General features: G+C 30.6%; 49 protein-coding genes and 3 rRNA genes (1 of these 52 running past the window's edge). 35 read left to right on the forward strand and 17 right to left on the reverse strand.

All coding sequences use genetic code 4. The annotated features are described in order from the left end of the window. Positions 1-25 precede the first annotated feature (25 nt). The 3 genes from H9M94_RS00005 (at position 26) to H9M94_RS00015 (ending at position 2,939) form a co-directional block, all read left to right on the forward strand. Complete coding sequence (locus H9M94_RS00005; RefSeq protein WP_187469557.1) at positions 26-1,435, forward strand: DnaA ATPase domain-containing protein; 1,410 nt, start codon at positions 26-28, stop codon at positions 1,433-1,435. A 137-nt stretch (positions 1,436-1,572) separates the two neighbouring features. Continuing rightward, positions 1,573-2,724 carry a DNA polymerase III subunit beta gene (gene dnaN, locus H9M94_RS00010; RefSeq protein ID WP_187469558.1) on the forward strand — a complete coding sequence of 384 codons (1,152 nt, stop codon included), beginning with the start codon at positions 1,573-1,575 and terminating at the stop codon, positions 2,722-2,724. After that, a complete protein-coding gene (locus tag H9M94_RS00015; protein WP_187469559.1) occupies positions 2,724-2,939 on the forward strand; it encodes an RNA-binding S4 domain-containing protein in 216 nt (71 codons plus the stop codon). Before dnaN ends, H9M94_RS00015 begins: the two co-directional genes overlap by 1 nt. A gap of 92 nt (positions 2,940-3,031) precedes the next feature. Here the strand turns inward: H9M94_RS00015 and serS are convergent, their stop codons facing one another. Continuing rightward, positions 3,032-4,300, reverse strand: a complete 1,269-nt coding sequence (gene serS / locus H9M94_RS00020; RefSeq protein WP_187469560.1) for a serine--tRNA ligase — start codon at positions 4,298-4,300, stop codon at positions 3,032-3,034. 218 nt (positions 4,301-4,518) lie between these two features. Here serS and rpmH point away from each other — a divergent pair, with 218 nt between their 5' ends. The 4 genes from rpmH (at position 4,519) to rrf (ending at position 7,408) form a co-directional block, all read left to right on the forward strand. Beyond that, positions 4,519-4,665, forward strand: coding sequence for a 50S ribosomal protein L34 (gene rpmH / locus H9M94_RS00025; RefSeq protein ID WP_004794083.1), 147 nt, complete (start codon positions 4,519-4,521; stop codon positions 4,663-4,665). Between the two features lie 8 nt (positions 4,666-4,673). Then, on the forward strand, positions 4,674-5,012 hold the full coding sequence (gene rnpA, locus H9M94_RS00030; protein ID WP_187469561.1) for a ribonuclease P protein component: 339 nt from the start codon (positions 4,674-4,676) through the stop codon (positions 5,010-5,012). Beyond that, positions 4,999-7,068 carry a membrane protein insertase YidC gene (gene yidC, locus H9M94_RS00035; protein ID WP_187469562.1) on the forward strand — a complete coding sequence of 690 codons (2,070 nt, stop codon included), beginning with the start codon at positions 4,999-5,001 and terminating at the stop codon, positions 7,066-7,068. The genes rnpA and yidC overlap by 14 nt, the downstream gene beginning before the upstream one ends. A gap of 234 nt (positions 7,069-7,302) precedes the next feature. Continuing rightward, a 5S ribosomal RNA gene (rrf, locus tag H9M94_RS00040) occupies positions 7,303-7,408 on the forward strand. Between the two features lie 98 nt (positions 7,409-7,506). Here rrf and H9M94_RS00045 read toward each other — a convergent pair. Beyond that, positions 7,507-8,043 carry a hypothetical protein gene (locus H9M94_RS00045; protein WP_187469563.1) on the reverse strand — a complete coding sequence of 179 codons (537 nt, stop codon included), beginning with the start codon at positions 8,041-8,043 and terminating at the stop codon, positions 7,507-7,509. 70 nt (positions 8,044-8,113) lie between these two features. On the opposite strand from H9M94_RS00045, the gene H9M94_RS00050 reads away from it, so the two are divergent. The 5 genes from H9M94_RS00050 to H9M94_RS00070 all read left to right on the forward strand — a co-directional run bounded on the left by H9M94_RS00050 (position 8,114) and on the right by H9M94_RS00070 (position 13,657). Then, positions 8,114-10,234 (forward strand): HinT-interacting membrane complex protein P80, encoded by a 2,121-nt coding sequence (locus tag H9M94_RS00050; protein ID WP_187469564.1) that lies wholly within the window; start codon positions 8,114-8,116, stop codon positions 10,232-10,234. Then, on the forward strand, positions 10,234-11,496 hold the full coding sequence (locus H9M94_RS00055; protein ID WP_187469565.1) for a HinT-interacting membrane complex lipoprotein P60: 1,263 nt from the start codon (positions 10,234-10,236) through the stop codon (positions 11,494-11,496). Before H9M94_RS00050 ends, H9M94_RS00055 begins: the two co-directional genes overlap by 1 nt. Further along, positions 11,496-11,816, forward strand: a complete 321-nt coding sequence (hinT, locus tag H9M94_RS00060; RefSeq protein WP_187469566.1) for a histidine triad protein HinT — start codon at positions 11,496-11,498, stop codon at positions 11,814-11,816. Before H9M94_RS00055 ends, hinT begins: the two co-directional genes overlap by 1 nt. Positions 11,817-11,939: 123 nt before the next feature. Beyond that, entirely contained in the window at positions 11,940-12,773 is an 834-nt protein-coding gene (locus tag H9M94_RS00065; protein WP_187469567.1) for an HAD family hydrolase, read from the forward strand. A 71-nt stretch (positions 12,774-12,844) separates the two neighbouring features. After that, the gene (locus H9M94_RS00070; protein WP_187469568.1) at positions 12,845-13,657 is read left to right on the forward strand and encodes a PQ-loop domain-containing transporter; all 813 of its coding nucleotides are present in this window, start codon (positions 12,845-12,847) and stop codon (positions 13,655-13,657) included. Positions 13,658-13,694: 37 nt separating this feature from the next. On the opposite strand, the gene H9M94_RS00075 is transcribed toward H9M94_RS00070, so the two are convergent. The 4 genes from H9M94_RS00075 to def all read right to left on the reverse strand — a co-directional run bounded on the left by H9M94_RS00075 (position 13,695) and on the right by def (position 17,003). Beyond that, entirely contained in the window at positions 13,695-14,258 is a 564-nt protein-coding gene (locus tag H9M94_RS00075; RefSeq protein WP_187469569.1) for a DJ-1/PfpI family protein, read from the reverse strand. 1 nt (position 14,259) lies between these two features. Then, positions 14,260-15,177, reverse strand: a complete 918-nt coding sequence (locus H9M94_RS00080; protein WP_187469570.1) for an MSC_0882 family membrane protein — start codon at positions 15,175-15,177, stop codon at positions 14,260-14,262. Between the two features lie 3 nt (positions 15,178-15,180). Then, a complete protein-coding gene (locus H9M94_RS00085) occupies positions 15,181-16,350 on the reverse strand; it encodes a hypothetical protein (protein ID WP_187469571.1) in 1,170 nt (389 codons plus the stop codon). Positions 16,351-16,442: 92 nt separating this feature from the next. Beyond that, entirely contained in the window at positions 16,443-17,003 is a 561-nt protein-coding gene (def, locus tag H9M94_RS00090; RefSeq protein ID WP_187469572.1) for a peptide deformylase, read from the reverse strand. A gap of 69 nt (positions 17,004-17,072) precedes the next feature. Here def and plsY point away from each other — a divergent pair, with 69 nt between their 5' ends. Beyond that, the gene (plsY, locus tag H9M94_RS00095) at positions 17,073-17,771 is read left to right on the forward strand and encodes a glycerol-3-phosphate 1-O-acyltransferase PlsY (protein WP_187469573.1); all 699 of its coding nucleotides are present in this window, start codon (positions 17,073-17,075) and stop codon (positions 17,769-17,771) included. A gap of 88 nt (positions 17,772-17,859) precedes the next feature. Here the strand turns inward: plsY and eno are convergent, their stop codons facing one another. Next, the gene (eno, locus tag H9M94_RS00100; RefSeq protein ID WP_187469574.1) at positions 17,860-19,221 is read right to left on the reverse strand and encodes a phosphopyruvate hydratase; all 1,362 of its coding nucleotides are present in this window, start codon (positions 19,219-19,221) and stop codon (positions 17,860-17,862) included. A 372-nt stretch (positions 19,222-19,593) separates the two neighbouring features. Between eno and H9M94_RS00105 the strand changes: the two genes are divergently transcribed. The 4 genes from H9M94_RS00105 to fusA all read left to right on the forward strand — a co-directional run bounded on the left by H9M94_RS00105 (position 19,594) and on the right by fusA (position 23,402). Then, entirely contained in the window at positions 19,594-20,148 is a 555-nt protein-coding gene (locus H9M94_RS00105; protein ID WP_187469575.1) for a hypothetical protein, read from the forward strand. 194 nt (positions 20,149-20,342) lie between these two features. Continuing rightward, positions 20,343-20,756 (forward strand): 30S ribosomal protein S12, encoded by a 414-nt coding sequence (rpsL, locus tag H9M94_RS00110; protein ID WP_187469576.1) that lies wholly within the window; start codon positions 20,343-20,345, stop codon positions 20,754-20,756. A gap of 67 nt (positions 20,757-20,823) precedes the next feature. After that, positions 20,824-21,294 (forward strand): 30S ribosomal protein S7, encoded by a 471-nt coding sequence (gene rpsG, locus H9M94_RS00115; protein ID WP_187469577.1) that lies wholly within the window; start codon positions 20,824-20,826, stop codon positions 21,292-21,294. A 17-nt stretch (positions 21,295-21,311) separates the two neighbouring features. Continuing rightward, positions 21,312-23,402, forward strand: coding sequence for an elongation factor G (gene fusA / locus H9M94_RS00120; RefSeq protein WP_187469578.1), 2,091 nt, complete (start codon positions 21,312-21,314; stop codon positions 23,400-23,402). 61 nt (positions 23,403-23,463) lie between these two features. Here fusA and H9M94_RS00125 read toward each other — a convergent pair whose 3' ends face one another. Beyond that, positions 23,464-23,994: a hypothetical protein gene (locus H9M94_RS00125; RefSeq protein WP_187469579.1), complete on the reverse strand. Its 531-nt coding sequence runs from the start codon at positions 23,992-23,994 to the stop codon at positions 23,464-23,466. Between the two features lie 181 nt (positions 23,995-24,175). Between H9M94_RS00125 and H9M94_RS00130 the strand changes: the two genes are divergently transcribed. The 3 genes from H9M94_RS00130 to rpmB all read left to right on the forward strand — a co-directional run bounded on the left by H9M94_RS00130 (position 24,176) and on the right by rpmB (position 25,277). Continuing rightward, entirely contained in the window at positions 24,176-24,625 is a 450-nt protein-coding gene (locus H9M94_RS00130) for an RpiB/LacA/LacB family sugar-phosphate isomerase (protein WP_187469580.1), read from the forward strand. 5 nt (positions 24,626-24,630) lie between these two features. Continuing rightward, positions 24,631-24,924, forward strand: a complete 294-nt coding sequence (locus H9M94_RS00135) for a DUF2188 domain-containing protein (RefSeq protein WP_187469581.1) — start codon at positions 24,631-24,633, stop codon at positions 24,922-24,924. 161 nt (positions 24,925-25,085) lie between these two features. After that, the gene (gene rpmB / locus H9M94_RS00140) at positions 25,086-25,277 is read left to right on the forward strand and encodes a 50S ribosomal protein L28 (protein ID WP_187469582.1); all 192 of its coding nucleotides are present in this window, start codon (positions 25,086-25,088) and stop codon (positions 25,275-25,277) included. Positions 25,278-25,322: 45 nt separating this feature from the next. Here the strand turns inward: rpmB and H9M94_RS00145 are convergent, their stop codons facing one another. Further along, a complete protein-coding gene (locus H9M94_RS00145; protein WP_187469583.1) occupies positions 25,323-27,008 on the reverse strand; it encodes a hypothetical protein in 1,686 nt (561 codons plus the stop codon). A gap of 146 nt (positions 27,009-27,154) precedes the next feature. Between H9M94_RS00145 and parE the strand changes: the two genes are divergently transcribed. The 6 genes from parE to rsmG all read left to right on the forward strand — a co-directional run bounded on the left by parE (position 27,155) and on the right by rsmG (position 33,897). Further along, a complete protein-coding gene (parE, locus tag H9M94_RS00150; protein WP_187469584.1) occupies positions 27,155-29,080 on the forward strand; it encodes a DNA topoisomerase IV subunit B in 1,926 nt (641 codons plus the stop codon). A gap of 117 nt (positions 29,081-29,197) precedes the next feature. Continuing rightward, positions 29,198-30,136, forward strand: coding sequence for an HPr(Ser) kinase/phosphatase (gene hprK / locus H9M94_RS00155; RefSeq protein ID WP_187469585.1), 939 nt, complete (start codon positions 29,198-29,200; stop codon positions 30,134-30,136). Beyond that, positions 30,129-31,163 carry a prolipoprotein diacylglyceryl transferase gene (lgt, locus tag H9M94_RS00160; RefSeq protein ID WP_187469586.1) on the forward strand — a complete coding sequence of 345 codons (1,035 nt, stop codon included), beginning with the start codon at positions 30,129-30,131 and terminating at the stop codon, positions 31,161-31,163. Before hprK ends, lgt begins: the two co-directional genes overlap by 8 nt. Positions 31,164-31,220: 57 nt before the next feature. Beyond that, a complete protein-coding gene (locus H9M94_RS00165; RefSeq protein WP_187469587.1) occupies positions 31,221-32,147 on the forward strand; it encodes an NAD(P)/FAD-dependent oxidoreductase in 927 nt (308 codons plus the stop codon). 83 nt (positions 32,148-32,230) lie between these two features. Then, positions 32,231-33,211: a ribose-phosphate pyrophosphokinase gene (locus H9M94_RS00170; RefSeq protein WP_187469588.1), complete on the forward strand. Its 981-nt coding sequence runs from the start codon at positions 32,231-32,233 to the stop codon at positions 33,209-33,211. Beyond that, a complete protein-coding gene (rsmG, locus tag H9M94_RS00175) occupies positions 33,211-33,897 on the forward strand; it encodes a 16S rRNA (guanine(527)-N(7))-methyltransferase RsmG (RefSeq protein WP_187469589.1) in 687 nt (228 codons plus the stop codon). Before H9M94_RS00170 ends, rsmG begins: the two co-directional genes overlap by 1 nt. A 35-nt stretch (positions 33,898-33,932) precedes the next feature. Here the strand turns inward: rsmG and H9M94_RS00180 are convergent, their stop codons facing one another. The 8 genes from H9M94_RS00180 to H9M94_RS00215 all read right to left on the reverse strand — a co-directional run bounded on the left by H9M94_RS00180 (position 33,933) and on the right by H9M94_RS00215 (position 48,386). Next, on the reverse strand, positions 33,933-35,489 hold the full coding sequence (locus H9M94_RS00180; RefSeq protein ID WP_187469590.1) for an endonuclease: 1,557 nt from the start codon (positions 35,487-35,489) through the stop codon (positions 33,933-33,935). Positions 35,490-35,653: 164 nt separating this feature from the next. Next, positions 35,654-37,126 (reverse strand): endonuclease, encoded by a 1,473-nt coding sequence (locus H9M94_RS00185; RefSeq protein ID WP_187469591.1) that lies wholly within the window; start codon positions 37,124-37,126, stop codon positions 35,654-35,656. A 137-nt stretch (positions 37,127-37,263) separates the two neighbouring features. After that, on the reverse strand, positions 37,264-38,199 hold the full coding sequence (locus H9M94_RS00190; RefSeq protein WP_187469592.1) for an endonuclease: 936 nt from the start codon (positions 38,197-38,199) through the stop codon (positions 37,264-37,266). A 118-nt stretch (positions 38,200-38,317) separates the two neighbouring features. After that, the gene (locus H9M94_RS00195) at positions 38,318-39,364 is read right to left on the reverse strand and encodes a hypothetical protein (RefSeq protein WP_187469593.1); all 1,047 of its coding nucleotides are present in this window, start codon (positions 39,362-39,364) and stop codon (positions 38,318-38,320) included. Between the two features lie 99 nt (positions 39,365-39,463). Further along, positions 39,464-40,279, reverse strand: coding sequence for an HAD-IIB family hydrolase (locus tag H9M94_RS00200; protein WP_187469594.1), 816 nt, complete (start codon positions 40,277-40,279; stop codon positions 39,464-39,466). Between the two features lie 129 nt (positions 40,280-40,408). Further along, entirely contained in the window at positions 40,409-44,806 is a 4,398-nt protein-coding gene (locus tag H9M94_RS00205; protein ID WP_187469595.1) for a PolC-type DNA polymerase III, read from the reverse strand. Between the two features lie 33 nt (positions 44,807-44,839). After that, the gene (locus H9M94_RS00210) at positions 44,840-45,907 is read right to left on the reverse strand and encodes a phosphatidate cytidylyltransferase (RefSeq protein ID WP_187469596.1); all 1,068 of its coding nucleotides are present in this window, start codon (positions 45,905-45,907) and stop codon (positions 44,840-44,842) included. A 97-nt stretch (positions 45,908-46,004) separates the two neighbouring features. Further along, entirely contained in the window at positions 46,005-48,386 is a 2,382-nt protein-coding gene (locus H9M94_RS00215) for a phosphoketolase (protein WP_187469597.1), read from the reverse strand. Positions 48,387-49,110: 724 nt separating this feature from the next. Between H9M94_RS00215 and tuf the strand changes: the two genes are divergently transcribed. The 9 genes from tuf to H9M94_RS00260 form a co-directional block, all read left to right on the forward strand. Further along, entirely contained in the window at positions 49,111-50,298 is a 1,188-nt protein-coding gene (tuf, locus tag H9M94_RS00220) for an elongation factor Tu (RefSeq protein ID WP_187469598.1), read from the forward strand. A 113-nt stretch (positions 50,299-50,411) separates the two neighbouring features. Beyond that, positions 50,412-51,272 carry a TIGR01906 family membrane protein gene (locus H9M94_RS00225; protein WP_187469599.1) on the forward strand — a complete coding sequence of 287 codons (861 nt, stop codon included), beginning with the start codon at positions 50,412-50,414 and terminating at the stop codon, positions 51,270-51,272. 50 nt (positions 51,273-51,322) lie between these two features. Then, positions 51,323-51,859, forward strand: a complete 537-nt coding sequence (locus H9M94_RS00230) for a tRNA (cytidine(34)-2'-O)-methyltransferase (protein ID WP_187469600.1) — start codon at positions 51,323-51,325, stop codon at positions 51,857-51,859. After that, positions 51,843-52,571, forward strand: coding sequence for an RNA methyltransferase (locus tag H9M94_RS00235; RefSeq protein WP_187469601.1), 729 nt, complete (start codon positions 51,843-51,845; stop codon positions 52,569-52,571). Before H9M94_RS00230 ends, H9M94_RS00235 begins: the two co-directional genes overlap by 17 nt. A 6-nt stretch (positions 52,572-52,577) precedes the next feature. Further along, entirely contained in the window at positions 52,578-52,850 is a 273-nt protein-coding gene (locus H9M94_RS00240; RefSeq protein WP_187469602.1) for a hypothetical protein, read from the forward strand. After that, a complete protein-coding gene (gene ylqF / locus H9M94_RS00245; protein WP_187469603.1) occupies positions 52,843-53,718 on the forward strand; it encodes a ribosome biogenesis GTPase YlqF in 876 nt (291 codons plus the stop codon). Before H9M94_RS00240 ends, ylqF begins: the two co-directional genes overlap by 8 nt. After that, positions 53,711-54,388 (forward strand): hypothetical protein, encoded by a 678-nt coding sequence (locus H9M94_RS00250; protein ID WP_187469604.1) that lies wholly within the window; start codon positions 53,711-53,713, stop codon positions 54,386-54,388. Before ylqF ends, H9M94_RS00250 begins: the two co-directional genes overlap by 8 nt. 182 nt (positions 54,389-54,570) lie before the next feature. Then, positions 54,571-56,078, forward strand: a 16S ribosomal RNA gene (locus H9M94_RS00255). 302 nt (positions 56,079-56,380) lie between these two features. Beyond that, positions 56,381-57,671: ribosomal RNA gene (locus H9M94_RS00260) — 23S ribosomal RNA — on the forward strand (it continues 1,599 nt past the right edge of the window). Together the 16S and 23S rRNA genes form the textbook arrangement of a ribosomal RNA operon.

Genomic DNA, 57,671 nt, shown 5'->3' on the forward strand with positions numbered 1-57,671 from the left:
GTTATTAAACTTATAAAATTTAGATATGAATAAGATAGAACAATCAAATATTACAGATAGTTCTGTTGTAGACTTAAAAGTTTATAGCGACCTTTTGAGAGAGTATATAAAAAACGAAATAGCAGATAACATGCTGTTTAGAGTTCTTTTTAAAGATTTAAGTATTCTTTCAATTGAAAATAACGAAGTTGTAATCTTTTTCCCAAAAGTTTACCCAGATCTTTATAACTTTAAAAATTACCATCAAAATATGTTTAGAAAAGCAGTTGATGAAGTTTTTGGAACTAAATATGGTTTTAAAATCATTGACCAAGAATATGTAGAATCACAAAAAGTTGCAGCTCAAGAAATCAAAAAAGTTGAAACTGTAGCTAAAAAATCTAACAATTCAGCACAAAATAATGTTGGTGAGTATACTTTTGTTAATTATGTTGAAAGTAAATTCAACAGAGAAGCATTAAGTATTTGTAGATCTGTTGCTAGCGGACATTATGATTTTAATGTTTTATTCATCTCGGGTGCATCCGGTTTAGGTAAAACACACCTACTTAAAGCGATCGAGTACGAGTTTAAAAAACAAAACAAAAAATCATTTATCGTAAACCCGAATACATTTAGTCAATACTTAGCTAACTTATTAAAAGAAAACGATCAAACTAAGTTAATGACAATGCAAAGAAATTTAGTAGATGTATTTGATATCGTTCTTTTTGATGATTTTCAGTTCTTTGGAGAAGGTAATAAAAAATCAACAAAAGATTTTATCTTCCAAATTTTAGATCTTAGAATGCAAAAGAATAAAATAACCATTTTTTGCAGTGATAAAGACATAAACGAAATTTCACCAATGTTTGATAATCGTTTAATCACACGTTTCCAATCGGGTTTTATAACTAAAATTAAGCGGCCAGATCATGATGATTTATCAAAGATTTTAGACTTCCTTTTAGATGTAAATGACATCGATACAAGTAAATTAAGTCATGAAGCTAAAGATTTTATTATTAGAAATCACACTAACTCAATCAGAACATTATTAGGTGCAGTAAAACGTGTTTCACATTACAAAAAAGAAATCTCTGAAACACCTCAAGAATACATTTTAAATACAATTAAAAGTATTTTTGAAAACGTTATTCAACAAAAAGAAAACATTACACCTGAAGTAATTATTAAAGCAGTAAGTAAATATTACAAAGTACCAACAAAAGACATTTTAAGTAGTTCTAGAAAGTCTGAAATAGTTATTGCACGGCATATTGCTATCTACATGATATCTATTCATTTAAATTATTCATCTACTGAAATTGGAAAAGTTTTTAAGAAAGACCATACAACAATATTAAATGCTCTTAAAAAATTAAAAGCAACTAAAGATGAATCTTTAAAACGTACAGTACAAGAATTACAAAATCAAATATACAAAATTAATTAACAACTTAATATACATTTTTGATGATTTATTAAGATGTGAATAACTTTCTTTTACACCTATAAAATAGACTTAAAAGTCAAAAAACAAAAAAGTTATACACATATTCACAAGATATATTTATTATATAAGGAGAAATCATGAAATTTACCATTTCAAAAAACCTCATCGAACAAAACGTTGAATTCTTATCTAACTATATAGATTCAAATGATGCTTTTATACCATTTAGAGGAATTCATTTTAAAATAGACTCAGAACAATTAGTTTTAACTGGTGCTTCGTCAACAATGGGGGCAAGAAAAACTATTAAAGTTGATGAAAAAAATATTAAATTAGAAAAATCAGGTAATATTTACATTCAAGCTTCAATGTTAAGAACAATTATTAAAAAGTTTGACAAAAATATTACTTTTAGTCTTAATGGTAATTTAATACATATATATGAAGGTTCAACTAAGTTCACATTAACTAAATCTGAATCAGGAATTTATCCAAACATTAGTTTTGATGATAATGAAAATAGATTTGAAATCGATTCAACAAAATTTGACAAAATCGTTTCAGATGTTTCAATTTCAACAAGTACATCAAACGACCGTTTAAATTCGTTAATTTATAAATGTATTAATCTTAAATCAGATAATGATAATAAAATCGTTTTCATTGCAACAGATACTTATAGACTTTCAACAGAAATTCTTCCAATTAATCGTGAATTAGAAATGAATTTAGTAGTAGATGCTAAAAACCTTAGAAAGTTAATTACAAAAGATGCTCCTAAAAAGGTTTTTATGTACTTTAACGACAACAAAATCGGTATCTCATATGAAAACACTAATGTATGAACTACAGTGAATAAAATGCAATTTATGGATGTTTCACAATTATTTCAAGTAAAATTCTCTAGAACATTCGCGATTGAAAGAGAAGAATTAATTAAAACAATTAATAAAGCTTTATTCTACACATCAGAAAAAGATAAAAAGATGGAATTTACATTTGAACAAAACTCATTAAAAATTTCGTTTGAAGTTCCTGAAATCGGAATAGGTGTTGCAGAAACACAAAAATTCGAAATTCTTGAAGGTGATAAAATTGAACTTGACTTTAATTACAATTACGTAAAAGAAGCAGCTCAAGTATTAGATCCAGGTATGTTAAATATCTTTGTTTCAAATACCGAAGATAAAGTTTTAATAATGAACAAAAATAACCCAGACAACATTCAATTAATTACACCAATTAGAAAATATAAAAAAGTAAAACAAATAGACGAAAGTAGAAACTAATGACAATAAAAATTAAAGGTGATTCAATAAAGTTAAGCCAATTCCTTAAAAAAATAGATGAAATCGACACAGGTGGTGCAGCGAGATTCTTTATTGAAAACAACGACATTAAAATAAATGATAGAACACCAGAAGGACGTGGTTCAAAAATTCACGTTGGTGATATCGTTTGAGTTAACGATACCATTTATAAAATAACAAAAGATGAAGAGTAAACTAAAAATGGACAAAAATTAAGTTGTCCGTTTTTTAATACTTACACATAAGGTTAAATAAAAAAAGAAGTTCTTTAAACTTCTCTTAATTATTATTTAATAACGGTCATTCCACCCATGTATGGAACTAAAACAGTAGGTACAGTTATTGAACCATCTTCGTTTTGGTAAATTTCAAGTAATGCAGCAATAACACGGTCAATAGCAACTCCTGAACCATTCATTGTGTGCGCGTATTCAGTTTTACCCTCTTCATTTCTATATCTAATCATTGCTCTACGTGCTTGAAAATCACCCATATATGAAACTGATGAAACCTCTCTAAAACGTTGTTCAGATGGTAATCATAATTCTAAATCAATTGTTTTTCTAGATGAAAAACCTAAATCACCAGTACATAAAAGTAATTCACGAAAAGGAATTTCTAATTTAGTTAAAACATCTTTTGCATCTTCTAACATTAATTCAAATTCTTTAATTGCATCTTCTTCTTTTGTAACTTTAACTAATTCAATTTTCTTAAATTCGTGTTGACGTAAAATTCCACGAGTATCTTTACCAGATGAACCTGCTTCAGATCTAAAACATTCTGTATAACCAGTTGCTCTAAATGGTGTGCTTAAATTAATGATTTCACTATTGTAATAGTTTGTTAATGTAACTTCTGCAGTAGGAATTAAATATTCATCTACACCTTCTAGTTTGTATAAATCTTCTTTAAATTTAGGTAATTGACCTGTCCCGTAAAGCATATCTGCCTTAACGATAACAGGTGTATTAAATTCATTGTAACCTTTTGTTGCGTGTAAATCTAACATGAAGTTAATTAATGCTCTGATTAATCTTGAACCAGCATTTTTATAGATAACATATCTTGAACCTGATAATTTTGTTGCTCTTTCTAAGTCGATAATATCTAATTGTTTAGCAATTTCGTAGTGTGGTAAAACATCTTTAACTAAACCACGTCCTAATTTATCATATGTATTTAAAACAATGTTTTCATTTTCATCAGCACCAACAGGCACTTCATCTAATGTTGTGTTAGGAATTTGTAAGATTAATTCGTTAATTTCATTGTTTAATTCATCAGTTTGTTTTGATAATTCAGTTTCTTCTTTTTTGATGTTAGCTATTTTTTCTTTGATTTGAGCAAGTGCTTGTGGATCGTTTTTAAATTTACCGAATTCTTTTGATAAATTAGTGAGTTCACTTTTTTTAGTTTGTGAAAGATTCATAAGTTTTCCACGTTGTTGCGCAAGTTCAACAAATCTATCATAAATATCGATATTAAAACCACGATTTACTAGGTTTTTTCTAACTGTATCTGTGTTACTTAAAACATATTTTAAATTTAACATTTTTATCTCCAATTTTGAATTTTCTAAATTATACAACAATTCAAAAAAAGCACTCATTTCTGCAATTATAAAATTATAAATTTTATGTATATAACTACAACAAAGCAAGAAAAGTCGAATTTTTCCTTGTTTTTTTGCAAATTAAAGTTTTTTAATTTATTGTATAATATAAACACGCTTATATAAAATATAAAAACATTTCACAAGGAGGGAAAATTATGAGCAAAAGAACATATCAACCAAACAAACGTAAACACGCAAAAGTTCACGGGTTCAGAGCTAGAATGAAAACTGCTAACGGAAGAAAAGTTTTAGCAGCAAGAAGAGCTAAAGGTAGAAAAAGATTAACAGTTTCAGATAAATAATTTCAATAATGAAAAAACAATATCGACTTAAAAAGAATTGAGAATTTGACAATGTGATGAATCGAGGCAAAGGTTCACACATTTTAAACAAATTTTTAATCATTTATTACAAACCGGCAAAGCAATTTAAAGTCGGATTAACAGTACCTAAAAAATTCGCAGGTGCAGTAGGTCGAAATTTATACAAAAGACAATTGAGAGCCATCTTAAATCAAATTCCATTACTTGATTTAAAATACGAATTAGTTCTCATTGTACGTAAAGAATTTATCTCAAGTGATTTTGGAACAAAATCAAGTGAGATAAAGAAACTTTTCGAGAAATTTAGGAAAAATGAAAAAATCTAACAATTTTAAATATTTCACTCAAGGTGATGATCCAAGAGAGAAAAGAAAGTCTGTTCGTAAAAAGGTTCTTTATTGAATCAAATTACTTTTTTACATTTTTCTTTTCGGTCTTACAATGACAGGGTGTGTTCAAGCATTCGTCATTAAAAACTCATACAACGTAGGTAACGGGATTGAGTTTTATAAAAGCAAAGATCATATTGCACCAAGAGTTAATACCTTTATCAATAAATCAGAAACAGTTAAGATTGAATTAAAAGATAAAGAAGAAAAAGAATTTACTTTAACACAACCAGTTGTTGATCCAGAAGATAACGTTTTCATCAACTACCAAATCAAGTCTGAAAACGATCTTCTCAAAGCAATTAGAAAACAAACAGAAACAAATGGTGGTGAATATGGTGTATGAAACAAATTCATTACATCTGTAAATATGCCTGTAAATGAAGTTTTATCAAATAACGGTTACATAACAGGTATTCAAGAAGAACCAATTGTTTCAAGAGAAGTAAATGGTGAAAAAAGATACTTATTCTTCTCAGAAACACAAAAAACATACAAATACTTAGCTGATAAAACTAAAGATATTTATGTGTTAGCATTTGATTTTGCTGAAAAAGCAGAACCAACTGAGTTAACTTACAAAAATGCTGAAGGTAAAGAACAAACAGTAACAGTTAAATATCAAGATAAACCTAAAAACTTTTTAACACTTAAAACAGAAGCAAAAACCGAAACAGATAGTAACGGTAAAGAAACTGAAAAGAAAGTTAATTTCGTTAATGCAAATGGTAATTTTGAAATCGAAAACATTACTGGTGTTCAAAAAGTTGAATTTGTAGATGGTTTACAAGGTACTTTAACAAACGCAAGAAATGCATTTGCTAGAGATGTTTTACAAGTTTACTATTTATCAACCTTTGGTGTAGGCACAGAATATGCTAGACAATTAGGTGCAGCAGCTGGCTTATCTACTCCAATCGATCCAACTGATTGATTCAAACACAAAATCAATATCTGAAAAGCAAATAACTTTGTCAACATGGAAATTTCACCTGTGGAGTACACATTAATCAATGTTTACCAAAATGTGATTTCAAAATGACTTGTTGATCTTAGATACTTTAATCAACAAAATCCTGAAAATATTCCTGTTGTAAAAGAAGATCAAAAATTTGATCCAAATATCAATGTTTTAAAATCTCAAAACGTTTCAGCAATTGCATTATCTGGTGATTATGCAATTGCCCCAGTTACAAATTGAGGTGAAGCATGAGGATATGGACCATTCTATGGTTTACTTGTTTATCCAATTTCAATCTTAATTCAATCACTTCGTCAAGCAATGCCTGTTGATGGTATAAATGGTTGAGCATCAATTATCGCTATTATTATTGCGGTAGTTATTACACGTCTTATTTCATTAGCGATTACATTCAAGACAACAATAATGCAACAAGTTTCAGAAGAGCTTAAATATAAAAAAGCCGCTATTGAAGCTAAATACAAAGGTCTTGAAAATAATAAAGCTATGAAAATGCGTAAACAACAAGAAATACAAGCGTTATATAGCAAATATAATATAAATCCACTTGATCAGTTTGGTACAATGATACTTTCAATGCCACTTTTCCTTGCTATGTGAAGAGTTATTCAAAGTATTCCAGAAATCAAACAAACAGAATGACTTGGAGTGAACTTCGCTTCTATCTCATACCAACGTTTATTCGCTGGAAATTGGGTTTACTTATGAATCTTAGTAGCGACAGTGGTACTTCAACTTCTTTCAATGTATATTCCACAATTCCTTAATAAGAAAAAATTCAAGAGAAGAACAACAATCGCTGAAGCTCAAGCACTTAAGAAAAGTGAAAAAACACAAAAAATTATGATGCTTGTGTTTACAGTAATTACTCTTATGTTTAGTGCTGGTGTTCAAGTTTACTGAATCTTTGGTTCAATCTGAACAATTATTCAAGCAGTTGCTATTCATAAATTTATTAAGACAAAATGATTTAAAGAAAAAATCTTACCAAAATATACAAAGAAATCTTAAAATAATAAGGACGGTTAAAACCGTCTTTTATTATTGAGTCATAGGGTTAAAGGTTTTTTATACACTTTATAAAACACCATTATAAAACAAAAACAACATCAATTCAGAGTAGATATCATTACATCTAAAATCTGTTAAATTTTAAGATGTTAAAAGTGACAAAATAAATGACGGTTATCACTCAAAAATTTTTTTTATTTTTTCTTGACAATGTCTTTTTTGTGTTAAAATATTTGTAGCGATAATAGCGAAGGGGATCACCTGAATCCATTCCGAACTCAGTAGTTAAGCCCTTCAGTGCCGACGATAGCCGCATGGTGAAAATAGGGCATCGCTGTTTTTTTATACTTTTTTATTAAAAACAGCTTAATTGCTATTATCTGTTCTTAGTAAAAATAATTAAATGTTATTTTGGAAATTAAAAAATAGCCGGAGCTATTATTTTTTTATAAAGTATTCAAAGTAAGGTAAACGTAAGTTGTCTACATCTACTACTTTGTAGTATAAAGGATTTAAACGTGTGATTTGGCTCGATAATACCTTCTTTGTTTCTTCATCATAATAAATGTAAATTCAAACATCAGGTGTAGAAGAATACAAGTTATCAATTATTGAAAAAATATCATACTTTTTATTAGTCGAAACACGTTCCCAAATTTTATCCATTTTCTTTTGGTTAATAAAATGTTTTTCACTTTCTACAAGCACATTTAGGTAAATTTTAAGATCATTAATTGTTATATATGGAAGTGGGTTTTTATCTACTTCTTTTTTATTTAATTTTAAGATGTTTGGATAAAACATTTTAAGTTTAAGTAGTCCTTCAAAAGTAATGCATAAATAAATTGGACCTGTGATGTTTTTCTTGTTTATTGCTTCGTCTAAGGTTTTTTTATCTAACGAATAAACAAATTTTAATTCCTTGGCCAATTTATTGAAATATTGAAAAACTGTACTTAAATCATTACTATTCATATTTCAATTATAAAGTATTAAATTTGTTATAATTTTATTAAAATTATATTTTACAGAAAATAGAGGTATTATGGCTAAAAGACAAAAATCATTTTTTGAGCGTTTAACTGAAATGAACGACAGACATGATGAGAAAAAGAAAAAACAAATTACCAACAAAAGCAAAAGAAAGAAAACTTTAATTATAGCCTTTTCAGCTTTAGCAGTTGGTGTTATTGCAGCTATCACAATTCCGCTTGCAGTTACAGTTACAAATAAAAACTACAAACAACCAATTTCAAATGAAACAAAATTAGTGACAATATCAGGTCCAAAAAACTCTGATCTTTCATCGATTACTGTTGGTAGCGCAACAAAATTCATTGAGGATAATGGTGTTAAAGTTTCAAAAGAGATTCAAGATGCGTATAGACAATCAACATTCTACTTCTATGAAAAAGAAGTTGCTGCATCAGTGCAATATCAAAAAGATTACAATGAATCACTTTTAGAAGGTGAAAAAGTTAACAACTCAATCGCTTTAAGAAGTTTAGATGAAATCAAAAAAGATGTTCAAAACAAACTTGCTGATCTAGAAAGTCTTTTAAAGAAAACTTATGGTTATGAGCATTGAGAAGAAAAATACATTGAAACTCTTAAAACTGATCAATACGGAAAATCAACATCAACAAAAGAAGCAGTAGATTATTTAACATTCAAAGAAGTTGAAGCAGTAGCAAAAAGACGTTTTGAAATCACATTTGAAAAAACAACACTTAAAAACATTAACCGTGTAGCAAACAAAGATATCTACAAAGTTAATGTAAATGGTGAAGTTGAAAAAGATACTAATGGTAAACCAATTGTTTTATTCAATAAAGGTGACAAAATCTATCCATTCTACAAAGAAAATGTTAACTACTTTGTAAGTCCAACAAATCCAGAAGAAGTTATCACGCTTACAACTAGATCATTTGATCCCGTTGCCAAAGTTGTTGAAACAAGAATTCAAGATTTCTTTAATGAAAATGGTTTAACAATTCCAACGGTTTATGACTTACCTGGAATTCCTTCAAATGATTTATACTCAGCATTTAATGTTTCAGATGAAGCTCATAAGAAAGTTTTAAAAGCATTACTTAAATACAATATTCGTCCAAACTCAGATGGAACAAGTTTTGAAATTTCATCAAATATTGAATTATTAAAATCATTTAAAGATGTAACACAATATGCTGTTAAATCACAAGATGAAACAAATGCACAATATTTAGAAAAACTTAACACTTACAGAACATACTTAAATGCATTAACACTTTCAACAGATCAAAAATTAGGTACAACAGGTGTTGTAACATCTGCTAACTTATTTACAAGAAACTTAGATTTAGGTTTAGGATCAATATCAAAAGAAGTATTTGAAAGTGCATCTAACAAATTACCAACAGTTTCATTAACAGAAATGTTTAAATTACCTGCTGAAAAACAAGCACAAATCGATTCATTAGTAACTGAAGCGAAAGCAGCACAAAACATTAGTGATGCAACAAACAAAGTTTTAGAAATTGATAAAAACATTGACCAATACATTGATTCTCTTACAAAAGAACAATATGAAGCATTAGTTAAAGGTATTTTCAATGCTAACTTAGTTAAAGAATCAAATGGAAGAAACTTACTTTCTTTTGTATACTCAATTACTGATATGCCTGATGCATTATTAATTACAACAGATAAAGGTCTTAAAATTGTAAGATTCACAAACATTGATACAATCGAAAAATTCAATGACTTAATCAAACAAGATGCATTAAATAAATTAGGCAATGATAAAACATACTTCAACATTATTGAACAATTAAATGATGTTTCATCAGAAGATATTCTTGGTAAAGCATTAGTAAACAAAGATTTCAAAGATCAATTAGAAAAATCAGATGCTAAATTATTTACATCAGAAAAAGTTAATGAATTAGCTAATAGTATTTCATTAGTAACAAATGGAATTGCTGATCAAAAATTAATCACATCATTAACAAACGCAAATAATTGAATTAATAAAACAACATCAACAGAAACAAGTTATAACTTTACAATTCAAGATTCAAAAATTAAAATTTCATATGATCCAACTGCTGCACCAAGTGAAAACAGTGCAACACAAATTATTTTTGATGCAATTACAAAATCATTTAAAAAAGGAGCAAAATAATGACAAAAATATTTAAAAAATTATCAGCATTAATCGCTCCAGTTGCAATAGCATCACCAATTGTTGCAGTATCATGTGCACAAACTGTTGATACTGAAGAAAAAATAAAACAAGATGCTTTATTCAAAAATAATGTTCAAATGGTTAGAAATCAAATTGAAAACAAATGACTTGTATCAACTTTAGAATCATTATATAAAACAGAAACAAATAACACTGACGATAAAGTAAAAGAAGCTATTTTAGCAGATGGTTTCAAAGTATATACAATCTTTTTAGCAAACAAATATAACCTAGAAAATGATCCATTATATTTAAAGAAACAATACAACACATGAAAATCTTTAGCTTTATTTAACACTGATCAAGCTCAAAAATTAGCCTCATTAGATCAAAATGCATTCCAAGGTTATGTAACACAAGAACAATTTAACATTCTTTATAATGTTGATGAAACAGGTGTGGCAAACATTGCAAACCGTGTATTACTTTCATCTAGATTCTTATTATTAAATAATGAAAAAGATTTAAATGCAATCGATGCACAAACATATGAAAAATACAAAAATCAATATGATTTAGCATCATTCAATTTAATTAACTATATTTTAGGTAAGAAAATTGTTCAATTATGACAATATGAAAGCTCAAATCAAAATGATGTATTCACAACAGCACAATTAACAATTAAAAATATTGAAGATTACACAAATTTAATCAAAAACTCACCATCAGCAATTGTTACTCCAGGACAAAACTTATTACTTAATGAACGTGCTACATTTGAAAGAACTTTAGGTGGATATAAAGGATTAAAACCAAACCCATTTAATATTGATTATTCATACGATACATTAAAAGACAAAACATCAAACGATACTTTTGTTGGATTCTACAACCCAGTTACAAAAGAAATTGTTAAAGTTAATGAAGATGGTACTTTAGTTACACCTATTAAAACATCTGATAATAATTCAAAAATCGTTGTATCATACCTTTCACAAATAGCTCCAATTGGAAAAGATTTCGAAATCACCAATGCAGAAGGTAAAAAAGAAACAATTAAGAAACTTTCATTTGAAGGTACACCATATGCTGATAAAACAACTGAATTATCAATTTTATTAGCTTTATATGATGATTCATTATTTAAAACAGTTCAAGAAGCATTTACAAAATTAGGTTACACAGTTAAAGTTGATGAAAAATCTTTAGTTGGAGATGCAACAAAAGATTTACCATATGTTGTTAAGGAACAATAATGCAAGATTCTATTTTCACAAAAATAATTAAACGTGAAATCCCTTCTAAAATTCTTTACGAAGATGACAAAGTTATTGCTATTTACGATGTAAATCCAGTTCGTGAAGGTCACTTTTTAGTGATACCAAAAACACAAGTTGATAACATTATTCAAAACACTGAAGAAGAGTTCTTATATGCTATGAAAATAGCACGTAAATTAGCAAAAGAAGAGATTATTGACAAAGGAATACCTGGTTTTAAAATTTATATCAATACTGGTAAAACAGCAGGTCAAGAAGTATTTCACACTCATATTCATGTAATACCTTACAAATAATATTTATAAATCAAAAACAACATGTTTCGGCATGTTGTTTTCATTATGCAAAAAAACTGGAAATGATTACAAAAATCTCACAAAATGCTAAAATAATTTAGCGAGTTTTAACAAAGGAGAAAAATGAAACGTTTATTTGCATTCGATTTAGATGGAACATTGTTACGTAAAGATAATACAATCAACCCAGAAACTAAAAAAGTTTTAAAGCATTCAAGAGAACAAGGACACTACAATGTAATCGCTACAGGTAGAGGTCTAAAGAAAGTTTTACCATTAATTGAAAATGGTGAATTAAGTGAAATTGACTACATAGTTTGTTCAAATGGTGCATTATATTATGATGTTAAAAACCAGACAACTCATGTTGTAAAAACACTTTTAAATAAGGTGTTTTGAATACTTAAAGATGTTGCATTAGAACACGATTTAATCTTAACCGTAGACACAATCGATTTTAATGGTTCATATTTACCAAACAACAAATTCCCGGCATGAATGACTGAACAACAAATTATGGATATGAATATTTTTAATGTAGTTGATTTAGATACATTAGAACATGTAGTTTTAAACCATGATTCAGTAATCACACAAATTGCTCTTAGAAATCCACTTGAAACTGCAAAAGCAATTACAGATGAAATAAGAGAAAAAACAAAAGATTTACCATGTGAAGTTTACTTAACAAATTCTGTTTATACTGATGTAAACCCAGAAGGAATTTCTAAATATGTTGGTATTGTTGAATTACTTAAATCACTAGGCTTAACAACCCAAAATTTAGTAACTTTTGGTGATAGTGGTAATGATGTTGAAATGATCGAAAAAGCCCACATTGGAGTAGCTGTTGGTAATGCAACACAAGAAGCAAAAGCAGTAGCTGATTACGTTATTGGTGATCATGAAACTGCAACCATCGGTGAAAAAATGATGGAAATTATTACACAAAAATAATGAATTTAAGACTGTTTTTGCAGTCTTTTTTTCGCTTTGTTTTAAGCATAAAAGTTATAAAATTGAGACATATGAAAATAACAGAAAGTATTAAGGCATTATTTGCTACATCAGATACTTCAACAGGATCTGTTGCAGCAATGAAAGCAACACCTTTCGACATTCCTTTCCAAGTTTTTCTTTGGATGTCAGTGGTGTTTGTTATCTCACTTAGTTTGCCACAATTATTCAAATTAATCAAAGATAAAAAGACAGGAGACGTAAGTTTTACATCATTTTGAATTTTCCACATTGGAATTTTATTATGAGTAGTATGAGGTGCAACTAACCAGTTAAATCAGGTTATGTTAAACGTTATGGTTGCCGACGGTGTAAGTTTATTTGTAAATGGTGTTATGACTATTTTACTTTATAAACATAAAGCAGAATTTTCAGCTGAAAGAAAAATGCGTGGATACATTGGTGTAGGTATTACATGAGTTATTGGAGCTGTGTTAATTGGTTTCTACATTGCAGATTGAAACCACGACGCTAACAGTTTCTTATTAAAAGTACCTGCAACAGCATCTACAGTAATGGGATTTGTTTTCCCTGCATTAACTACTTTAGCATTTACACCTCAACTTGTTCAATCATTCAAAACAAATCAATGACAATCTGTTACATACTGAATGTATGTGTTATATGTTGTAAACAACATTGTATGAATTATTTGATGATGTTTAGGAATAGCACAACAAAATGCTCAAACAAACCCAGATACAGGTAGTTTATTTGCTGGACTTACATGACAAATAATTTCATTAATTTTATTCTCAGTGCAATTAGGATTCACATTACACGATAGAATCTTAATTAAAAAAGGAATAAGAAAAGCTCAATAAAAAATACGTGATTAAGTTCACGTATTTTTTCTAAACTCTAAAAAATAGTTTTATCAATGTTACCAGATATTGCTTGGTAAACTGCGTTTGCATGATCTTTACCAAAAAGTTCTTTTAAGATTGTAAAACCAAATTGTTCTGCTGAAACAGCATTACGTGCAGTGATGAATTGTTGATCAACTGTAACATCATTATCAGTACGTTTTTCTGTTCTTGTTAGAATACTTCATTCACTTGGATATGAAGAATATTTAACATCAGGTAATATTTTTGTTTCTGCAAGTACATTTGGTGCATCACAAATAGCAAAAACACGTTTTTGTGCATCGATAAATTGTTTAATTGTATTTAAGTTATCTTTGTTTGTTCTTAATGTTTGACAACCACTTCCGCCTGGAATAAAGATTGCATCATAATCATTTACATTCACTTCGTTTATGATTGAATCGACTGTTGTAATGTTAAATTGACCAACTGATTTATTAGCATATGATGAATAGAATGTGATTTCATCAAATTTATTTGATGCTTTAAAGATTGATAGTGTTGTTGTTAATTCAATATCATTGAATGTGTTTTCAAGTAAAACTAATAGTTTCATATTATTTTTTTCCCTTTCTGATTATTCCTCTTCATAAAAGGAATAAAAGTAAAGCAAGCGGCATTAATACAACTAAAACAAAGACTATGATATAAACTTTAAATCAAGCTTTGTTTTCTGATGATTTATCGCTATTAACTGTTGTAATAATAGTGTTTGCATCTTGCCCTAAATATTTTTTAAGATCCATGATACGTTTCGTATCATATAAGTTTGTGAATACAAATAGAGTAATAATCCCAAATGCAACACCTAGATCAACTCATAGTAATGTTTTAACATTTCCGAATGCGTTGTCGAAAATTGCTCATCAATTAATAGTAATATCATATTTGAATGAAGCAGAATTACTATGTATTTCTCAAATACCACCATATATGTTTAAGAACATTAAAATTATTAAATTGAATAAACCAAAGTATGTAATAACAAAGGCGAAAATTCAAGATAATCTCATTTTTTTCATTGTGGTAGCGCGAAAGATATCGGTAATAGTAGTGTTAGCTGCAAAAATATCACCGGATTGAGTACTTTCGCGGCATGCCACAAGGGTTTTTTTGATTGCTGAGATTTTAAATGTTGCTTTTATAAATAATGCAAACGAAATGAGAATTATTAATGCAAACATAATATATCAAGCTAAACCTTGTGTTGGATTTGATTCTTTTTGACCTGGAATTGTGTTTAAGAAGTAGTTCATTAAAACACCAATTCACGCAGCAATGAAGATACCAAATCAGAATCAGAAAGCAAATCATACAATACGTTTTTCACGTTTAAGTGTATTTGCTAATGGTCTTGATAATATCTCGTTTGAATCAACTTCTTCAATTCTATTTTGTTCTTCATTAATTGTTGCAGGCACTTCTGCGGTTAATTGTTGAACGCTTGAAGGTGATGTATTTTTAGGACGGAACATTAATTACCCCCCATTCTCCTTTGTATTTTGATTTGGTAATTTTATTTTACCAATGTAGTCGACTACATTTGCAAATGCTTCTTTTGCATTTAATGGTAGTTCATCATAATTGATTTTATATTCCTCAAGTTTTTGTTTGAATAAATCAGTAACAGTGTCGGTTACATCATCAATTACGTCTGTATCTAAGTTATCAATAAATGTTTTTACTGTAACTAGTAATGCACTATTTTCATTTGATGAATCTTTGTTATCTTTGTTTAATAATTCTTCAAATGTTTTAGATGCGGTTGTTGCAAATTCTTTTGTGAATTCATTTTGTTTTTCTTCTTTTGTTAAAGAAGAATATTTTGGATCCTCATTTAATTTCTTTTCTGTTTCATTAATTCAATTATCAATTGTATCTTTTGATAATGCTGAATTTATTTTTGTGTTATCAATAAGTTGTGATTTAAGTCCAGTTAAAGCTAATTTACGGACATCTTTATTCGCAAGCGATTGAGTTATGCTTGTAACTGCTTTTGTAAGTTTTTCAAAATCTTCAGGTGTCATATCCTTAGCTTTTTTAGATAATATTTTTCCAACTTCGGAACTACTATTGGCAATGTCACTAGCACCTTGAACTGCTAAGTTAACACCCGCCATATTAGCGCCCTTGCCACCTGTTATGATTTTTGTACCAAATTCATTAGTTACATATGATATTGTTGTATTTGCTGGTTCTGAAACTGATAATATATTTCCTCAAAATAATGTTGATGGAATACTTATAATTGCAGAAGGTAAACCAGCGAAAAATATTCTACGTAATCTTTTCTTTTTCTTTTGTTTATTTTTATTTCTTTTTATGAGTGAAATTATAAACATAACAATGTAAAAGATGATTTTTAAACCAATATAAATCAATAATGTGATTAGAGTAGTTGCGAAAGGTATTGCTTGCTCATAGAATTGATTTATGAAAGTGAAGTCATCACCAAAGTGTTTTTTAACATAATCCCGTATTGTATCTGCTAGATTTTCAGATAGTGTGCTTGCAGTAATAACTGCACCAATAATGGTTAAAATAAGAACGATAAGTCTTCCGATTGCTCATTTATATTTACCAAAATATCCGAATAGAAATGCAATGAAAATTGCTATACCAATTCAGATTGGAATAATTATTGCCATAACATTTGAAGAAGAAGTGTTAAAAAATGAATCTATTGTATTTGTGGTTGAATGTAGTTTTAAATAATCTGTCATGTTTTATTTTGTTCTAATTATAGATATTTAGCTTTTGGATAACGTTTTCAAGGATTTTTTTGTGCTATACGATCAATAAATAGCATTCCTTGTAAGTGATCTAATTCGTGTTGGAATACAATGGCTAAATAACCATTAGCGGTATAACGTAGTCATTTTCTTTCATTGTAACTGTAAGCATCCACAACTATTGATGCTGAACGATGAACATAACCTTCTTGTTTTGGTCATTCTTCATCGACACTTAAGCACCCTTCTCCTTCATCAAGTGCAACTTTTGAATCGCTTTTTGTAATAATTCGTGGGTTAAATAACACATCTTTAAAGATTGTGTTTCCGTTTTGATCTTGGAGATAGATGTAAAACACATTTTTCAAGATACCATATTGCACTGCAGCAACTCCTACACCAGGACGAAACTCAGTGTTTTCTGTTTGTGAGTCATCAATGTGATAAATCATTCTTTCTGCTAACTCAATATCCTCATCAGTAAGAGGAATTGGTACATCTTTTGATTTTTTTCTAAGGACTGGGTCCGGTAATTGAATTATTTTAATATCAAATTTTTTATTTTTCATATTTAAATTATAAATAATTTAAAATTATTTTAGTTATAATATTTTCAACACACAAAATAAGGAAAAAATATGATAATTTTTACATCTATACTATTGAATCTTATGTTTTTAGCAATAGGGTATTTAATAGGCTCAGCAAATACTTCTATCATTATAAGTAAGATCTTAAAGAATGATGTTCGTAACCATCATTCTAATAATGCAGGAGCAACTAATTCTGTTCGCGTATTAGGCAAGAAAATGGGAGCAATAATCTTGTTTATTGATATATTAAAAACTATTGCATCAGTATCGCTAGCATTTGGTATTTTAAGTTGAGTTAATATACACAATGACACTTCAGAATATTTATATGGAGTACCAATGTTTGCTGGTATCGGTACAGTTTTAGGACATAGTTTTCCAATTTTCTTTGGTTTCAAAGGCGGAAAAGGAGTGGCTTGTTCAATTGGTTTAATAATTTCTTATAATATAGTTTTATTACCTATTGCTGCAGTTTTCTTCTTTGGAGTTTTATTCTGAAAGAAATACGTATCACTTGCTAGCATGCTAGCAGCGATATTATTAACACCATTTCTCTTTATCTCTTGAATGTCTGAATCATCAATTGCTTTTGCAACAAATATGCAAAATTTATTACCTTATTCACCATTACAAGGATTAATTTACCTTGGGGCTCTAGGATTAATTCTATGAACTCACAGAGGAAATATTTTAAGATTAAAAAGACATGAAGAACGTAAGATTTCTTTTAGTAAATCAAAATAATGTTTTATCCATATAACACTTGCTGTATGGATTTTTTGATACAAAAAAACCAGTTTATTGCTAAACTGGCATTTATTATTTAATTTAATTATTTAACAACGTTGTAGAATGCTTTAATACCGTTAAATTTAGATGTTGTACCAAGCTCTTCTTCGATTGCAAGTAATCTGTTGTATTTTGCAATACGGTCTGTTCTTGATAATGAACCTGTTTTAATTTGTCCTGTATTCATTGCTACAGCAATATCAGCGATTGTTGTATCTTCTGTTTCACCTGAACGGTGTGATACAACAGCTGTCATATTTGCTTTTTGAGCCATTTGGATAGCTTCAAATGTTTCTGTTAATGAACCAATTTGGTTAATTTTAATTAAGATTGAGTTCATTGATTTTTCTTCAATAGCACGTTTTAAAATAGCTGTGTTTGTAACTGTAAGGTCATCCCCAACGATTTGGATTTTTTCTCCCATTTCTGCTGTGAATTTTTTAAATCCTTCTCAGTCACCTTCTGCAAATCCATCTTCGATTGAAACGATTGGGTATTTAGCAACTAATTCTTTTAAGTAGTCGATCATTTCATCTGTTGTATATGTGAATTTTGTATCTTTTAATTCTTCGAAACCAGGTTTTCCTTCTTCTACTGCAGCTTTTAATTTTTTGAATGTGTAAACTCCATCTTCGTAAAGTTCACTTGAAGCACAGTCCATAGCAATAGCGACTGCGTTTTCTCCTGAAGTAGCTGGTGTGTAACCTGCTAATTTAATAGCTTCAACTAAGAAATCAAGAGCTTCTTCATGTGATTTAAAGTTAGGAGCGAATCCACCTTCATCACCAACTTGAACACCGTGTCCGTGTTTTTTAAGTAATTTAGCTAAGTTGTGGAATACAAAGTTTGCCATTTGTAATGCTTCTCTGAATGATTTTGCTCCAACTGGCATAATCATGAATTCTTGGAAGTCAATTGTGTTTGAAGCATGTTCCCCACCGTTAATAACGTTTAACATAGGAACTGGTAATTCGTGAGCATTGAATCCACCTAAGTATTTGTAAAGAGGAATTTGTAATTCGTTTGCAGCAGCACGCGCAACAGCACATGAAACTCCAAGAATTGCGTTTGCTCCAAATTTTTCTTTGTTTTCTGTTCCGTCTAATTCGATCATTTTCATGTCGATTTCACGTTGTTGTGTAACTTCCATTCCAATGATGTGAGGAGCAATATCGTTGTTAACGTGATCAACTGCTAACATAACTCCTTTTCCACCGAATCAGTTTCCTTCGTATTTAGAACCTTTATCTCTTAATTCTAAAGCTTCACGTGTACCTGTTGATGCACCTGATGGAACTTTAGCGATTCCGTAACCACCGTATTGTGTGTAAACTTCAACTTCAATAGTTGGGTTACCACGTGAATCTAAAATTTCACGTGCATGAATTTTTGTAATTGCTGACATTTTAATATCTCCTTATTTGTCTAATTTATTATATAAATTTAGAATCTTTATTGATTTGTCTAAATTATAACACTATTTTATTTAGTGAGATAATCACAACAAAAGCACAAAAACTCTTTGTGCAAGTGATATATAACTGTTTTCACAAAATTTCCACATTTGATTGAAGAACAATTTATTTATTAACCAAAAGAATTAGAATATAGATAAGATGAAATCAATGAGATTAGATCTTAGCGAGTTTTAATTAAGTAACAAAAAATATAAAGAATCACAAAGGATATAAAATGAAAAGACAAGTATTTATTAAATATATAAATTTAACAACATACATACTTATATTATTTTCACTAATTGTTGCATTACCAATTTATGCAACTGTTTTTTGCAAATACTATTAATTCATCATCTCTACATGGAAGTAAATATGGTGGTATTGCAATGTTTTATTATTTAAGAGATTTTGTACCTACAATTGTAGTTAGTTTAATTATTATTTTAACAAACGCAATTATTCTTAAACGTTGCAAAAATTCTTGAATGAATTCACTATTCCCTTTTTTAACAAAGTCAGAAAATCTTAATTTGGAAGGTAAAGATGCTAAGTCAAGTGTCACAACTGTCAAAGTATCTTTATTTTCAGGTCAAAATGATGACTTAAAATTAGAAAAAGAGTATTCAGTTATCAAAAATGCTAAGTTTACTAAAACACGTATTCTGGCATTATGTATTTATAGTATTGTTACAATTGGATTTTTACTAGCATCACTTAGCTTTTTATTGTTGTGATGAACCAATTCATATGATGCTTTAATTCCAATGATAGTTGCTATTTCTACTATTGCTACTGGAATAGTTGTAACCATCTTACATAACTATGATATTTGAGTAAGTTTTATAAATAAAACTAAACAAGAAAAAAGATAACTGCTAATCATAAAAGAGTCACTAATTAAATGGTGATTCTTTTTCTTTGAATTTTGTTCTAAAAAACAAAAATAAAAAAATAAAAAAATGATGATACACCCGGTAAGTTGTTATATAATAGATTTGCTATTTATAAAATATAGCCGTTAAAAATTGTTAAATATATTATTCAAATAATATGAAAGGAAGCAAAAATGCCAACAACTAATCAATTAGTTACAAATGGTCGTAGCTCAAAAATTAAAAAACAAAACGCTCCTGCTTTAAGCGTTAGCTACAACTCATTAGAAAAAAAAGTTAAAAAAATGGCATCACCATTTAAACGTGGTGTATGTACTCGTGTTGCAACAATGACACCTAAAAAACCTAACTCAGCTTTACGTAAATATGCTCGTGTTAAGTTATCAAACGGTATGGAAGTTACAGCATACATTCCAGGAGAAGGACACAACTTACAAGAACACTCTGTAGTTTTAATTCGTGGTGGTCGTGTAAAAGACTTACCTGGGGTTAGATACCACATCGTTCGTGGAACACAAGATGCTGCCGGGGTTTCAAAACGTAACCAAGGTCGTAGTTTATACGGTGCTAAAAAACCAAAACAATAATAAAAGCATAATTAATTATTAATTTATAAAACAAACACACAAAATAAGTAAAAAAATAGGAGGACTTATGTCAAGAAAGAAAAGTGCGCCAATTCGTGAAGTGCTTGCAGATCCAGTTTTTAATTCTGTTATCGTTACAAAATTAATCAACCAAATTATGCTTGATGGTAAAAAATCTATCGCTCAAGACATCTTATATTCTGCATTCAACATCATTAAAGAAAAAACTCAAAGAGAACCAATGGAAGTGTTTTTAGAAGCAGTTGAAAACATTACACCACAACTTGAAATTAGAACAAGAAGAATCGGGGGAACAAACTACCAAGTTCCTACTGAAGTTTCTCCTCGTAGAAAACAAACATTATCACTTAGATGATTAGTTCAATACGCTAGATTAAGAAACGAAAAAACAATGGACCTTCGTTTAGCTAACGAAATCATTGATGCATCAAACAAAACAGGTGGAGCTATCAAAAAACGTGAAGATACACATAAAATGGCTGAAGCTAACCGTGCTTTCGCTCACTTTAGATGATAATCTTCATATAGGATATTATGGCTAGAGAATATTTATTAAAAGATTACCGTAACATCGGTATTATGGCCCACATTGATGCAGGGAAAACAACAACAACAGAAAGAATCTTATTCCACACAGGAAAAATTCACAAAATTGGTGAAACACACGACGGTGCTTCACAAATGGACTGAATGGCTCAAGAACAAGAACGTGGGATTACAATTACATCAGCTGCTACAACAGCATTCTGAAAAGGTAAAAGAATTAACATTATCGATACTCCAGGTCACGTTGACTTCACAGTTGAGGTAGAACGTTCACTTCGTGTACTTGATGGTGCAGTTGCTGTTCTTGATGCTCAATCAGGAGTTGAGCCTCAAACAGAAACAGTTTGAAGACAAGCAACAAACTACAAAGTTCCACGTATCGTTTACGTAAACAAAATGGATAAAGCTGGAGCAGACTTTGCTGCATCAGTTGCATCAGTTAAACAACGTTTAGGTGGAAACGCAGTTGCTATTCAATGACCAATTGGAGCTGAATCAGATTTCCAAGGTCTTATCGACTTAGTAACATTACAAGCATTTAGATACAATGGTGAAGCATCAGAAGAAGAATTTCCAACAGAAATTCCTGCTCACTTAGTAGATATCGTTAATGAAAAACGTCAAGAATTATTAGAAGCAGTTGCTAACTTTGACGAAGAGTTAATGATGAGAGTATTAGAAGGGGACGAAGTTTCAAAGGATGAATTTAAAGCAGCTATCAGAAAAGCTACTTTAACATCAGAATTCTTCCCAGTAGTTTGTGGAACATCGTTTAAAAACAAAGGTGTTAAGAAAATGATCGACGCTATCGTTGACTACTTACCATCTCCATTAGAAGTTCCTGCTATTACAGCACACATCGATGATAAAGAAGTTAAAGTTGAAGCTACAGATGACGGTGACTTTGCTGCTTTAGCATTCAAAGTTATGACTGACCCATTCGTAGGATCATTAACATTCTTCCGTGTATACCGTGGGGTTCTTGGAAAAGGAAGTTACGTATACAACTCAACTAAAGAACAAAAAGAACGTATCGGACGTATTTTACAAATGCACGCAAACAACCGTGTAGAAATCGACGAATGTTTTGCTGGAGATATTGCTGCTGCTGTTGGACTTAAATATACAACAACAGGGGATACATTAATCGATGAAAAATCACCAAGATTAGTATTAGAAAAAATGATCTTCCCAGAACCAGTTATCTCACAAGCTCTTGAACCAGAATCAAAAGCTGCTACAGAAAAACTTTCATTAGGACTTCAAAAATTAGCAGCAGAAGATCCAACATTCAGAACATATACAGATGAAGAAACAGGACAAACAATTATTGCCGGAATGGGTGAATTACACCTTGACATTATTGTTGACCGTCTTAAACGTGAATTTGGTGTTCAAGCTAAAGTTGGAGCTCCTCAAGTTTCATATCGTGAAACAATTACATTAGCCGCAGATGTTGAAGGAAAACACATCAAACAATCTGGAGGTAAAGGACAATACGGACACGTATGAATTAAATTTGAACCAAACCCAGATGGTGGATTTGAATTCGTTGATAAAATCGTTGGAGGTAAAATTCCAAAAGAATACATCAAATCTATTCAAAAAGGACTTGAAGAAAAAATGGCAGCTGGTATTTTAGCTGGATACCCAATGATCGATGTTAAAGCTACATTATTCGATGGATCATACCACGACGTCGATTCATCTGAAATGGCTTACAAAATCGCTGCATCTAAAGCTCTTACAAAAGCTAAAGATAAAATTGGTACAGTATTACTTGAACCAATCATGGACGTTTCTGTAGTTGTTCCTTCAGATCACATGGGGGATGTAATTGGTGACTTATCACGTCGTAGAGGACTTGTTAACGATCAAGAACAAAGAAACGATGGAGCAGTTATTGTTCGTGCTGCAGTTCCACTTTCAGAAATGTTCGGTTACTCAACAGAACTTAGATCTATGACAAGTGGACGTGGTACATACCAAATGCAATTTGATCACTACGACAAATGTCCTAAATCAATCGCTGATGAAATCATCAAACGTAGAAACATTCAAGACAAAGATGAAGATTAATATTTAACAATTTTCATTCATTAAATAATTAAAAATCAACCAATTTAGTTTGGTTGATTTTTTATGCAACAAATTCATCTGATATATAAATTGCGTTCTGTTCCATTTCTTTTGGACAAGTGAATTTTTTACTATTATCTGTAACTTGAACAAATAAAATGTCTTTTGTAAATCTTCTTTTATAAACTGTTCCATCTAGAAATTTCATTTCTAATAACATCATATTGTGAATAGTTCTTTTTTCTGGATCAGGATCATTTAAAAATGCTGGTGCTCAAAATGTATCAAAACTTAATAAGATTTTAGATTTTAAAAGTTCTTTTTCATTTTCTCAAAAGAAAATAGTTGCTGCTTTATATAATTTTTCAATTCCTTCATTACGTTTACTTTCTTCTTGAAACATAAATGTTGGATCTTGTGATAATTGTTCAGAAACAACTTGCTTAAAGTTATCAAAATTGAATAAATCTTTTTGACTTTTGATCATTCCATCAAGAAAAATTCTTACTGGGAAAAAGGTTGCATCATTCCCAAATAAATATGTGTATTCTGTTTCACACACTTCACATTTTGCTTTAACTAAATTTGACATATTAACTCCTTCAATATATTTATTATAAAGAATTAAAGAACAATAAATATAAAATTAACTTTTGTACCACAAAATTTCCATTTACACCAATTTCATTGGTATAAAAGTGCATTAAGATTGTAAAAATAAAGATAAACTAGTATAATTTAGGTACAATAAGCTAATTTACTAGGAGGGAATTATGAAAACAAAACACAAAATTGTTGCTCTTGCTAGCGATCACGCAGGATTTCAATTAAAAGATGAGTTAGCAGAGTACGTAAAAAGTTTAGGTTATGACGTTGTTGATTTAGGTCCTACAACTGACGCTCATTCAGTATCATATGCAGAAATGGGACACGAACTTGCTCACTACGTAGAAAAAGAACATCCAGCATTTGGTATCGGAGTATGTGGAACAGGTTTAGGAATTTCATATGCTTTAAACAGACACCATGGAATTAGAGCTGCTAGAGTTGCTTCAGTAGAAGATGCACACTTAGCAAAACAACACAATGACGCAAACGTTTTAGTATTTGGTGGACGTCAAGTTACTTTAGATGAAGCTAAAGCAATGGTAGATGAATACATCAAAACAGAATTCGAAGGTGGACGTCACCAAACACGTATCAATCAAATTGATGAGGATTAATACACATGTCAAAAATTGATAAAAATGATAAAGAATTAATGACAAACTTACGTGCTGATGAAGAAGAAGCAAAAGTTAAAAAACTAGAACCAGTATGACACATTTCACAACACCCATCTGGTTGAAAAGTTATTAGACAAGGTGGATCAAAAGCAATTAAAACTTTTGACACACAATTAGAAGCTATTGACTTTGCTAAAGAATTAGCAAAAAACAACAATGGTAGATATTTAATTCACAGTAAAGTAGGAAAAATTAGAGCTGGTCAAAATTTCTTTAAAGATAAACCGAAAAAATAATAAGAAGTGCTTAAAAGCACTTTTTCTTTACCAAAATACTTATGTCATAGTGCTAAAATATAATATTTTATATTTTCTATAATGTTTGTTTTTTTGTTATAATCTATATGCATTTATATAAACTTACATATATTAGCTAATACAGAAAGGAAATATAAAACATGGCAAGAAGAGACGTCTTAACAGGAAAAGGTCCTCAATCAGGTAACAAGCGTTCACACGCTATGAATGCATCAAGAAGAAAATTCAATGTTAACCTTCAAAAAGTTAGAGTTAAAATTGATGGACAAACCATGACATTAAGAGTAAGTGCAAAAACATTAAAAACTCTTAAAAACAAAGGAATGATATAATTCCATTCAAAAAATAATATAAAAATAACTACCTTGATCAAGTAGTTATTTTTTTGTATTCACAATTAAATTAATATCACTAAACTCTTCGTTTCCATATGTGAATGATAAATTAATTGATGATTTAGAATTGTAATCATTATTAACTGTGATTTCACCAAATTTAAATAATATATTATTTTTATTAGAAACATCTTTTTTAACAAGCGAATATTTTTGATCTTTATGTACTAAAACAAAGTTGTTTTCGATATATTTAGTAATTGAATTTTTATATATTTGATTGAATAATTCAGGATCATTTGTTGCTGTTACAATTTTATTTTCTTCTTCAGTTAACATAAAACCAAGAATTTGTTTTTTGCTTGCACCAAGTTTTATAAAACCAGGATTGTCAAGTAATAAAGGATCTACAATAAATCATTGAAGTAATGAAGTAACTAATTTTTCAGAAGATTCAGTAATCTCTTTAAATTTAAAAAATGGCGATGTTATATTGTATTTGTTTAAAAGAAATTGTGAGAAATAGTAAGTTTTGAGTTTGCTATCATTTTCATAATCGGAATAATCAAATCTAACATTACTATCAAGTGCTTTTGCAAGTTGATCTTTTAGTTCTTTGTAGTAAGTAATATCAGAATATGGAGTTATATAAGTGAATTTTTGTATCGATGTGGAAGAAGTGGCAAAAAGATATTTCATGACATCTAAACCAATTTTATCGTTGCTATTTTCGATAACTAAATTTGGTCCAGTTTCAATGCTCTTGTCAAAAATTTGTTCAAATCAATTAATTTGATTAATTGTTGCTCAATCTTGTGCAAGTGAAATTCCTGTTGAATCATTTGTGTTGAATAATTTATTATCTAGATTAATAATTGCATCTTGATTACCTTTGTTTCACTTGTAAATGTTATTTAATCCTAGTTCTTTTAGTTCCAATAAAATTTCATCATTAGTGTTTAAAAATACATTAATTGATGAATATAATGTTCCTAATGCTGGAGTGTTTATAAAGTTTCAAAATGAGTATGTATCACTTACAAGGTATTTAGAAGGATTTAAAGTTTTATCAATGTCAGTTCTATATTTTGTAGTAAGTTCTTTAGCAATATTTGGTTTGCAACTTAATAAGTTAACATAAACATTGTTGTATTGTGAAATATCACCAATTCTTTTAGGGAATAAATGCACATTTTCAATTGGTAATCAAATTTGAACTTTCTTATCTTTATTGTCTTTGATTGTTTTTACAAGACTATCAAAAAATGAATATTGACCATTATCTGTGGTTAAATTTGCTTGTCTTATTTTTACATTTAAATCATCATCGTGGGCAGTTATTTCTTTGTTATAAAAAGCATCTAAATTATCTTTGTTAATTGTAGATAGAACATCATTATCAACATTCATATACATAATAACACTTGTGCTTTTTGTAAACATAGATAACTTTGTCATAGTGTCAGAAGTTTCTTTTGTGTCTCCTGCAACAAAGATATTAATATCGGCTTGATTAATTAAATTTGTAACATCATCAAAATTTTCACTTGCCGGATTTTCTCAAACCAAATCAGATATTTTGTTAACTTTTTCCAAATCTTGCTTCGTAATAATTGTTTTAGAATAAATCCCATCACTTTTAAAGAATTCAATAGGTGCTGCTATTGAAATTGATGCACAAACTCCAAAACCAATCATTGAGTATAATTGTCATCTTTTAATCTTCATAAATACTCCTATGTTTTTATAATATACATTATAAAACATTAATTTGAATATACAATACTTGAAACTTTTCTGCAATTTGTGCATAAAATCACAATATTATTATCACTTTCTTAACCTATACCATAAATACTTTATAATAAAGTAGTATGTCAAGAAATGAATATAATGCTGATAGCATCCAACAGCTAAAAGGATTGGAAGCAGTTAGAAAAAGACCTGGAATGTACATCGGTGGTACTGATGTGCATGGTTTACATCACCTTGTTTGAGAGATAGTGGATAATGCTATTGATGAGGCATTAGCCGGTTTTGCTAATCGAATTTCTGTAACTTTAAAAGCAGATGGTTCAGTAGTTGTTTCAGACAATGGCCGTGGTATTCCTGTTGATAAAGTTAAAGGAGAAAATAGAACAGCTGTAGAATTAGTTTTCACAGAGCTTCATGCGGGTGGAAAATTCAATTCTGGAGCTTATAAAACTGCTGGTGGACTTCACGGAGTGGGGTCTAGTGTTGTTAATGCTCTTTCAACAAAACTTGCAGTTACAGTTGCTCGTGATAAAAAACTTTATCGAACAGTTTTTCAACAAGATAAGATACTTGAAAGAACACATGAGGTTGGGACTTCAAAAACTACAGGAACAACTGTAGAATTTTGACCTGATTATGTTTTCTTCAAAAAAGCGAAACTTAGTTTTGACAAGATTTCAGAGCGTTTAAAAGAAAGCTCATTCTTAATCTCTAATCTTAAAATTTCTTTAAAAGATGAAAATAGTGGTAGAGAAGAACATTATGAATACAGCAAAGGGTTAGAAGCATTTGTAAAATTCTTAAATGATTCTAAAGATAGTATTACTGAGCCAATTTCATTTAAAGATGAAAGAAAAGGCGTAGAAGTTGATTTTGCCTTTCAATGAACTGATTCATACAATGAATTAACACTTAGTTTTGTTAACAATGTTAAAACACGTGATGGTGGTACACATGAAGTCGGTTTAAAAACTGCGTTTACAAAAGTGTTTAATGAATTTGCTTCAAAAGAAGGAATTGTTAAAAATGGTAAGTTATTTGATGGGGATGATATTCGAGAAGGATTGACCTGTATCGTAGCATTAAAGGTCCCAGAACAAATGTTAGAATTCGTTGGACAAACCAAAGATAAATTAGGTACTCCTGAAGCAAAAATGATAGTTGAAGAAGTTGTAACTAAATATCTTGATCAATGAATAAACGAACATAAAGCAAGTGCTAAAAAAGTTCTTGAAAAAGTCAAAAAAGCCTATGAATTAAGAATAGAAGAACGTAAATTACGTGAAGAAACACGTAAATCTAAAAAAGTTCTTAAAGAAAAAATGATCCTTAGTGATAAACTTACTCCTGCTACATCTAAAAAACCTATGGAGAAAGAACTTTTCATAGTCGAAGGGGATTCGGCTGGAGGATCTGCTAAAAGTGGTAGAGATAGAAAGTATCAGGCTATTCTACCATTACGTGGTAAGGTTATTAATTCTGAAAAGAAAAAATTGATTGAAGTTCTTAAAAATACCGAAATAAGTACAATTATTAACACAATTGGTGCAGGATTCGGAAAAGAATTTGACTTAGACAAAGCACAATACGGAAAAATCATCATTATGACCGATGCCGATACCGATGGTGCTCATATTCAAATCTTATTATTAACTTTCTTTTACCGTTTTATGAAACAATTAATTGAGGATGGTAGAGTTTTTATCGCTTTACCACCGTTATATAAAGTAACGTTTAAAGCAAATAAAAAAGTTGTTTATGCTTGAGATGATGATGATTTAAGAGAAATTACAGAAAACACTAAACAAGCTTATGAACTCCAACGTTATAAAGGTCTTGGGGAAATGAATGCTGATCAATTATGAGAAACAACAATGAACCCAGAAACAAGAACATTAATTAAAGCGACAATTGATGATGCTTCATTAGCTGAACGTAGAGTTAGTGTGTTAATGGGTGAAAAAGCGGAATTTAGACGTGAATGAATTGATCAAAATGTGGATTTTTCAAATGAAGATGACTTTGTTTTAAAAACATTAGAATAATTATGTTTAACAGTCCGAGTAATCGGATTGTTTTTGTTACATTGAACAAAATTAAAACATTAAAAAATATATAAAATTAGTATAATTTTAATAACTTATTAAACAATTAAGGAAATTATGAGCAAAGATAAGAAAAAAATTAATGTAAAGAAGATTATTGACTTCTTTGATCTTAATATCATCAATGGTGATAATGCTGATATTGATTACAATGATGTTTATCAACCTGCAATTAAACGTGTAGGGCTTGAATTAGCTGAACATTTTGAGAATGATCGTATCAATAAAAACATAATTGCTTGGGGAACTGGGGAATCAACTTGATTCTCATTAATTGGTAAGCAAAAAGCAATTGAATCATTAGAATGAGTTTTTTCACGTAAACCACCTCTTGTTGTTTTATCAAAAGGGGTTAATAAACCTGCAATCAATTGAATCGTTGATGTTGCAAATAAATACAAAGTACCAGTTGCTTTAGTAAACACAAGTACATCATACATCTCAACAAATATTGGTTCGTATTTAAATAACTTTTTTGGTGAAGTTATCCAAGTGCATGGAACATTAGTTCTTATCGGTGGGGTAGGTGTTTTAATTACTGGAGCAAGTGGTGTCGGAAAATCTGAAGCCGCCTTGCAATTAGTACAACAAGGTAATGTGCTTATTTCTGATGATGCTGTGTTAATTAAGGATAATGGTAACTTGTTTATTGGTTCATCACCAAATATTACACGTAATTTCCTTGAAATTAGAGGTATTGGACTAGTTGATGTAACGAAGTTATATGGAATTGCGTCTGTGGCAAATTCATCAGTAATTGACTTGGTTATTGAATTAGTTAAACAAGATCCAGGAAACGAATTCGACCGTTTAGGCACTGATTTCTTAGAATATCCAGTTTTTGGACGTTCAATTAAAAAAATGCAAGTACCAATTAAAGAAGGTGGATCCGCTGCATCTTTAATTAAAGCAGCAGTAAATACATTCTTAGCTCGTATGGACGGAATGAATGTAGTTGAATTATTATATGAAAGGGCACAGAATGACGATGAATAGTATAAATTTACCATCATATATACCTAGTCAAGCAATACCTGAAGGTACACCAACAATATTATTTAGCATTGGTGGATATCAAATGCACTTGTATTCATTAATGATTATGTTTGGTTTTATTACTTCAATCTTGACAGTAGCATTCTTTTGATACCGTCAAAAATGAGATTTAGGAATTCTTTACATAACAATTTTAATCACAATTCCATCAGGTATTTTAGGTGGACGTTTAGGATTTATTATAGAAAGATTAATTTACAATCCTGAAAATCCATTTCCGGGCTCTGCATGGTATGAGATATGAAAAGGTGGCATGTCAATTCAAGGTGGGGTTATTTTAGCTGCTGCACTTGACGCGTTATACCTATGAACAAAAAGATCAGTAATCGACTTACGCAAAGCATATAGCATTATTTTACCTGCTGTTTTAGTCGGACAGTTTGTAGGACGTTTCGGAAACTACTCAAACCATGAGGTTTATGGTAGAATCGACTGATCAGGAGCAAGTGTGCTTCCTTTTGGAAAAACATTTGCTGATAATATGTACATTTCAGATGATTTAACAAATCGTTTAGGGCTAGAGGGTGCATATAGATATCCTTTATTCTTATATGAAGGTCTTGCTAACTTATTTGGTTACATCTTAATAATTTGAGTATTTGTTTTCTTTGGTATCTTTAAACCAGGTGCATCAGGAGCTTTATATCTTGTATGATATGGATTAACTCGTGCTGCATTAGAACCGCTTAGAGAAGAATCATATGGTCTTTACTCAACTGTAGCTATTATATTTGTTGTTTTAGGATCAATTCAATTCCTTTACTTCCAATTCTGAGGAAAATTCAAATATGTAAGACATTTTGAAAAATATAGATTCACATATTCACTTGCTGATCCTGAAAAATATCAAAGATATGTTTATTATTCATCATTCCAATTTATGTTTACAAAAATTGCAATGTGAATTAAAGCATTTAAAATACAACGTAATACTAAAAAAGAACAAAAAGTAATGAAAAAAGTGTAATAATTGTACTTTTTATTTATATATTGCTATAATTTAAGCATATAAATTGGAGGAAAAATGAAAAAATATTACGATTTAGTTATCATCGGTGGGGGACCAGCAGGGCTTAATGCTGCTTTATATGCCTCAAGAGCAAATCTTAAAGTTACATTTGTGGAAAAATCAACTCCAGGTGGTAAATTATCTGCAACTGAAAAAGTTGAAAACTGACTTGGAACAGAAAAAATTGAAGGGTGACAATTAGCTCAAGAATTCTTTGATCACTCTCAAAAATATGGAGCAGAATATCAATATGGTGATGTAGTTGAAGTTGAAAACATCAGTGACACAGAGAAAAATGTTTATTTAGCTGACGGAACAGTTCTTGTTACAAAAACAGTTTTAATTGCAACTGGTATGAAAAATAAAGTACCTACATTCATTAAAAACATTGATAAATTCATTAATAGAGGTGTAAGTTTTTGTGCTATTTGTGATGGTCCATTATTTGGTAAAAATCCAACAATCGTGCTTGGAGCAGGTAATTCAGCAGTTGAAGAATCAACTTATTTATCAAGCATTGCTTCAGAAGTGCATATTGTTATCAAGGGAGATGATTTTACTGCGGAAAGAAGACTTGTTGACGATTTATTAAAATTACCAAACGTACGTATTCATAGAAACTCTAAAATAGTTGAATTAAATGGTGATTCACAACTAGAATCAGCCACTGTAGAAGATGAAAACGGAAATCAACAAGTTATTCAAGTTGCTTCATTTTTCCCATATATTGGTATGGAATCTACAGCATGATTTTTACAAAATTTAGATATTTTAGATAATCAAGGTTTCATTATTACTGATGAAAACATGGAAACAAAAGTAAAAGGTATTTTTGCTGCTGGAGATATCAGACAAAAAGAAATTCGTCAAATTATTACTGCAGTTAGTGATGGAGCTATTGCTGCAAAGAAAATTACTGATTTAGTTAACTCAGAAGTCTAATTTTTTAGACTTTTTCTTTATGCTTTTTATTATTAACATAATAAAAACTAAATAAATTAGTACAATTGTAATAGAGGTTATAAATGAACAGAAACGAATGTGTAATTTTTGGTATGCAAAATGCATACAAACTAGCTAAAAAGGTATCTGAATACGTTGGTATTCCGCTTTCTCAAATGAATAAAACGGTTTATGCTGATGGCGAAGTAATGATTGTTGCTGAAGATACCGTTAGAGAGAAAGATGTGTTTATTATTGCAAGCACTTCAAGACCAGTAAATGATAATATTATGGAATTATTGCTTTTTATTGACTCGCTTAAAAGAGCAAGCGCAAGAACTATCAATGTGACTTTAACATACTATGGTTATGCAAGACAAGACAGAAAAGCAAGTGGTAGACAACCGATCGGAGCAAAATTAGTTGCTGACTTATTACAAACTGCTGGAGCAACTAGAATTACATGCGTGGATTTACATAATCCATCAATTCAAGGTTTCTTTAATATTCCAGTTGATGATTTAAGAGGACAATATCCTTTAGCACTTGCTCTTAGAAAGAATGAGAATAGTTTTACTGTTGTTTCACCTGATCATGGTGGCACAGTTAGAGCTAGAAAACTTGCTGAGTTAATTGCTGATACTGTTAAAATTTGTATTATTGACAAACGTAGAACAGGTGTCAATCAAACTGAAGTTATGGGAATCATTGGTAATATCGAAGGCAAAAATGCAGTTATTATCGATGATATTATTGACACAGGTGGAACAATTTTAAAAGCAGTAGATACACTTAAACAACATGGTGCAAAACGTATAATAGTAGCCGCTACACATGGTGTATTTACAAAAGGCTTTGAGCCATTTCAAAACAATCCTAATGTTGAAAAAGTTATCATTACAGATAGTATTGATAATTCAGAATTACAAGTGAAATACTCTAAATTAGAGATTATTTCACTAGGTGAATTTTTAGGTAAAGTAATGGATGCAACACTTGATCAAACAAGTATTACAAGCGTTTACAAAGAATTTAAGGAAGAGATTAATAAACAAAATAAATAATGATAAAAAAAGAAAAAGTACAACAAATGTGTCTTACAAATGGGTGAGACTTTAAACTATTCGAAGAATATGTAAATTTAATCGAAGAATATAATAAAGTAATGAATTTAACAGGTTTTTCAGGGGAAAGACTTTGAGAAGAAGGTATTCTCGAATCATTAGTATTTATGCTTGATATTACTAATGGTTATGAAAATTCTGAAATTTTAGATATTGGTGCAGGCGCAGGATTTCCGTCTATTCCTTATGTGTTAACAAAACCAACTAATAAAGTTACGATTTATGAACCAATTAAAAAGAGAGTAAATTTCTTAAATATAGTGATTGAAAAATTAAACTTACGAGACTATGTCACAGTGTTTACAATGCGTAGTGAAGAACAAAAAGAAAAGAATCTTTTTGAGATAGTTACCGCTAGAGCTGTCGCTGATATTAGAGCACTTTTAATGTCATCGTTCCACTTAGTAAAAGTGGGTGGCAAAATGGCATTAATGAAAGGCCCAGCATATAAAGAAGAATTGGAAAAAGCGACATCTATTTTTAAACAATTAGACTATGTCCTAGATGTAAAAGACTTTAAATCCGAGGATATATCTCGTGAAAATTACATAGTAACAATCACCAAAAAACGTTCAACACCTAAACAATTCCCTTACTTATGAAAAGACATTAAAAAACAACAATAAAATACCGTGCCTTGACACGATATTTTTTTGTCTAATTATACTTGTCTAATTCCTTTTAAAACACCTTTGTTAACGAATGGTTTAGGATTGCTTCCGAAAATTGATTCAGCAAGATTTGGATAGTCAATGAATGGGTTACGTAATCCACCTTGATATTTTGCTGTCTCATTATTTCTCTTAATATCTCACTCAGATACTTTATCTTCGTTATTTCATTTAAGGTATGTATCTAAGAATGGTTGTTTAATGTAAGGGAAACTACGTGTGAATATACTTGTTCCCATGTTGTGTAATGATCTGTTGCTGTATGTTGTTGTAAAGTAAAGATATGCTCTTGCAATATCACCTTTAAATGCATCGACTGGTTCAAAAACAATTTGACGACCTGTACCTGTACCTAATTTTGATCCATTTCTTGACGTTCAACTTGCTAAACCTTTGACATCACCGTGTGGATAATTACCTCTTCTTCCGTTAACTTTAATGTCTGTTGGGAAAACATGGTGTGCATCACTAACCATTGGTGAAGATTTACCAAATCATGATTGTGGAATTAAGTGTTCACGGTTCATACCTGAACCTTCATTTTTACTTCCACTACCACCATAGTTTCTATATGTATATGGATCTTTTCCATTTGGATTTTCAGAGTAGATATCTAAGATTGTTCTATCTTTTTCGTAGAAATTATCTCTAAATGCATTGTATGAGTTATAAAATGATTTTAAACCATCATATGATCTAATACCGCTAAGATATCTACTTTGAATTTCTAATAATTTATTTAACAGTGCTTCACCTTTTAATCCGTTAGCAGCTGCATAGTAATTGTTGCTTGAGTCATAAATATAATTTGATATTGTGATTGGTGTTAATGTTGTAGTATTTGTTTCTGCAGGCTGGTCAACAGGTGTTATAACTGTTCTTGGCTGAACTTCTTTTGTAGGAGGTATTTCTTCACCTTTTTGTAGAACAAATTCACTAGTAAAAGTTTTATCTGAGTAAGTAAATGTGTTGCTTTCTGCATTTTTTGATGCCACATAATAAGAGATTCTAACTTTATTTTGTGTTTCATCAAAAGTTGATGCAATTTTAGAGTTTGGGTATTCTTTATTCTTTCTATTTACAAATGTTTTTTTAGTTGCATCAGCTAATTGTAAATTTTTATCCTTACCATCTTGAATTAATGTACCAATAGTAATTGAATTATCTTTACCACCGACCGAAATACTATGATCTCTATACGAGAAGAAAACATATGCGTTTTCTGCTTTTAAAAATGCAATTACATTGTCGAATTGATCAGCAGGTATTGTTACTGGAACAATAACATTATTTGCTTCTTCAAATGACATTACAGTGCCCTTAGGTGCTTTAGGTGATTCTGGGTTAGTAGTTGGTTGGGGTTGTGCTGGTTTTTTGTCAGTTTTTGGATTTATTGCTTCAATTTCATTTGGTTTTCCATCAGTTGGAGTATTTGGTTGTTTTGTTCCTTTATTATCGTCAGTTGGTTGTGCACAAGCAATAGCTCCAAATGATGTTAAAGACACTAATGGTGTTGTAAGTGTTAATAATAATTTACGTAATTTCATATATTCTCCTGTTCCTCACGTGACGTGTGTAAATTCATGTTATTTATCATTATACTACTCCATTTTTGAAATTTTGGAAGCATTTCCACAAATGTGGTCATATATGAAAAAAAGTAATATGGTTTTTTAAAAAAATTCAAGTACTTAAGTACTTGAACTAATTATTATTTGTTAATACCAACTAAAACACCTTTGTTAACAAATGGTTTAGGATTGCTTCCAAAAATGGATTCAGCAAGATTTGGATAATCAATGAATGGGTTACGTAAACCACCCTCGAATTCTGAAATCTTTTGATTTCTGTAAATATCTCATTCTGAAACTTTATCTTGTGCATTTCAATTTAAGTAAATATTTAAGAATTTAGGTTTAATGTATGGGAACACTCTTGTGAATACTGATCTATCATTTGAACTTTGGTTACCACGACCAACACTTAAATTCTCATCACTATATGTAACTGTGAAATAAAGGTATGCTCTAGCAATATCGCCTTTAAATGCATCAATAGGTTCAAATACAGTTTCACCATCGTGATCAAAACCTAGTTTGCTTCCATTTTGTGAAGTTCCATCTTCTTTAACGGTTTCAACGATACCATGTGGAAAACTACTTCTTAATGCATTAACTTTAATGTCTGTAGGGAAAATGTGATGAATATCATCATGCATAGGTCATTCTTTACCAAATCATGATTGTGGAATTAAGTGCTCTCTATTTGTTCCTTCACCCTCTTCATTAGCTCTAAAACCATCATATCTTGTGTAGTTATATGGGTCTGCACCATTTGGATTTTCTGAGTAAATATCCAAAAATGTATTATCCTTTTCGTAATATTTATCTCTAAAAGTATCTGTAGATTTATAAAAAATTGGTATATCTTTATATTCTTTAACATTATTACGATATTTACTTTGAATTTCTAATAATTTATCTAATAATTCTTTACCTTTTAATCCATTAGCTGCTTCATAATATTTGTTTGATGCATCATAACGATAATTGTTGATTTCAACTGGTTCAACTGCGATTGTTGTATTTGTATTTTCATGTGATGTATCTACATTGTTATTTGTGTTTGGTTTTGATGTTGAAGTGTCATTTGGAACATTTAAAATAAATCTAGTAGTAAAGACATTATCAGAGTATAAGAAAGATTTATCTGGGTTTCTATGTGCAACATAATGTCTTAATGTAACTTCTTTAGTCTCTGGATTGTATGAAACTTTAATTTTCGCATTTGGATATGTATTGCCATTTGTGTGAACATAAGTTTTTTGTTCTGCATCTGCTAATTGTAATTTGTTTTCTTTTCCAGAATCAACAAGAGTTGCAATGGCTGTACCACCAATTGTTAAGTTATTTTCTCTATAATCATAATTTGCAATTGCGTTTGGTTTAGATAACAAATTGATAATAACTGGTGCTTCAGATTTTGAGATAGGAAGTGGTTTTAGTGAGTTTTCACCACTATTTAATGTCATGTTTTCATTGTATGTAATTGGAGTAACTTTTGGAGTGTTTGGTTGATTTGTTTCTTTATTATCTTTGGTTGGTTGTGCACAAGCAATTGAGCTTAAAGATACTAATGAAACCAATGGAGTAGCAAGTGTTAATAAATATTTTTTGAATTTCATATAACCTCCTATGCATAAAATAAATATTTAATTATTTATATTTATACAACTTTTTCAAAATGAAGGGAATGTTTTCATAAAATTGCATAAAAACGAACAAAGAAATTAATTTCTTTGTTCGTAAATCACATATTTTATTATTTTATATCTACTAAAATACCTTTGTTAATAAATGGTTTAGGATCGCTTCCAAAAATTGATTCATCAAGATTTGGATAATCAATGAATGGGTTACGTAATCCACCTTGATATTTTGCGGTTTCATTATTTCTATCAATGTCTCATTTTGAAACTTCATCTTGTTTATTTCACTTAATATATGTATCTAAGAATTCTTCTTTTATAAAAGGAAAGACTGTCTTGAAAATACTTTGTGATGTTTCATTAAGTGCTTTATTTGAATATGTAACTGTGAAATAAAGGTATGCTCTAGCAATATCACCCTTAAATGTATTAATTGGTTCAAATACAGTGATATTGCTTGCGCTTTGACCTAATTTTGAACCGTTTTCTGAAGTTCATTGAACTGAATTAGCAACGTCACCGTGTGGATAATTTCCTCTTATACCATTAACTTTAATGTCTGTTGGGAAAACATGGTGTGCATCACTAACCATTGGTGAAGATTTACCAAATCATGATTGTGGAATTAAGTGCTCTCTATTTGTTCCACCCCCTTCTTTTCCTGTTGCATTCCCACCAACATATGTTGGATAGTTATATGGATCATTACCATCAGGATTTTCTGAATAAATATCTAATAATGAGTTATCTTTTTCATAATATTTATCTTTAAAAGCATTATATGTTTTATAAAATGATTTCAATCCACCGTATGAACCTACGCCACCGAAGTGTTTGCTTTGGATTTCTAATAATTTATCTAATAATTCTTTACCCTTTAATCCATCTGCTGCTTCATAATACTTATTTGTATTGTCATAAACGTATTTGTTCTCGTTTATAACTGGTTGAGTTTTTGTTTCTTGTTTTGCTGTACATGAAACACTCATAATTGTTGCACCAAGTGTAATGCTTGGAGCAAGTAATAAAAGTAATTTTTTAAATTTCATTTAATTTAAATCCCTTCTTATTTCGCCTTTATTATAACATGAGTTACTTTTTTCAAAAACCCCTTATTTTAAGGCGTATTAAAAATCGAACAATCTAGACGATTATCCGATTTGAAATTTAATTAAAATCTAATGTTATTACACTTGCATAAGTTTTTGAACTATATCAATATGCACCATCTTCAGCATCAGCATCTGGTGATGCCACATAATATGAAATGGTTATTTGATTATTGTTTTCATTAAAATGATATGTTAAATTAGAGTTCGGTACATATTTATTGCCATTTACTACGTTTGTTTTGTTATTTACATTAGCAAGTTTGATTTCATAATCAATTGCTTCACTATTCAATACTGCAATTGCTAATTCATTTAAATTTGTTAACGTAACAAGATTATCTAAAGGATTAATATTAATAGGTTTTAATGCTTTGAGATAGGTTAAAACATCATTTTTTAATTCTGGATTAATTGGAACTGGATTAACAATATTATTCAATGTTGTTAGTCCTATTTTTTCCTCATCTGTAAATGAAATTTCCGGTTGATTTATTCCATTGATGTTCCTGGAATTGTCATCTCCTGGAACTGGTTCATTATATGCTACTTTAAAGTTTGCAAATGCTTGTAATAATTTCGTTTTTGTAAGTGTGGTACCATGACCATAGCTAACTGCATCTTGTTCATTTGTCATTGCATTAACGTCGATTGTTTCATATGTATCTATGTCATAGATTAATTTGGAAACATTAATTGGTGCAGCATCTAAATCTCCATATTTTGCTGTAACTAATTCTTCTAATTTTGTTTTGTTTTTAAATAAGTTTGTAAGAAGCTCCTTTAATGATTTTGTATCATTAAACTCATTTTCAAACATCTCAAAACCACTAGTTACTTCGTTATCGTTGTTTTCTTTTTTATCAGTTTGAGTATCGTCTTTTGTATCTATAGTTTCCTTTTTATCACCGTTTTCAGGAGTTGTTTCTTTATCAATTTTTGTTTTTTCTTGTTCATTTTTATTTTTGTCTATTTTTGGTTGTGTATTTGTATTTGTTTCTGTCTCTTTTTCTTTATTCTCTGTAGGTTGTGCACATGCAACAGCAATAGGTGCTAAAGCTGTTAATGAACCTAATAGAATTGAAAATTTAATATATTTTTTCATTTGACCTCCATAATATCTTTCATATATATTATAAAAAATATTCAATTAAACAATAATTGTGAAATAAAACTACCACAAAATGTGGTAGTAAAATAGTAATTATTCTTCAATAAATTGTTCTAAAAATTTAGCAAGACCAGATTTATTGCATGGGTATTCGGTAACGATATCAGCAATATCCTTAAGTTCTTGTGTTGAGTTTGCTAAAGCAACCAATGTTCCAACTCTTCCTTTTGCAGATGCATCGTTCATTGAATCACCAATGTGCATTGCATCTTTTGGATTAATACCTAGCATTTTACAGAAACGAACTTCTTCTTGACCTTTTGAAACATTTGCACGTGTGATTTCTAAAATATTATTTTTTTCACCAGTAAAAGCGAATTCAAGCACACCTTCAAATTGTTTTTGTCATTTTTTACCTAATCTTTGGATTTTTTTAGTTGATAAACTTCAAACTAAACCTTTTCTAATTCCAAAGTCATTTTTAAAATCTTTATGATAGTTTGCTGATTTACCACCAAATTTCATAAATAATTTATAAACTCAATTTCTTACGAATGCATATTTATCTGCATTTGAGTTAAAAACAACAAAGCAACGGTGTTTTTTAATTTCTTTAAATAAAGCTTCTGCAACATCTTTTGGCATGATTTCTTCATTTACAATTTGTCCATCAACCACTGTTGTTGCACCATTTCAAGCAATATACGTTTCAGGTCCAAACATTTTAACTAATTCGCCTGTTGATTTCTTAGCACCACGCCCTGTAGATGCATAAACGGGAATTGTTTTGCTTACTTTTTTAATTACGTCACAAGTATATTGTGTAGGTTTTTTTTGTCAAAATTTCTCACCTGGTCCATCTAGAGTTGTTCCATCTAAATCGATGAAAATAATTTTGGGTTTTTGCATATTTTCTCCATTTATTTGTTTATTCGTTTCAATTATACAAGTTATACATAAAATATTAAATGAATGTTTATATCGTTATGTAATAGTCTTATTTGATAAATAAAAAAGCAAATGCTTTGCTACATTTGCTTAAAATAATGACATTTGATTTGTTTCATCTAATAAATCTAGAACACCAAATTCTTCATCAAGAACTTTATATAAACTTGAGTTTACACCACTACGTTGTTTAAAGTCTTCTTTTGAAATAAAAGGGACTTCTTCTCTGGCTGCAATAATTTTATTCGCAACAGCAACTCCTAGACCACCAACAACACTAAATGGCGGGATTAAACATTTATGATCATGATCAACAACTCATTCAGTTGCAAGCGATTTTGTAATGTCAATATTATTAATTGTGAAACCACGTGCATATAATTCACGTGCGATTTCAAGGGTTTGGAGTAAGTTATTTTCTTTAACTGATTTATCTCTTTTTTCTTCTAATTCCTTAATCTTTTTATTGATCTTTACACCACCATGGTCATTTTTAAGTACTGCTAAATCAAATTCTTCCACACGAGTGGTAAAGAATGTTGCATAGTATTCTAATGGATAATATACTTTGAATCAAGCAATTCTTCAAGCCATTAAAACATAAGCAGCAGCATGGGCTTTAGGGAACATGTATTTAATTTTCTTACAGCTTTCAATATATCAGTCCGGAACATTACTTTCTTTGAGTTTTGCTTCTTGTTCCGGGTTAATTCCCTTACCTTTACGTACTTGCTCCATAATCTTAAATGAAAATAATGAATCAACTCCCATTTTAATTAAAGCATCCATAATATCATCACGACAAGAAATAACATCTTTAAGTGTAAAACCACGTTCATTGATTAAACTTTGCGCATTACCAGTTCAAACACTTTCACCATGCGAAAGACCTGACAATGAAATTAAATCAGCGAAACTTTGCGCATTTGCTTCCTTTAACATCTTACGAACGAATGATGTACCAAATTCAGGTAATCCAAGCGAACCGGTTGGTTCGCCACCAATTTGTTCTGGTCTAATATTTAAAGCCTCTGTTGATCTGAAGATTGAAATAACTTTTGGGTCTTTTTTAGGTATATCTGTTTTAACGTTAATATTAGTTAATCTTTCTAACATTTTAATAGCAGTCGGATCAACGTGACCTAAAATATCTAATTTTAAGACGTTATCGTGAATAGCGTGGAAATCAAAGTGTGTTGTTAATCAATCGATTTCAATATCATTGGCTGGGTAATTGATTGGAGTAAAATCTTCAACATCGAATTTTTTAGGAATAATGATGATACCACCAGGGTGTTGACTGGTTGTACGTTTAACACCAACCATTCTGCTTGCAATGTAATCTACATAAGTATTAGAGTAACCAAAACCATATTCTTCATTTGCTTTTTTAACATAACCAAAGGCGGTTTTGTCTTTAATGGTTGATACAGTTCCGGCTCTAAAAGTATGATTTTCACCAAATAATCTTTTAATCTCATTGTGAATTTCTGCTTGATAATCTCCAGAGAAGTTAAGATCAATATCAGGAACTTTATCTGCATTGAAACCTAAAAAGGTTTCAAATGGTATAGTTTGTCCGTCTTTGTCCATTGTAATGTTACAGTTTGGGCATTTTTTATCGTCTAAGTCGAACCCTGAAGTTACACCAGGTATTTCAACTAATTCAAAGTTTTTACATTTTGCACAAATATAATGAGGTGGTAGTGGGTTGATTTCACTAATTCCAGAAAGTAAGGCAACAATAGATGAACCAACACTCCCACGGCTACCTACAAGATATCCATTATCATTTGATTTCTTAACTAACTTATGTGAAATTCAATAAATAACATCAAAACCATAATCGATAATTGGGGTAAGTTCTTTTTTGATTCTCTCTTCAATTATTGTTGGTAAAACTTCACCATATTTTTCGTGAGCAGTTTTGTAAACTAATTCATAAAGTTTGTTTTTTGAATCATCAAAAACTGGTGTGTAAAGTTTATCTCTAATAACAATAATGTCATCAGCAACTTTGTCAGCAATTTTTTGTGTGTTTGTTACAACAACTTGTTCGATTAATTCTGGATTATTTAAAAAAGCAAATTGTTCTAGCATTTCAGTAGTTGTGTAGTAACTTAAATCAGGTAATTTAAGTGTTTTAGCATTTGCTTTTCTAAAATCAAATAAGAAGTGAGAAGTATTTCCAATTCCTTTTGAGTAGACAAGACATTTGAAAACTTCTTCGTCATTGGTGCTTTCGTAACGAACATCACCAATGGCAACTGGTATTTTGTTGTATTTTAAAGATAACTCAATTAATTTTTTAAGTGATTTTTGAATTTCTTCAAGTGTAAATCCATCATGTCCAAGTAAGTGTTTTAAAGCATTAGGATGTGGGATTTCTATATAATCAAATTTTTGTATTAATTTCTCTATGAATAAGTCAGATAAGTAGAAATTAGCATCGATTAATTCACTTTTTAATCCACCTGATCCAACGAGTAGGTGTTCATTTTTCTCGATGTCTTCAAAGAATAGTTTTGGTGAACCAAAATACCTTTGTGTAAGTGATAAAGATACTAATTGAAATAGTTGTTTAAGTCCATCTTGATCCAATGCAAGAACAGTGATTTGTGATGAACGTGTACGTTGATATATTTTTTCATCATAAACATTATCTAAATCATCAAATGTAATAACACCACGTTCTTTAAGAAGTTGAATTGATTTTATTCATGCTTGGGCTAAAACATTAGCATCGTAGTCGGCACGGTGAGCCGCAACTTCGTCATAAACAACGTCTAAGTATGAACAAAATCTACCAAGATTATGTCTTTGTTTATCAGAGAATAAATATTGCGAAATAATGAGCGAATCGACAAAGAATGAATTAGGAATTGATTTATTATATTGGATTAATTTTTGTATCACAAAGTTCATATCGAACGAAGCATTGTGAGCTACACAAACTCTGTTGTTTAATATTTCATAGATTTTATCAAGACCTTTATCGATTTCATAACCATCGTCTGCAAGCATTTGATCTGTTATATTTGTAAGGTTAATTGTTGTTGCTTCAAGTGGTTTAGATGCTTTAATAAAGAATTGAATTGTATCAACGATATTCCCGCCACGCACAATACTTGCACCAAATTCGATAATTTCACCATATTGTGCTGAAAGTGATGTTGTTTCAATATCGAATACAACATATTCTGCGGTTTCGATATTTTCAAGTGAAGGTGTATTATAGTTTAATAAGAAATTATGATTTTTATCTACAACATCAAAACTAACACCATAAATTGGTTTAATACCTGCTTTTTTTGCTGAGGAAGTAAATTCAGGGAAACCTTGAACACCATTGGCATCAACTAATGCAATAGCTTTATGACCCAATTTTTTAGCAATTTGAACCAATTCACTAGGAGATAATAATCCATCCATTGTTGACATTTTTGAACGTGTTGATAATTCGATACGACGATTGAGTTCTTCATCAACTTTGATGCTAGTTTGATCGTCTAATTTAACAAAATAATTTGCTTTAACTGTTTTACCAGTTGCATTACGGTTGAATGGGTTTGTTACCATACCATAAACTTCAACATCATCACCAATTTTTGGAACATAATTTGCTTTAGAGCGATTGTTTTCAAATAAAGTTATTTCAATGGCATCATGTGCATCGGCAACATTAAATTTATGAATTTTAAAGTCAGGTCTATCTACTACATCGTATTTATAAACTAAACCTGTAAACGTAACGGGCACATTTTCTACTTCATATTCAAGGTTGTTAATATAACTAATTTCACATTTACTATAGTTAATATTACGTGTATTTTTACGATATGTATTTGATGTAGAAGAATAGTTGCTTTTTTGGAAACCTGATCCATTGTTTGAAGAACCTTGAACTTCATCGGTAAAATCAAATTGAATTTTTTTGTAATTTTGTCTAATACTTTCTTCAAGGTTTATATTGTTCACTTCAACTGTTTTATAAACTGAATTAAGTTGAAATTCCTTAAAACCAAGATCTTTCATGATTAATGAAATTATTTGGCAATCTTTTTGAAATTGTTGGTATTTTTGTTTATCAAAAACATTGAATTCTCAAGTTTGTAATTGGTTGTTGTATGAACAATTGTTGTGGAATGAAATTGAGTCTAATATTTCTCGATTAAGTTTGTAATCATAAAAAGAAGCAACCGCTTTTAAGATTTCATAATTTTTAGGATCGGATGGATCATAATTTTTTATTTCGATTAATGCACGATATTTGTTATTTTTAAGTGTTTTAAGAAAATAAGCAAATTCGTTTGCATCAGGAATTTGCTGTAATTTTATGATTAATGCTTGATGAGAAAAACTACCATCAGGATTTTTGACTAGAATGATCTGATTTGGATCAAATTCAGCGTCATGAAAAGATGATAAAAAGTCCATATTAAGACTTTTAGTTAATTTTTCGAAATATTTATTTGAATACTGATGCATTGTACCTACTTTCTTGTATGGGTGTGATTAGCATTAAATTGTCGACATCGCTGCAAAAATAGCATATGCTACAAAAACAAAAGAAATACTATCAACTCTATCTAAAAGACCTCCATGACCTCTAAGAAGTTTTGAAAAGTCTTTAATTTCATTTCTACGTTTAACAAATGAGAAGTATAAATCACCTACTAAAGCGAAAAATGGAACTGTAATTATGTAAAGGATAAAGTAAATTTGCATTGGATTTGAAATAGTTTGGCCGTCACTAATTATGCGACTGCTGTTTAATAAAGAACCAAGAGAGTTATCTTGTTCTTTTGTAGCAAAATAAAATGTATATATATAAATGAAAGCAATTATTAATGAGAATAAATATCCTACTATTGCTCCCTCATAGGTTTTTTTAGGTGAAATTACTGGTGCCATTTTGTGTTTGAAATATTTACCACCAAATAATTTACCACCAAAGAAACCACCTATATCATATGCACTTGAAACTAGCACAAAGAAGATTATGTATTGAATACCATATGAAACAGTGAATAGTAAAATGAATAATTTAATAAAGATAGTAAGCATTACTGTTGAGATATATAACAATACTGTTTTACGCAATAAAGCTATACCATTGAGGTTTTGAACTGTGAACATTCTAATTAATGCAAAAATTAAGGACACAATTAATGGTGTGATAAAAACTCAACCAGTATCAAAAATATAATTCACAATTTGTGTATTTAGTCCAAAACCATTTAATAATCCAATTCCATTTGTTCGCACTGTGAAAATGCGAGTGAATTTATCGAAACCAAATCATAAACTGCCGACACATAATGTTGCAAGTATTAGTGGATATAAATTATGTTGTATAAAACTACGTGATAGTTCAAAAAAGATTCAGAATGAAACAAAACCTAATGCAAGTAGTGTGATGATTCTAAGAGTTCAAAAACCTGCATCAGAGAAATTTGCGTTATATGAATCATTGAAAGAAAAACTCATCATAGTTAAGAAAGAACCTAAGAAAATAACCATAAAAATTGCTGGTAAAATTCTTTCTTTTAATAATTCATTATTAAAAATTTGTTTTGTATTTTTCATAGTTAAATTATAAAACATTAATATCTAAAAAATAGAGTATTCACAATAAAGTTTTGTAAGAAAAAACTCCCACAAGGAGAGTTTTAAGTGATTAAAATTATTTGTTAAGTGGTGCTCATTTTCAGAATCTTACTTCGTCCATGTCAATACCGTATTCTTTAATGTATTGTTCGTGGTAAGCAATTTTACCGTTCATTAAGTTAACAAATTCTGTAGCATCATCTCCGTAAACTGCTTTAGCAGCTGTGATTGACATGTGGAATCTGTCCATGTGGCTCATTAATCTGATGTCGAATGAAGTTGTAATGTCTCCATTTTCTCTGTAACCGTGAACGAATAAGTTGTGGTTTTGACGTGAGAAGAATATATCTCTGATAAGTCCTTCGAATCCGTGGAATGCGAAAAGAACTGGTTTGTTTGTTGTAAAGATTGCGTTGAATTCTTCATCTGATAATCCACGAGGGTCGATGCTTGGGTGACGTAATCTTAATAAGTCAACAACGTTAACGAATCTAATTTTAAGTGATGGGAAGTGTGTGTTTAAGTATGAAATTGTTGCTAAAGCTTCTAAGTTTGGTTCTGTACCTGATGCAACTACTACTAAGTCTGGTTCATCTGTAGCTGAACATGTTGATGCTCAGTCGATTACTTTAAGACCTTTGTCAACTAATTCTTGAGCTTCTTCAACGTTGTAGAATTGATCTCTTGGTTGTTTTGAAGCAACGATTAAGTTAATTACATCTCTTTCTGCGAATGCTTTATCTAAAACAGCAAGTAATGTGTTTGAGTCAGCTGGTAAGTATTCACGAATGAATTCTGGACGTTTATCAGCTAAGTGTCCTAAGATACCTGGATCTTGGTGTGTATATCCGTTGTGATCTTGTTGGAATGCTGTAGATGTAGCAATAACGTTAAGTGATGGGTAGTCTTTTCTTCAGCTAATTTTTCTTGCTTTAACAAGTCATTTCATGTGTTGTGTTAACATTGAGTCAACTACACGTAAGAATGATTCGTATGATGCGAACATTCCGTGACGTCCTGTAAGAACATAACCTTCTAAGAATCCTTCTGCTTGGTGTTCTGAAAGTTGTGAGTCAATAACTCTTCCAACTGGTCCAACAGCTTCATCTAATTCTGGGTTAACTCTTTCAAGTCATTGTCTGTTTGTTAATTTTAAAACAGCAAATAATCTGTTTGATTTTGTTTCATCTGGTCCGAAAATTCTGAAGTTGTCAGGGTTTCTCTTGATTACTTCAGCAAATCAGTTTCCAGCGTTAACCATATCTTGGTCTTTTACTGAACCTGGTTCTTTAATATCTAATGCTAAATCTTTTCAGTTAGGTAAGTCAAGAACTCTAGGGTTTACACCACCATTTGTAATTGGGTGCATTCCCATTCTCATGTCACCTTTAGGAGCGATTTCAGCGTATTCAGCTTTGAATTTACCGTTTTCATCGAATAATTCTTCTGGACGGTATGATAATAATCATTGTTCTAATTCTTCTAAGTGAACTGGTTTTTCTGATGTAGTTGGAAGTGGAACTTGGTGTGATCTAAAGCTTCCTTCGTATGTTAAACCGTTAACTTGGTGTGGACATGTTCATCCTTTTGGTGTTCTAACAACAAGAGCTGGTCAGATTGGTCTTACAGCTTCTTCAGCTGGTTTTTGTCTTGCTTCAGCTTGGATTTCTAAAATTCTTTCAACAGCTTTGTCGAAAGCTTTTGCCATAATTGGGTGAATTCCTTCTTGGTCAAAAACATCAGCTTCAACAATAATAGCTTCTCATCCAAAACCAGCTAACATGTTTGTGATTTCTTCATCTGTTTTTCTAGCTAAAAGTGTTGGGTTAGAAATTTTTCCACCGTTAATGTGTAAGATAGGTAATACTGCTCCATCGTTTACTGGGTTGATGAATGATGATGAGAATCATCCTGCAGCAAGAGGACCTGTTTCAGCTTCCCCGTCCCCAATAACTGTTGCAGCAATAATGTTAGGGTTATCTAAGATGGCTCCTGTAGCATGTGAAAGAGCGTATCCTAATTCTCCTCCTTCGTGGATTGATCCTGGTGTTTCAGGAGCAGCGTGAGAAGCTGTTCCACCTGGGAATGAGAATCTTTTACACATTCTTCTAATTCCTTCTTCATCTTCTGTGATTTCTGGGAATAATTCTGTGTAACTTCCGTCTAAGTATGAGTTTGAAATCATAACTTGACCACCGTGTCCTGGACCTTCAATGTAAAACATTTCAACTCCATATTTATTAATAACACGGTTTAAGTGTGCATAAATTAAGTTTTGTCCTGGGATTGTTCCTCAGTGACCGATAGGGTACATCTTAACATCTTCTGCTTTTAATCCACCTTTTAAAAATGGATTGTTTCTTAAGTAGATTTGAGCTACTGAAAGAAAGTTTGCAGCTCTCCATCAAGCATGTACTTTATCTAAGTATTTTTGTTCGTTAAATAAAGATTTGTTCATTTTAACTATATTTCCTTTGTATTTTTGATATATCAATAACACATTAAACACTAAGCAGCACGTGCTTAATATGTAATAATATTATTACATTTTTTTGCTAAATTCAAAACATTAAAAAAGAGCAATTTTTTAATGGTTTTTTAATAAAAAAAGCAACATTTTCTTATGTTTTTTGTGTGCACAACTGAGTATTTATATTTTTCGAGTTGAATATACTTTTTTAATCTAAATGAGCATATTGTAATGAAATAAATAAAAAGGACATAAAGAACTGAAAATTATTCTAAAAATTTTTTGGTGAAAAAATAATGTGTTTTATTTTATTTTTAGGTTTTTTAATCCAAAAAGTAAAACAACTTTTATTACTTTCTCATAGATATATAAAATATAAAAATATTACTTTCTTTTAATTTATATTTTAACAATTAATTCAGCATCAAATTATTGTTATTTATTCTGTAAATTCGATTCGGATTTTAAAGAAACTTTTTAAAAATTATTATAAATATTTAGGTCTCAATATGTTAAAATATAACTATATTTTTATAATGGCTTAGGCGATAGCAATTGAAAATTGAAAATTTGGTACAATATTAATTGCTAGAATGGACAGGATCTAGTTGAAAGGCTAGACTATAAGGTTGGTTTTAGCGCTAAGACAAACAAATAAAAATAAAATAATTATAAAAAATTAAAAATACATCTTAATTTAGAAAGGATTAAAATGGCAAAATTAGATTTTGACCGTAGTAAAGAACACGTTAACGTTGGTACAATCGGACACGTTGACCACGGTAAAACTACTTTAACTGCAGCTATCGCTACAGTTTTAGCTAAAAAAGGATTATCAGAAGCTCGTGATTACGCTTCTATCGATAACGCACCAGAAGAAAAAGCACGTGGAATCACAATTAACACATCACACATTGAATATCAAACAGAAAAACGTCACTACGCACACGTTGACTGTCCAGGTCACGCTGACTACGTTAAAAACATGATTACAGGGGCAGCTCAAATGGACGGAGCTATCTTAGTAGTTGCTGCTACAGATGGACCAATGCCTCAAACACGTGAACACATTCTTTTATCTAAACAAGTTGGTGTTCCTCGTATCGTTGTTTTCTTAAACAAATGCGATATGTTAGAAGGTGAAGAAGAAATGATCGAATTAGTTGAAATGGAAATTCGTGATCTTCTTTCAGAATACGGATTTGATGGAGAAAACGCTCCAATCATCCGTGGATCAGCTTTAAAAGCACTTGAAGGTGATGCTGCATACGAAGGAAAAATTATGGAACTTATGGATGCAGTTGATAACTACATTGAAACACCAGTTAAAGAATTTGACAAACCATTCTTAATGGCTGTTGAAGACGTTTTCACAATTACAGGACGTGGAACAGTTGCTACAGGACGTGTAGAACGTGGAACACTTAACTTAAACGATGAAGTTGAAATCGTTGGATTAAAACCTACTAAGAAAACAGTTGTTACAGGAATCGAAATGTTCCGTAAAAACCTTAAAGAAGCTCAAGCTGGAGATAACGCTGGATTATTACTTCGTGGTGTAAACCGTGATGATATTGAACGTGGACAAGTTTTAGCTAAACCAGGATCAATCGTTCCTCACACAGAATTCGAAGCTGCAATCTATGTACTTAAAAAAGAAGAGGGGGGACGTCACACTCCATTCTTCAAAAACTATAAACCACAATTCTACTTCCGTACAACAGACGTAACAGGTGGAGTTGAATTCGAAGCTGGACGTGAAATGGTTATGCCAGGAGAAAATGTTAACTTAAAAGTTAAACTTATCGCACCTATCGCTGTTGAAGAGGGAACAAAATTCTCTATCCGTGAAGGTGGACGTACAGTTGGAGCTGGTTCAGTTACAAAAATTATTAAATAATAATTTCCAACAAAATATTAAGCATAATACTTCGGTATTATGTTTTTTATAGCTTTGAGATAAATATTTTGAAATAGTTTCAAGGCACTAAAAAATTTATTAACATTATTAATATGAAAGAAAAAATTAAAAGAGTAACAAAAAACACTTATTTTAAAGCAAAGAAATTAGCAATAAATGTGTTTGATGAAACCAAAATTAGATGAAATAAAAAAATCGAAGAGATTAAAGAAAATAAACCTAAAGCAGCATTAAGAATTTCTTTATACCTATTAATTGCTGTAATGTTGTTGATTTTTATAATTTCATTTTCAATTATTCTGCCAATTATCTTTAAACCATTTTATTATTGACACATTAAACCCTATGAAATAGATGAAAAATATTTTTCAAGTGGACAGTTGAGTTATGAACAAATAAGCACTATTTATAGTAATTTAGTACATTGATTACTTGGTTTTGGAACAAATGATGAATTCACATTTAAAACTGCGATCGAACCATTAAGATATACAAAAGATGGGTACGAGCATTTTGTAGATGTTAGAAATTTATTTAGTTTAGCATTTATTTTATTTTTTGTAAGTATTGCCGTTTTAACCATTGCTATAGGGTTTTCTATTAAATACAAATTAAAAATTAGCATAATAAATATTGGTTTTTACTCAATGTTATTATTAATGTTTGTTTTAATAATTATTGCAATATTAGCATCGCAAGATTTTAATGCTGCATTCACTAAATTCCATGAAATTTTCTTCCGAGGAAAAGATAATTGACTATTCAGTCCAAACAAAGATGAAATTATTAAAATGTTACCTCAAGAATTCTTTAGAAATTGTGCAATTTGAATTGGAGTTAATATAACTTTCTTCTTTGTCTTGTTTGTTGCACTAAAAGCTAAGAAATCTATAAAAAACATTATTAAATACAAAAAACTCAATTCAGAAGAGCACCAAGCAGAAAATGCTTAGGTGTTTTTCTTATGTTTTGTATTAATTAAATTAATATATATAATTAATTTATGTTAAATATAGTTTTATACCAACCAGAAATATGTCCAAACACTGGAAATATCATTAGAACTTGTTTTGCTCTTGGCGCAAAACTTCACATTATTAAACCAATTTCATTTGATTTACATCCAAAATGACTCAAGAGATATGGAGCCGGAAGAATGCTTTCAGACATTCAACACGAAGTACACAAGTCATATAATGATTTTGCTAACAAGTATCCTGACAAAAAAATTTATTATGTAACAAGATATGGATTAAAAACATATACAGATGTAGATTACAAAAAAACTTATCAAGAAAATGGCGAAATTTGATTAATGTTTGGGCGTGAGTCAACGGGAATTGATAAAAAAGTTTTACAAAATCACTTAGATGATTGTCTAAGAATCCCAATGGTTTCAGCAATGAGATCAATAAATTTAGCTAATTGTGTATGTATCTTAGGTTTTGAAGTTATGAGACAATTAGATTTCCAAGAATTATCATTGTATGAAGTTGAAAAAGGAAAAGATTTCTTAAAAGAATATGTTGATACTGAGTAAAAACAATCCAAAAATCAAAGAATTGGCAAAATTAAAAGATAAAAAACATCGTCAGGGACATAAAAAGTTTTTAGTCGAAGGATATCATTTAGTTGAAGAAGCTCGCAATGCTGGATTATTACTTGAAACGCTTGAATTAAATGGTAAAAGTAAATTTGATGATTCAATTTTAGTGTCGCCTGAAATAATTAAATTATTATCTGATACTGTCACACCTCAAAATATAATTGGTGTTTGTCGACTTCCTGAAAATAAAAATGATTTTGAAAAATCAAACAAAATTTTATTTTTAAACAATTTACAAGATCCTGGAAATGTAGGGACGATTATTAGATTGGCAAAGTCATTTGAATTTGATGCAATTCTTATTCAAGGTTTTGATTATTTTAATCCAAAAGTGATCCGTTCATCACAAGGAGCGTTTTTCAAAAGTAATTTATACAAAGTCACAAACGCTTCAGATGTATTAAAAAAACTTAAAGATAATGGTTTTACAATTTATCAAACCTTGTTAGATAAAACCGCAGTTCCATCAAATAAAGTCGATTTCAAAGACGAAAAAATAGTTGTTGTGGTTGGAAACGAAGGTAATGGAATTGATAATGAAGTAAAACAATTCTCAGATGTAAATGTTTATATACCAATATCATTTGAAAGTTTAAATGTTGCATGTGCAACAGCAATTATTCTTGATCGAATTAAAAATAAGTAGGTAGTTATGAATAAAGAAAATAATGTACTTAAAAAAATATTAGAAAATATTAAAAATGCAAAATTTGTTTTAGGTCTTGAAGGATATGATAAACATGAAATTGATGTCTTTATGCAACAAATGTATTTAGATTTATATCAAGTTTCAGAAAGACTTGAAATGGTTGAAAATGAGTTGGAACAATTTAAAAACTTATATAAAGAACAATTAGATGACAATAACGTTTTAAAAGAAGAAAATAAACGTTTATCAAGAGAGGTTGCAAAAATTTATGAATAATAAAGAATTTCAAACATTACAAAATGAAGAACAAAAATTTGAGAATTTGATTCAATGATTCCCAGGTCATATGGCTAAAGCTATGAAGGAGATTAAAGAATCTGCTAATTTAGCCGATGTATTTATTGTTGTATTAGATGCACGTTGTCCAATTAGTTCATATAATGAAGATTTTGACAAAATTTCACCTCAAAAACCACGTTTATTTATTATCACAAAGAGTGATTTAATGGATAAAAGTAAAAAAGAAATGATCCAAGCACGTTTCAAAAATGAACATGTATTATGACTTGATTTAAGAAAAAAATCAGCCAAACCTATTATTCTTAAAAAACTTAAAACAATTATGAAAGATAAAATTGAACGTGATAAGAAAAAAGGTATGTTGATTTCTAAAATTAAATCTTTCGTTGTCGGAGTTCCTAACTGTGGGAAAAGTACATTAATTAATCTTGTTTCTGAAAAAGCAAGTCTTAAAGTTGCTAATTTCCCAGGTGTTACTCGTGTAAAAAAATGAGTTGTTAACGGAGAATACTTATTTTTAGACACTCCAGGTATTTTATTACCTAAATTTGATGATCAAGAAGTTGCAGTTAAACTACTCACTACTGGTGCAGTTAAATTAGAAAATTTCCCAACAGAATTCAGTGCTATTAGAATGTATGCATTAATTTCAAAATATTATCCAGAAAAAATTCGTTCACTTGGTCTTGAACCATCACAAAATGATGTTGTAATTTATGGACAATTTTTTGAATATGCTAATAAATTTAAAATCTTTAAAGAAAAAGGTAGACCAGATTTAAACAAAGCTCACATAACATTTATTAACTGAGCAAAAAATTTATCAGACGTAACATATGATTAAAAAAGAATATTTATTTAAAGTTTTAAAAATAACTAATTGATTTTATTTATTTGCAATTTCAATTTTATTAACACTATTCACAGTTAATAAAATTATTCATCATGATATCCCATCAAAAATTTTATTGATGAATTTAGACAAGATTTATGCACCAATTGCAGGAATAATTATTCTAACTGTTTTCTTACTTCGAATTTATGTTGTTATTCGAATTGAAAAAGAATATTCAAAACTTTCAAAGAACTTGATTTATCGTGCAGGGTTTATTCCGTTTGTTTATGAAAATAAATTAGAAGATGAATATACATTTATTTATAAAGACTCAGAAACATACCAAAAATACTTAGCTGCCAAAAATTCATTAAACATTTTAAGATACCAATTTATTATTGGAATTTGAATTTTTACTTATTTAATAATAGCCACAACAATTTGTACAATATGAGCTTTTAAAGATTGAAATACTTTTGGAAAATTGTCATGAAAAATACTGCTAGCATTTACTATATATAATATAGTTGCAATTTCATATCCAATTTATATTTTTGTTGATTCAATAAATATGATTAAAAGCACAATAAAAGTTATTGAAAATCGAGAAATTTCTCGTAATGAATTGATTTCATTTAAAGTTGAAAAAATATTTGAAAAATATAAGGAATTTTATTAGTTCTTTATATTTTTTATATATAATAATCTTGCGCTTAAATTCACAAGCAAAAAATTGAAAAATAAAATATTATTTTTTTCTTCTTTTATTCATAATTTATATGTATAATAGTTTTGCTTGCTTGATAAAGAAGCACTTAAAGTTCTTTTAAAACTAGATATATACAAGACATGACAGTCAATTTTTTCGAGAGTTTGATCCTGGCTCAGGATGAACGCTGGCTGTGTGCCTAATACATGCATGTCGAGCGGAGTTCCTTCGGGAACTTAGCGGCGAATGGGTGAGTAACACGTACTTAACATGCCCTTTAGATTGGAATAACGATGAGAAATTATCGCTAATGCCGGATACTTATTTAGATCGCATGATCAAAATAAAAAAGGAGCCTTTAAAGCTCTGCTAAAGGATTGGGGTGCGTAGCATTAGCTAGTTGGTAAGGTAATGGCTTACCAAGGCGATGATGCTTAGCGGGGTTGAGAGACTGATCCGCCACACTGGGACTGAGATACGGCCCAGACTCCTACGGGAGGCAGCAGTAGGGAATTTTCCACAATGGGCGAAAGCCTGATGGAGCGACACAGCGTGCGGGAAGAAGGCCTTCGGGTTGTAAACTGCTGTTATTTGGGATGAAAAAGTAGTAGAGGAAATGCTATTACCTTGACAGTACCTTATCAGAAAGCAACGGCTAACTATGTGCCAGCAGCCGCGGTAATACATAGGTTGCAAGCGTTATCCGGAATTATTGGGCGTAAAGCGTCTGTAGGTTGTTTGTTAAGTCTGACGTCAAAACTTGGGGCTCAACCCCAAATCGCGTTGGATACTGGCAAACTAGAATTGTATAGAGGTTAACGGAATTCCTTGTGAAGCGGTGAAATGCGTAGATATAAGGAAGAACACCAACTGGCGAAGGCAGTTAACTGGGTACATATTGACACTGAGAGACGAAAGCGTGGGGAGCAAACAGGATTAGATACCCTGGTAGTCCACGCCGTAAACGATGATGATTAGCTAATGGGAACCATTGGCACAGCTAACGCATTAAATCATCCGCCTGAGTAGTATGCTCGCAAGAGTGAAACTTAAAGGAATTGACGGGGATCCGCACAAGCGGTGGAGCATGTGGTTTAATTTGAAGATACGCGTAGAACCTTACCCACTCTTGACATCTTCCGCAACGCTATAGAGATATAGTTGAGGTTAACGGAATGACAGATGGTGCATGGTTGTCGTCAGCTCGTGTCGTGAGATGTTCGGTTAAGTCCTGCAACGAGCGCAACCCTTATCCTTAGTTAGATGATCTAGGGAGACTGCCCGGGTAACCGGGAGGAAGGTGGGGACGACGTCAAATCATCATGCCTCTTACGAGTGGGGCAACACACGTGCTACAATGGACGGTACAAAGAGAAGCAATACGGCGACGTGGAGCAAATCTCAAAAAACCGTTCTCAGTTCGGATTGTAGTCTGCAACTCGACTACATGAAGTCGGAATCGCTAGTAATCGTAGATCAGCTACGCTACGGTGAATACGTTCTCGGGTCTTGTACACACCGCCCGTCACACCATGGGAGCTGGTAATGCCCGAAGTCGGTTCGTTAACTACGGAGACAACCGCCTAAGGCAGGACTGGTGACTGGGGTGAAGTCGTAACAAGGTATCCCTACGAGAACGTGGGGATGGATCACCTCCTTTCTACGGAGTACATAAATAACTTTAAAAGTTATTACCTTACACATTATGACTATTTTATTTTAATAATAAATGAACGGTCATGTTCTAATGTTAATAGTCCATTAGATATATCTAGTTTTGAGAGAACTTTCTCTCTTTGTTCTTTGAAAACTGAATAGTAAAGATAAATTAATATAACAACGACATCAAAAATAAATTAGTCAATTTGTTTTGGATTACCGAGTTAATTATTATTTAAAATAATAATTTATTAAAATGTCTTTGAATACATCAACAAACAATAGGTAAATATTGATAACAACTTTTAAATAAGTAAGAGTTTGTGGTGGATGCCTTGGGTCTGGAAGTCGATGAAGGACGTGATTACCTGCGATAAGCCTCGTGGAGCTGGATATAAGCTACGAAACGGGGATTTCCGAATGGGGGAACCTAACTAGAGTAATGTCTAGTTGCTGCGGAATGAATACATAGTTCCGTTGGCGAGACACGTAGTGAACTGAAACATCTTAGTAGCTACAGGAAAAGAAAATAAAAATGATTTCATCAGTAGCGGCGAGCGAACATGAAAGAGCCCAAACCAATTTTAAATTGGGGTTGTAGGACTATCTACACGAAGTTACAAAACATTGCTATAACAGAATAGAATGGGAAGTCTAAGCACAGAGGGTGATACTCCCGTATGTGAAATGGCAATGTCTTCTGATAGTATCCTGAGTAGGGCGGGGCACGTGAAACCCTGTCTGAATCTGCCGGGACCATCCGGTAAGGCTAAATACTAACCAGACACCGATAGTGAACTAGTACCGTGAGGGAAAGGTGAAAAGAACCCCGGGAGGGGAGTGAAATAGAATCTGAAACCACTTACTTACAATTAGTCAGAGCCCGTTAATGGGTGATGGCGTACATCTTGCAGTATGGACCGGCGAGTTATGATAACATGCGAGGTTAAGCAGAGAAAAAGCGGAGCCGTAGAGAAATCGAGTCTGAATAGGGCGTTTAGTATGTTGTCATATACCCGAAACCATGTGATCTATTCATGAGCAGGTTGAAGCTTAGCTAACCCTAAGTGGAGGACCGAACCGTAGTACGCTGAAAAGTGCCCGGATGACTTGTGAATAGCGGAGAAATTCCAATCGAACTTGGAGATAGCTGGTTCTCCTCGAAATAGCTTTAGGGCTAGCGTGTGATGTTAAGCTTTGATGGTAGAGCACTGAATATGGAATGGCCGCGCCTAGCGGTACTGACTATAATCAAACTCCGAATATCATTGTGTATTATCATGCAGTCGGAACCGGGGTGCTAACGTCCCGGCTCGCGAGGGCAACAACCCAGATCGTCGGCTAAGGTCCCAAAATTGTGTTAAGTCAGAAAGGTTGTGAGATTTCATAAACAACTAGGAGGTTGGCTTAGAAGCAGCCATCCTTTAAAGAGTGCGTAATAGCTCACTAGTCAAGAGATCTTGCGCCGATAATGTAACGGGAGTAAAACACAATACCGAAGCCACGGGTACAATTTAGTACGTTAGAGGAGCGTTCTTAGTGCGGCGAAGTCAGACCGTGAGGACTGGTGGAGCGCTAAGAAGTGAGAATGCCG

Origin of the sequence: Mycoplasma sp. Pen4 (assembly GCF_014352955.1) — a bacterium.
Lineage (GTDB): Bacteria > Bacillota_I > Bacilli_A > Mycoplasmatales > Metamycoplasmataceae > Mycoplasmopsis.